This is a genomic window from Kineococcus auxinigenes, from assembly GCF_050871525.1.
Classification (GTDB): Bacteria; Actinomycetota; Actinomycetes; order Actinomycetales; family Kineococcaceae; genus Kineococcus.
Genome location: NZ_JBKBCT010000012.1, coordinates 1 through 56,651, shown reverse-complemented (window position 1 = coordinate 56,651; position 56,651 = coordinate 1). Strand labels below are relative to the sequence as shown.

Sequence of the window (56,651 nt, the reverse complement as noted above, 5' to 3'; positions counted from 1 at the left end):
CCTGTGGCAGTACCGCCGCCTGCTGGCCCGCGCGCAGCTGGCCCCCTCCTTCCGCGGCGGGGAGGTCACCTGCGTGAACTGGCCGCAGACCGACTACTGGGAACTGCCGCTGCTGGGCGTGGACGGCGCCACCCGCGAGCGCGCGCTGGCCGGCGCCCGGGACCTGACGCTGTCCTTCGTGCACTGGCTGCAGACCGAGGCGCCGCGCCACGACGGCGGGACCGGGTACCCGGAGCTGCGGCTGCGCGGCGACGTCACCGGGACCGCCGACGGCCTGGCCAAGGAGGTGTACGTCCGCGAGGCCCGGCGCATCGTCGCGGAGCGGACCGTCACCGAGCTGGACGTCGGCCGGCAGGCCCGCGGCGACGGTGCGGGCTCCGCGGAGTTCCCCGACACCGTGGGCACCGGCTACTACCGCATCGACCTGCACCCGTCCACGTCCGGGCGCACCTACGTCGACATCGACTGCTTCCCCTTCCAGGTGCCGCTCGGCGCGCTGCTGCCCCGCGGCGTCGACAACCTGCTGGCGGCGGCCAAGAACATCGGCACCACGCACGTCACCAACGGGGCCTACCGGCTGCACCCCGTGGAGTTCACCGTCGGCGAAGCCGTCGGGGCGCTGGCCGCCTACTGCGACGAGCACCGCGCGCTGCCGGCGCAGGTCCGCGCCGATCCGCAGCACCTGGCGCGGTACCAGCGGCTGCTGGCCGGGACCCTCGGGGTGCCGCTGGCCTGGCCCGAGGAGATCCGCCGGTTCTCCGCCACCCACGACGTCACCCGCGTCACCACCCCCGCCTGAGGAGATCCCGTGCAGCGCAGCACCACCCGGCACGACCGGCAGCCCGACGTCCTCGTCGTCGGCGGCGGGACCGGGGGTGTCGCCGCCGCGCTGGCCGCCGCCGGCGCGGGCGCCCGCGTCCTGCTCACCGAGGAGACCACCTGGATCGGCGGGCAGTTCACCAGCCAGGCGGTGCCCCCCGACGAGCACCCGTGGATCGAGCAGTTCGGCGCGACCCGCAGCTACCGGCGGTTGCGCGAGGGGATCCGGCAGCACTACCGCACCTGGTACCCGCTGCGGGCCGGCGCAGCCCGCCGGCCCGACCTCAACCCGGGCGCCGGCCGCGTCAGCAAGCTGTGCCACGAGCCGAGGGTCGCGCTGGCCGTCCTGCACGCGATGCTGGGTCCGCTGGTGGCCGCGGGGCGCCTGGAGGTCGCGCACCGGACCCGGGCCAGCGCGGTGCACGTCGACGGCGACCGCGTCACCGCCGTCACCCTCACCGACCTCGACACCGGCGCCGAGCGCACCGTCGAGGCCGCCTACGTCCTGGACGCCACCGAGGGCGGCGACCTGCTGGCCCTGGGCGGCGTGGAGCACGTCAGCGGTGCCGAGGCGCGTTCCGAGCACGGCGAGCCGCACGCGCCGGACGTCGCCGACCCGGCGGACCAGCAGGGCATCACGGTGACCTTCGCGGTCTCCCACCACGCCGGGGAGGACCACACCGTGGAGCGTCCCCGCGACTACGGGTTCTGGCGCAGCTACTCCCCCGGGCACTGGGGCGGGCCGCTCCTGTCGATGACCGCACCGGACCCGCGAACCCTGGAGCGGGTGCAGCGCACCTTCGTGCCCCACCCCGACGAGGACCCGCTGATCGAGCGGGCCGACCAGTCCAAGGACCCCGGCGACAAGGACCTGTGGCGGTTCCGGCGGCTGCTCGCCCGCGGCATGCACGAACCCGGCGCCTTCGACTCCGACGTGGTGCTCGTCAACTGGCCGATGAACGACTACTGGGAACTGCCCTGGGCGGTCGACGACCCGGCGGCGCGCGCGGCGGCCGAGGACGGCGCCCGCCAGCTGTCGCTGTCGCTGCTGCACTGGCTGCAGACGGAGCTGCCCAACCCCGACGGGTCCACGGGGCTGCCGGGCCTGCGGATCCGCCCCGACGTGACGGGCACCCCCGACGGCCTCGCGATGGCGCCCTACGTGCGCGAGTCGCGCCGGATCCGGGCGCTGCGGACCGTCACCGAGAACGACGTCGCCCTGGACGTCGTCGGGCCCGGCGGCGGCACCCGCCACGAGCAGCCGGTGGGGGTCGGCAGCTACCGCATCGACCTGCACCCCTCCACCGGCGGGCGCGGCTACGTCGACGTCGCCAGCGTGCCGTTCGAGATCCCGCTGGGCGCGCTCCTGCCGGTCCGGGTGGAGAACCTGCTGCCCGCGGCGAAGGACCTGGGCACCACGCACGTGACCAACGGGTGCTTCCGGCTGCACCCGGTGGAGTGGAACGTCGGGGAGGTCGCCGGGCACCTCGCGGCGTTCGCCGTGCGCACGGGGCGCACGCCGCGGCAGGTCCAGGCGTCCGGCGAGGCCTTCGAGGAGTTCGCGGCCGTCCTGGACCGGGCCGGCGTCGAGCGGCGCTGGCCCGACCTGAGCGGCTACTGACGGGGCCACCGCCGGCCGGCTCGGGGCTGCTGCCGCGCGGGGGCTCCTCAGCCGCGCGGCTCGACGAGCAGCCGCAGCCCGCCGCGCGGGCGCAGCGAGACCAGCGCCTCCACCCGCGCGCGCCGCCCGGGCACCGGGCGCACCGCGCGGTCGCGCAGCAGCGCCGCCAGGACGAACACCTCCTCCACCAGGGCGAGGTCGCGGCCGATGCACTGGCGCGGCCCGGCGCCGAACGGCGCGTAGGCGTCGCGGCGCGGGGCGTCCAGGAAGCGCTCGGGGCGGAACTGCTCCGGTGAGGGCCAGGCGCCCGGGTGCCGGTGCAGCGCCCAGGTGCTGACGATGACGAGGGTCCCGGCGGGCACCGGCACCCCGGCCAGCACGTCGTCGGCCAGCGCCCGCCGGGTGATCACCCACGCCGGCGGGTACAGCCGCAGCGACTCGTCCACCACGGCGCGCGCGTAGCGCAACCGGGGCAGGTCCTCCCAGCGGGGTTCGCGGGCGGCACCGGGCGGGCCCAGCACGGCGGCCAGCTCGGCCTGCAGGCGGCGCTGCGCGGACGGCTCGCGCGCCAGCAGGTCCAGCGTCCACGTCAGCGAGGAGGCCACCGTCTCGTGGCCGGCGACGACGAACGTGACGAGCTCGTCGCGCACCTCCTGCGCGCTCATCCCGGCGTTGAGCATCAGGGCGACCACGTCGGTGGCGCCCGGGTCGACGCCCCGCGCCCGGCGCTCGGCCAGGACCCGCGCGCACACCTCGTCGATCTCGGCCACGGCCGCGGCCAGCGCCCGCCGCGAGCGGGTGGGCCAGGACGCCGGCACCGGCGAGGCCGCGCGCGCCACCACCAGCTCCAGCGCCTCGCCCACCGCGTCCACCAGCCGCGGCGCCACCCCGGACAGGTCCGCGGCGGCCAGGGTGCGCCCCACGACCTCCAGGGAGGCGCGCGAGACGGCGCCGACCACGTCCAGCGACCGCCCCGGCGGCAGGGCGTCCACCTCGGCGCGCAGCGTGCGCGCGGCGCCCACGGCGTGCTCCGCGACGGCGTCCAGGGAGCCGTGGTGGAAGGCCGGCTGCAGGGTGCGCCGGTGCGCGCGCCAGGTCGGCCCGTCGCCGGCGAGCAGGCCGGGCCCGGTCACGGCCGCCAGCGCCGTGTACTGCACGGTCGCCTTGCCGTAGCCGCGGGTGTTGTCCACCAGGACCCGGCGCACCCCCGCCGGGTCGTTGAGGACCAGCACGGGGGTGCGCGGCAGGGGGATCGCGGCGGTGTCGCCGTGGCGGCGCACCAGGCCGGCGAGGAACTCGTGCGGGGCGCGGCGGATGGCGGGCACCGAGCGGACCATCTCCCACGGCAGCGGGCCGTCGGTGTCCAGCGGGGTGTAGCGGGCGTTGCGGCGCTCCGCCCCGGCGCGCTGCGCAGCTGCGGGGTTCAGAGGTAGAGCCCGGTCTGCCCGTCCTCCACGCGGGGGGCGGCGACGGCGTGCAGGTCGCGCTCGCGCAGCAGCACGTACCCCTTGCCGGTCAGCTCCACCTCGGCCTTGTCCTCGGGGTCGAACAGGACGCGGTCGCCGGTCTGGACCTGCCGCACGTGCGGGCCCACGGCCATCACCGACGCCCACGCCAGGCGGCGCCCCACGGCGGCGGTGGCGGGGATGACGATGCCCGCGGACGACTTGCGCTCGCCGGCGTCGTCGGCGGCCACCAGCACGCGGTCGTGCAGCATGCGGACGGGCAGGCGGGAGGCGTCGGCGGGCGTGCTCACGGGCCGAACGGTAGCGCCCCCGCAGCCGGGTCGGCTCGGGGGCGCTGCACGCCCGCGGGCGTGGTGGGGCGGGTGGTCAGCGGCGCCTGCTGCGCACCGCCCGCACCACCAGCAGGGTCGTCACGCCCAGCACCACCGCACCCACGGCCGCCAGTCGGCCGGTGCGGGGCGAGCCGTCCGGCGCGGTCGCGAACCCCTTCACCTTCTCGCGGGCGGAGGCCAGGGCCCGCGCCTTGATCGCGTCGGGCTGGAGCCGGTCGTTCAGCTCGTCGAGCGTGCCCGCCAGCTGCGCCCTGCGCAGCTCGATCTCGCGCTCCAGGGCGCGCGGGTCGCTCGTGGTGATCTCGGCCTTGCCGTCGCTGGCCGTCACGGCCACCTCCTGCCCGTCGCACGGGTCGTCTCCTGCCGGGGGTGCGTGCCGCCCGGCGCAGCTGCTCGCCGGAGCCCGGGCGGGTCCGGCCGTCCGCCGAACCGTACCGGAGCGGCCCCACCCCGGCCCGCCCGGCGCACCCCGCGCGGTTAGCGTGCGCGCATGACGACCCGCCTCGCCCCCGGCGACCCCGCCCCCGACTTCACCCTGCCCGCGCACGACGGCGGCACCGTGACGCTGTCGCAGCTGCGCGGCCAGAGCGTCGTCGTGTACTTCTACCCGGCCGCGATGACGCCCGGCTGCACCACGCAGGCCTGCGACTTCCGCGACTCCCTCGACGCGCTGAACGCCTCCGGCCACCGGGTGCTGGGCGTCTCCCCCGACCCGGTGGCGAAGCTGGCGACGTTCGCCGAGCGCGACGGGCTGACCTTCCCGCTGCTGTCCGACACCGGCCACGAGGTCCTCGAGGCGTACGGGGCGTGGGGGGAGAAGACGAACTACGGGCGCACCTCCGTGGGCGTGATCCGCTCCACGGTCGTCGTCGGCCCCGACGGGCTGGTCGCCCTGGCCCATTACAACGTCCGGGCGAGCGGGCACGTGGCCAAGCTGCGCCGCGACCTGGGCCTGGACGCGGCCTGAGCGCGCCGGGCGGCGGGCTCGGCCTCGTCGGGGCCCCGCGCGCTGGGCTAGGCTCGCTCGTCGCGAGCGGGAGTGGTGTAACTGGCAGCCACGCAGGATTTAGGTTCCTGTGCCTCCGGGCGTGCGGGTTCGAGTCCCGCCTCCCGCACGGCGGGGCCCGCGCGCCCCGCCCGGCGCACGCGCGCCGGGCGGGGGGCCTGCCTCAGGAGCCCGCGCCGCTGCGCTGCTGCAGCAGCCGCCCGGTGTACCGGGCGATCTCGCGCGGTCCGGAACGGGGCGCCGCGGCGTCCACGGCCGCGTTGTAGTTGGTGTTGGTGTTGACGTCGTAGGTGACGACCCGCCCGTCGGCGGTGGTGATGAACTCCACGCCGGCGATCTCGATGCCGTTGCGCCGCAGGAAGTCCGCGTACCGGGCGAGGACGGGGTGCTCGAACCCCTCGCGCAGCGAGAAGATCGTCTCCCCCGGTTCCTGCGCGATCGTCGCACCCGGCGGCAGCACGGGCCGGCCGGTGTCGGGGTCGATGGCGCAGGCGTCCGCCGGGCACAGCTGGAACCCGCCGCGGGCGGTGTCGGCGCGCAGCGCGTACAGGAACTCCCCGCCCACGAACTCGGCCCGCGTGACGCTGTCGTCGGCGGAGGCGACGAACTCCTGCAGCAGCCACACCCCGTCGAACGGCTCCTCCAGCCCCCCGGAGGCCAGGGTGTCGGCGAACTCCTCGTACCCGGAGAAGCGCGCCACCCCCAGGCCCTTGCCGCCCTGGGAGTGCTTGGTGACGAAGGGCCCGCCGACGCGCTCGGCGAAGCGGCGGGCGGCGGCGGCCAGGTCGGCGCCGACGACGGCGGTGGTGCGGGGCACCTCGATCCCGGCCGCGGCCAGCGCGGTCAGCTGCGCCACCTTGCTCAGCTCCAGCTCCAGCACCGCGCGGCCGTTGACGGTGCGGGCGCCGGCGGCGTCCAGCCAGGACAGCACCGCGCGGGTGTGCGCCACGGAGGCGGTGTGCTCGCGGGTGTGCGCCGACGCCGACATGCGCGACCACCACACGCCCGGCGCGGGCACCTCGGCCAGGTCCAGCTCCCCGCCGGCCAGGACGTGCTCGACGAGGGGCACGCCCTCGGCGGCGAACGCCTCGCGGAAGGGCGGCATCCACTCGGGGTTCTCGTGCAGGACGTGGACGGCGGGCTCGGGGGGAGTGCTCACGCACCGATCCTGCCCCGCGCCGCGGCCGGCGGCGACCCACCCCGCTCACGACCCACCTCCCTCAGGCGGGCAGCGGGGCCACCACCACGGGCGTCGTCGTCGGCTGCCGCGAGCCGCCGGCGGGTTCCACCGACAGCCCCAGCGCCGTCGCCGCCCCCAGGCCCTCGACCAGTGCCACGGCCGGTCCGTCCTGCTCCCCCGCTCCCGGCAGCATCCCGGCCGGCGTGACGCCCTGGTCGTGCACCAGCCACAACTGGTAGGCGTGCCCCTCCCCCGGCGCGGGCAACCCCGCGGTCACCACGGCCGCGCGGTCCCCGGCGCGCACCACGGTCGCGCTGCCCCCGCTGGACGCCTGGACCGTCACGCTCTCCCCCGACGCCACCAGCGCCGCCACCTGCTCCAGGGTCTCCTGCGCGTCCTGCCGCTGCTGGAGCTGCGCGGCGGCGACCTGGCGCGCCCGCTCGGCGTCCGAGCGGGCGTCCAGCGCCACCCCGGTGCCCACGGCCGCCACGACGATCCCCGCGGCCGCCACCAGGGCAGCCCACCGGGACGGCCCGCGGCGCGAACGCCGGGCCGCGGCCAGCCCCGCGACGGGCGAGGGGCCGGCGGGGGGTTCCTGCGGCGTCCGGGCGATGGCCGCGAGCACGTCGGCGCGCAGCCGTGCGGGCGGCGGCACCGCGGCGGCCGCACCCAGCAGGGACGCGGCCTCGCGCAGCTCGTCCGCGGCCCGCCGCTCGGCGGGGTCGCGGCGCAGGCGCTCCTCGTAGGCGGCGCGCTCGTCGTCGTCCAGGGCGTCCAGGGCCCAGGCGCCGGCCAGCGCCTCGTCGTCGCCGGGGACCGGCCCGTCGCCGGGGCGCCGCTCCCGCTCGTCGCGCTCGTTCACGACCGCACCCCCATCGCGTCCCGCAGCTTCAGCAGGGCGTCGCGCAGCCGCGTCTTCACCGTGCCCAGCGGCAGGTGCAGGTCCTCGGCGATCTGCCGGTGCGTTCGCCCGCCGTAGTACGCCAGGTCCACGGCCTCGCGCTGCACGGGGCTGAGGACGCCGAGGGCGCGCTGCACCTCCTCGCGCTCGAGCAGCACCTCGACCTCCTCGCTGACGCTGTCGTAGGGGGCTTCCTCCCGGACGCCGTAGCGCTCCTCGCGCGAGGAACCGGCCTGGCTGGAACGGACGCGGTCCACCGCGCGCCGGTGGGCCATCGTCACCACCCAGCCACGGGCGCTGCCGCGCCCCGGGTCGAAGCGGGCGGCGGTCCGCCACGCCTCCAGGAACACCTCCTGCACGACCTCCTCGGACTGCGCCGGGTCGCGCAGCACCCGCAGGACCGTGCCGTGCACGGCCGCGGCCGTCGCGTCGTAGAACGCGGCGAAGGCGGCCTGGTCCCCGCGGGCGGCCGCGGCCAGCGCGGCGTCCGCGTCGCCGGGTCCCGCGGCGCCGGCGGCGCGGGGACGGGAGGTGGTCATCGCGCCCACTGTCCCACCTCCCCTCCCCGCGGACGAACCGGTGCCGGAACCCGTCGGGCCCGGAGCATCAGGCCGGGGGCATCAGGCCGGGGGCATCAGGCCGGGGGCATCAGGACGGAGTCGACCAGGTAGACGGTCGCGTTCGCGGTCTGCACGCCACCGCAGACGACCACCGCGTCGCCGTTCACCGTCAGCGACTCCGGCTCACCGGAGACGGTGACCTCCGCGCCCTGCAGGGTCGTGTGTGTGCCGACGACCTCCTCGGGGCTCAGCCGCCCCTGCACCACGTGGTAGGTGAGGATCGACTGCAGCGTCGCGCTGTCGGTCTTCAGGGTCTCCAGCGTCTGGGCCGGGACCTGGGCGAACGCGTCGTCGACGGGGGCGAACACGGTGTACTCGCCGTTGTTGAGGTCGTTGACGAGGTTCACGTCGGGGTTCAGCTGCCCCGAGACCGCCGCGGTCAGCGTGGTCAGCAGCGGGTTGTTCGACGCCGCCGTGGCCACCGGGTCCGCGGCCATGCCGCCCACCGACGCGGGACCGGACGCGTTCGCCGCCGCGTAGTCGGCGCAGCCCGGGCCGACAGGCCCGCTCATCGCCGCGGCGTCCATCGACTCCGACGCGCTGGGCATCGACGAGCTCGACGACGAGCTGCTCGACGAGCCGGCCATCGCCTCCTCACCTGCGGTGGAGGCGGTGTCGCTGCCGCCGCAGGCGGCCAGGCCCAGGGTCGCGGTCGCCACGAGGGCCATCAGGGTTCCGGTGCGCTTCACGGGGGTTCCTTCCTCAGGGCTTCCCGGCCGGAGTTCCCGGCCGGTCGTTCACCAGGGGTTCGGAACCGGAGCGGCGATGGATTGGGGGGTTTTCGCCGTCGCCCGATCGCACCGACGAAACCTTCGCGGCCGGTGAGCCCCGGTGGCCGGGTGACGGTGGTGAGGGTTTCCCGGCCGGGCTCTCCGCTCGCGCCGTCACCTGCGCGCACCACGGGAGGTTTCCGCCGGCGCGAGCTCCGGACGCCCGGCCGAGAACTCCTCCCCACCGTCTGCGCGTCCCGTCACCTGCACGACCGGGATCGAACACCTCGGCAGCAACGGAGTCTTGCGCGCTGGACCGGACGAGTACGGGGCAGGAGGTGGGCGAAGGATGGGCGCCGAGGAACGGTGGGGGTGGAGGCCGGCGGGGTGGTGCGGGTGCCGGGCGTCCGGAGCCCGCCCCGCGCGAGGACGGGAGCCATGCGGTCGGGAGCGGGCGGAGAGCCCGGCACCCGCACCACCCCGCCGGCCGGCCGAGGACCCGGCCACGGCAACGCGAGAACCCGGGAAGCCAGGAACCCGGGAACTACTCGACCGTCACCGTGACCGAGTCGTACCCGCTGGAACCGTTCGGGATCGGCGCCACCACCTCGTCCGTCTGCGGCGTCCCCGTCGCGTCGGTGGCCCGCACCTCCAGCACGTGCCCGCCGGGTTCGGCGTCCCAGTCGAACACCCACTGGCACCAGGTGTCCTCCGACACCGACGGCAGCACCCTGGCCGGTTCCCACTCGCCGCGGTCGACCCGCACCTCCACGGCGCTGACGCCGCGGTCCTGCGCCCAGGCGACGCCGGCGACGGGGACCCGGCCGGCGCGGACCGTCGCGAAGGAGCGGGGGACGTCGATGCGGGAGGCGGTCTTGACCGGTGCGCGCTCGGCCCAGCCGCGGTCGGTCCAGTACGCCGTCTTCTCCGCGAACCGGGTGACCTCGAGGTCGGTGACCCACTTGCACGCCGAGACGAACCCGTACAGGCCGGAGATCACCATGCGGACGGGGAACCCGTGCTCGCGGGGCAGCGGCTCGCCGTTCATGCCGACGACGAGCAGCGCGTCGCGGCCGTCGGTCGCCTCGGCCAGCGGCGCGGACAGCGTGAAACCGTCGGCGCTGGTGGCGAACAGCATGTCGGCGCCGTCGCGCACCCCGGCGCGGGCCAGCAGGTCGGCCAGCGGGTACCCCAGCCACTTCGCGTTGCCGACGTAGTCGCCGCCGACCTCGTTGCTGACGCAGGTGAGGGTGATCCACCGCTCGACCAGTGGCAGGGAGAGCAGGTCGTCGAAGGTGAGGGTGAGTTCCCGCTCGACCATGCCGTGCAGCCGCAGCGTCCAGTCCTGCGCGCGCAGGTCGGGCACGACGAGGGCGGTGTCGATGCGGTAGAAGTCGCGGTTGCCGGTGGCGTACGGGGTCAGGCCGGTGGCGACGAGCCGGGCCGGGTCGGCGCCGGCGGGCACGGGCGGGGCTGCTTCGGCCGGGGCGGGCAGGACGACGCCCGCGCGCGACTCCTCGGCGCCGCGGGCGCCGGTCAGGACGCGGCCCGCTCCCCCGGTGGCCAGACCGGCGGCGGCCACCCCGCCGAGCAGGAGCGCGCGGCGGCGGGGCCCCTCGGCCCGGCCACCGGGTGCCAGGCGGCGCGTCAGCAGGGTGAGGGCGTACGCGCCGGCGGCGGCACCGAGGACGGAGGGCAGCGGGGACAGGGCGGTGGCGTCGGGGCGGGTCGCGGCCGCCAGGACCCCGACGACGCCCAGCAGCCCCACCACGCCGACGCCGAGCGCGAGGCGGCGGCGGGCGAGGACGCCCGCGGCGGCGGCCAGCAGGACGACGAGCACGGCGATGGTGCCCAGCAGCACCGCCTTGTCCGCGGTGCCGAACGCGCTGATCGCGAACTCCTTGACGGGTGCGGGCACCCGGTCCACGACGGCGTCGCCCACGACGACGAGGGGGGCCGCCGAGGGGGACAGCCCGCGCAGCGGCAGACCCGCCACCAGCTGCCCCGCCCCGAACGTCACGCCGGCGGCGAGGACCCCGGACAGCGCCGCGAGACCGGCTGCGCGGGGCCGTGGCCCCGTGCTCCCCTCCGGCGCCGGAGTCCTCGATGCGCTGCCCGGTGTCCTCACACCCGGGGTTCGGAGCCGGCCGGCCCTTGGATGGGCCGCCCGTCGAGAACGGCGGCCAGCACGGGCGCGAGCGCACCGAAGGCGCGGCCGCGGTGGCTGATCGCGTTCTTCTGCTCCGCGGTGTGCTCGGCGAGGGTCCGCTCGGACCCGGCCGGCACGAAGATCGGATCGTAGCCGAAGCCCCCGCCACCGGCGGCGGCGGTGGTGATCCGCCCGCGCAGCTCACCGCGCACGACGTGCTCCTCCCCGCCGGGGGTGGCCAGCGCCGCGGCGCACACGAACGCGCCGCCGCGGTGCTGCTCCGGCACGTCGGCGACCTGCGCCAGCAGCAGGTCCAGGTTCGCGGCGTCGTCGCCGTGCCGGCCGGCCCAGCGGGCGGAGAAGATGCCCGGCGCCCCGCCCAGGACGTCCACGGCGATGCCGGAGTCGTCGGCGACGGCGACGACCCCGGTGGCGGCGGCCACGGCACGGGCCTTCAGCAGCGCGTTCTCCTCGAACGTCACGCCGGTCTCGGCGACCTCGGGCACGTCGTCGAAGGCGTCGACGCCCAGGACCTGCACGTCGGGCAGCAGGGGTTCGAGCACCGCGCGCAGCTCGCCGACCTTGTGGGCGTTGCGGGTGGCCAGCACCACCCGGCGCGCACCGGCCGGGGCGCTCACGCGGGGCTCCCGGGCAGCGGTGCGGCCAGCGCCTCGGCCTGCAGGGCGGCCAGGCGCGCGCAGCCGCCCACCGCCAGGTCCAGCAGGGCGTCCAGCTCGGAGCGGTCGAAGGGCACGCCCTCGGCGGTGCCCTGCACCTCCACGAACCTGCCGTCGCCGGTGACGACGACGTTCATGTCGGTCTCGGCCTTGACGTCCTCCACGTACGGCAGGTCCAGGACGGGGCGCCCGCCGACGACACCGACGCTGACGGCGCTGACCGACCCGGTGAGCGGCTGCTTGGACTGGCGCACCAGCCCCTTCGCCTTGCCCCAGGCGATCGCGTCGGCCAGGGCCACGTAGGCGCCGGTGATGGCGGCGGTGCGGGTGCCGCCGTCGGCCTGCAGGACGTCGCAGTCCAGGACGACGGTGTTCTCGCCCAGCGCCCTGGTGTCGACGACGGCGCGCAGGCTGCGGCCGATGAGGCGGCTGATCTCGTGGGTGCGCCCGCCGATCTTGCCCTTGACGGACTCGCGGTCGCCGCGGGTGTTCGTGGCGCGCGGCAGCATGGCGTACTCGGCGGTCACCCAGCCCTGCCCGGACCCCTTGCGCCAGCGCGGCACGCCCTCGGTGAAGGACGCCGCGCACAGCACGCGGGTGCGGCCGAACTCGACCAGGACGCTGCCCTCGGCGTGGTCGAGCCAGCCGCGGGTGATGCGCACCTCGCGCAGCTCGTCGGGGGCGCGGCCGTCGGCGCGGGGTGCGGGGGTTCCGGTGGGGTCGGTGCTCACCGGCCCACCTTCTCACCGGCGCCGCGCAGGGCCCCGCGCAGCGCCCCCAGCTGCAGCGGGCCGGTCTCCTCCACGGAGACGATCTGCGGGCCCAGGAAGCGCTGCGCCAGCTGCCGGAACGGGGTGGGGTCACCGGTGGCGGTGAAGCGGTGCCGCGGGGCGGGGCGGTCGTCGGGACGCAGCAGGTCGCGCGCGGACAGCTCCCGGTAGACGTCCAGGGCGGTCTCCTCCGCGCTGGAGACCAGCGTCACCCCGTCGCCGACGACGGTGCGCAGCACGCCGGTCAGCATCGGGTAGTGGGTGCAGCCCAGCACGAGGGTGTCCACCCCGGCGGCGATGACGGGGGCGAGGTACTCGCGGGCGGCGTCGAGCAGCTCCGGGCCGCCGGTGACGCCGCGCTCGACGAACTCCACGAACCGCGGGCACGCCGCGCTGGTCAGCCGCACGTCCAGGGCGCCGGCGAAGGCGTCGTCGTAGGCGCGCGAGGAGATCGTGGCGCGGGTGCCGATGACGCCGACGCGGTTGTTGCGGGTGGCGCGCACCGCCCGGCGCATCGCCGGGAGGATGACCTCCACGACGGGCACGTCGTAGCGCTCGCGGGCGTCGCGCAGCACGGCGGCGGAGGCGGAGTTGCAGGCGATGACGAGCATCTTCACGCCGGAGTCGACGAGGTCGTCGAGCACGTCCAGGGCGTAGCGGCGCACCTCGGCGATGGGCTTGGGCCCGTACGGGCTGTGGGCGGTGTCGCCGATGTAGTGGATCGCCTCGTGCGGCAGCTGGTCCAGGACGGCGCGGGCGACGGTGAGGCCGCCGACCCCGGAGTCGAAGATGCCGATGGGGTCGTCCCGGTCCACGCTCGCGCTCACCGCAGCAGGTTACGCGGCGCCGCGCGCCGCGCCCGGGACGCGCACCGCACCCGCGCGGGACCGCGCGGGGCCCGTGCGGGCTCAGCCCAGGGAGCGCACCAGGGTCTCCTGCAGGTGCGTGGCGAAGTCGTACACGGCCCACGCGTACCGCTCGGGGTCGTCGTCGCCGAGCAGCTCCGGCTCGGAGTCGTCGCTGACGCCCAGGCGGGTGCCCAGGGCCAGGCGCACGTCGTTGAGCGCGGCCAGCCAGGTGCGGGCGCCGTCGGCGTCCAGCTGCACGCGCCCGCCCTGCCCCTCCACGGGGGCCAGCGAGGCCAGCACGGCGCGCGCGGCGGCGGCCTTGCGCTCGCGCAGGCCGTGCTCGGTGAAGCGGCGGAACTCCGCGGCGGCGTCGGGGTCCTCGGGGTAGGCGTCCGGCAGGAGGCGGCGCAGCACGTCGTCCTCGGGCGGGGCGGCGGGCCCGCCGGCGCTGTCGGCCAGCGCCCCGAAGCCGGGCAGGTCGCCCAGGCCCAGCTCCTCGGCCAGCGGGTCGGGGCGCCGCTCGGGCACGTCCAGCAGCTCCAGCACCTCGCGGGTGACGGAGGCCAGGACGTCGGCCTCGACGGGTTGCAGGGTCAGGGAGAACAGCCCGTTGCGGGAACGGCGGAAGGTGGCCATGGCGCGTCGTCGGATCCTCAGGGGGCTCAGTCGTCCTTCTGCAGGGTCGCCCACAGGCCGTAGCCGTGCATGGCCTCCACGTCGCGCTCCATCTGCTCGCGGCTGCCGGAGCTGACCGCGGCGCGGCCCTTGGTGTGCACGTCGAGCATGAGGGCCTGCGCCTTGGCCTCGGAGTAGCCGAAGTGGGTGCGGAAGACGTAGGAGACGTAGGACATGAGGTTCACGGGGTCGTTCCAGACCAGCGTGACCCAGGGGGTGTCGGGGGCGGCGGTCAGGTCCGCCTCGGGGCGCTCGAGCTCCACGGGAGCGGTGAGGACGGTCGAGGGCACGGCCCCAGTCTAGGAGCCCCGCCCGTCCGTCCCGCCCGTCCGGCCCGCGCTGACGCGCCCGGCGTCCGCGGTGCGCGCTAGGTTCGCCCGCGTGAGCCCACGCACGGCACCCGGCGCCTCCACCGCGCTGCTGACCGACCACTACGAGCTGACGATGCTGCAGGCCGCGCTGGCCGACGGCACCGCCGAGCGGCGCTGCGTCTTCGAGGTCTTCGGGCGCCGCCTGCCCGAGGGGCGCCGCTACGGCGTGGTCGCCGGCGTGCCGCGCGTGCTGGACGCGGTGCGCGACTTCACCTTCGACGAGGCCTCCCTGGCCCGGCTGCGCGGGGTGCTGGACGAGCGCACGCTGGACTGGCTGGCCGCGTACCGCTTCGGCGGCTCGATCGAGGGCTACGCCGAGGGCGAGCTGTGGTTCCCCGGCTCGCCGATGCTCACGGTGACCGGCACCTTCGCCGAGGCCGTGGTGCTGGAGACGGTGGTGCTCTCCATCCTCAACCACGACTGCGCGATCGCCGCCGCCGCGGCCCGCATGAGCACCGCCGCGCACGGGCGGCCGCTGATCGAGATGGGCTCGCGGCGCACCCACGAGGAGGCCGCGGTCACCGCCGCCCGCGCCGCGTACCTGTGCGGGTTCACCGCCACCTCGAACCTCGCCGCCGGCGAGCGGTACGGCATCCCCACCACGGGCACCAGCGCGCACGCCTTCACGCTGCTGCACGACACCGAGGAGGCGGCGTTCCGCGCGCAGGTCGCCGCCCTGGGCACGGGCACCACCCTGCTGGTGGACACCTACGACATCACCCGCGGCATCGAGACGGCGGTGGAGGTCGCCGGTCCCGAGCTGGGCGCGGTGCGCATCGACTCCGGGGACCTGGCGGTCCTGGCCGAGCAGGCGCGCGCGCAGCTGGACTCCCTGGGCGCCACCAGCACCCGCATCGTCGTCTCCGGCGACCTGGACGAGTACGCCCTGGCGGCGCTGGCCGCCGCCCCGGTGGACGGCTACGGGGTGGGCACCTCCCTGGTCACCGGCTCCGGGGCCCCCACCGCCGGGCTGGTCTACAAGCTGGTCGAGGTCGAGGGCCGTCCCGTGGCCAAGCGCTCCACCTCCAAGGTCACCCAGGGCGGGCGCAAGGTCGCCGTGCGCCGGCACCGCCCCACCGGCACCGCCACCGAGGAGGTCCTCGGCGTGGGTGCGGCGCCGCCGCGCGAGCCGAACGACCGCCCGCTGCAGGTGCCGTTCGTCGTCGACGGCGAGCGCGTGCGGGACCTGCCGTCGCTGGAGGAGTCCCGCGAGCACCTGCGCCGGGCGCTGGTGACGCTGCCGTGGGACGGCCTGGCGCTGTCCAAGGGCGACCCCGCGCTGCCCACCACCGTCCTGCCCCCGGCGGCGGACGGTGCGGGGGGTGCCCGGTGACCCGCGCGCTGGTCGTGGTGGACGTCCAGAACGACTTCTGCCCCGGCGGGGCGCTGGGGGTCGCCGGCGGCGACGAGGTCGCGGCGGCCACCAGCCAGCTGCTGGCCCGCGGCGGGATCTCCTACGACCACGTCGTGGCCACCCAGGACTTCCACGTCGACCCCGGCGGGCACTTCTCCGACACCCCGGACTTCGTGGACTCCTGGCCGCCGCACTGCCGCGCGGGCAGCTACGGCGCGCTGCTGCACGACGCGCTGGACACCTCCCGGGTGGAGGCGGTCTTCCGCAAGGGCCAGTACGCGGCGGCCTACTCCGGGTTCGAGGGCACCACCACGAGCGTGACCGCCGAGGGCGGGGAGCTGGTCACCGGCCTGGCGGACTGGCTGCGCCAGCGGGGCGTGGACGAGGTGCACGTGGTGGGCATCGCCACCGACCACTGCGTGCGCGCCACCGCCCTGGACGCCGCGCGCGAGGGGTTCCGCACGACCGTGCTGCTGGGCCTGACCGCCGGCATCTCGGCGGCGACCGTCGAGGCGGCGCTGGAGCAGCTGCGGGCGGCGGGCGTCGCGCTGGTCGGCGAGCCCGTCGTCGCCTGAGCCGCACCCGCGGCCCGGAACGGCGCAGCCCGGAACAGCACGGCGCACGGCGGGGTTGCCGAGCCCCTGCAGGGACCACCACCTCGACGAACGGGAGCACGACGTGCGCATCGGCATCATCGGAGCGGGCAACATCGGCGCGAACCTCACCCGGGTGTTCACCCGGCTGGGGCACGAGGTCCGGGTGGCGAACTCCCGCGGGCCGCAGACCCTCGCGGACCTGGCGGCCGAGACCGGCGCCACCGCCGTGAGCGCCGCCGACGCCCCGCACGGCGCCGACCTCGTGGTGGTCACCGTCCCGGAGAAGAGCGTGCCGGACCTGGCCGGGGTGCTGGACGCCGCCGCCGACGGCACCGTGGTCGTCGACACCGGCAACTACTACCCCCGCGAGCGCGACGGGCGCATCGACGCGATCGAGGCCGGCACCCCGGAGACGGCGTGGGTGGCGCAGCAGCTCGACCCCGCCGGGCGGCTGCGCTGGGTGAAGGCGTTCAACGGCATCCAGGCCGAGCACCTGCTCAGCGCCGGGCGCCCCGCGGGCGACCCGCAGCGGCGCGCCCTGCCGCTGGCCGGGGACGACGCGGCCGCGAAGTCCGTGGTGGCCGAGCTCGTCTTCGCGACGGGTTTCGACGCCGTGGACGCCGGCCCGCTGGCCGACTCGTGGCGCCAGCAGCCCGGCACCCCCGTCTACGGCGCGGAACTGGACGCGGACGGGATCGCGCGGGCGCTGGGCGAGGCCCCGCGCGAGCGCCCCGCGCAGTTCACCGCCTGAGCCGTCCCGGGCACCGCACCCCCGCGGGGTGCGGTGCCCGGGGGCGCGTTCAGCGCCGGCGCACCACCACGGTGCCGCCCAGCTTGTCGTGCAGGGCCTGCTTGCGCCGGTCCCACGTCGGCCACAGGTAGTCCAGCAGCAGGTAGAACGGCACGATCTGCCCGACGAGGTCGCTGCTGACCCAGCGCAGGATCGACTGCCCCCACGTGGGGTGCCCGGGCCGCTCCCAGTGCCGCACCCGCAGGCCGAACAGCGCCTTGCCGGGGGTCGCGCCGTAGAAGCGCAGCGGGAGCACCGTGTAGGCGGCGCTGACGGCCAGCAGCACGAACGTGAAGCTGGACGATGCCGCCGTGAAACCCGGGTCCTCCAACAGGCGCAGCGTGGCCGTGGGGTCGCCGGCGGCCGCCGCGTCGAGCGACTCGTCCATCGTCGCCACCAGGCGCTGCACCAGCGACCAGCCCGCGACGGTGGCGATGACGGAGACCAGCACCCAGTCCAGCAGGCGCGCCAGCAGCCGCAGCCCCAGGTTGCCCAGCGGCTGCCCGTCGGGCGTGGCCAGGGCGCGCGCGGACGGCTGCCCGCGGGACGGGTCGCCGTAGGGGCTCCCCCCGTACGGGGTGAGCCCGCCGGACCCGGGGTGCGGCGCGCGGGGGTCCGGGTGCCCCTGCGCGGGGTCCTTGCGCAGGTCCAGCCCGGCACCGGCCTGCGGTGCGGCGTGGGTGTGCTCGGTCCAGCGCTGGCCGTCCCACCAGCGCAACTGGGCGTGGTGCGAGGGGTCGGGGTACCAGCCGGCGGGTGCGCTCACGGGAGCCGAGCCTGCCAGGCCGGCCGGGCAGCACCCCGCTCGGCCCGTCCGGGCGGGAGCGTGGGGAGCATCAGACGCCGAACTCCGCGGGGTCCAGGGACACGGCGTGGCAGACGTCGCGCACCGCGCGGCGCTCGTCGTCGTCGAAGTCGCCGTCGGCGCCGCCCACCAGGACCCCCACCTGCACGACCGCGCGCGCCTGGTCGGGCTTGCCGCGCAGCTTGCCGACGGCCTGCAGGGCCTCGATCTTCCCGAAGTCGTAGTCGCTGGACAGCTTGCCGCAGTAGCGGTCGAAGGAGTCGCGCAGCTGCGCGGCGTCGAAGGCGGCCAGGACGTCGTGGGAGCCGATGAAGGCGGCGGTCTTCTGCCGCTCGGAGGGGTCGATCTTGCCGTCGGCGGCGGCGATGAGCGCGCACGTCGCCATGCTCGCCTCGGCGAAGTCCTTGCTCTTGAACTGCGCGACCCGCGTCTTCAGCTGGTCGCCGGCGAGCGCGCCCTTGCTCCTGAGGTTGTCGAGAAAACCCACGTCGTCGTCCTCCTCCGCGGCCGGGGCGTTCCCGGCCACGCCGGTCGAACGGGTGCGGGCGGCGCCGGGTTCCACCGGCGCCCCGTCCGGCTCAGCTGAAGCGGCGCACGATCTCGGAGTTGCGGTCGGCCAGCAGCCGGCGCAGGGTGCGGCGCACGAACAGCACGTCGGCCACCCGCCCGAACGGGCCGGCGGGGCTGCGCCACGCCATCCGGTCGGTCATGATCGTCATCTGCGGGCCCTCCGGCTCGAAGACGTGCTCGTGGTGGAACTGCGCGAACACCCCGGAGTCCATGCGGTCCACGAACCGGCGCGGGCGCTCCAGCTCCACGATGTTCGAGGTGTGCGTGACCGGCAGGAACCGGAACAGCTTCAGCCGCCAGCGCACGCTCTCGCCGAGCTGGATGCGGCCCTTCGTGCGACCGAAGCCCTCGACGGCGCGGACCCGGAACCGCCGGCCCGCCACGCGCTCGACGTCGAGGTCGAGGGAGACGTCGAACACCTCGTCGACGGCTCCCCGGACCATGGTCCGCTGGACGATCTCGGGCACCGTCCGAACCTACCGGTTCACACCATCGCCAGCAGGTGGTCGCGCCGGCGCCGCAGCACGTCCACCCCGGCCGAGGCCGACGGCGGGCCCGGCACCGCGGCGCGGACCTTCGCGTAGACGGTGGCGTGCGGAACCTGACGGCCCGCCGCCACCCGCCCCACCAGCCCGTGGATCTCCTTGCGCAGCAGCGCCGCGGTGTGCCAGACCGCCTCGTCGTCCTGCTCCGCCGCGGGTGCCGGCGCCGCGGGCTCCTCGGCGGCGCGCGGGGTGGCCGTGCGCTTGCGGATCTCCGCGTCGCGCTGGGACAGCAGCGCCGCCGTCTGCTCCGGCGAGAGCAGCCCGGGCAGGCCGAGGAAGTCCTCCTCCTCGGCGCTGACCTCCAGCGGCGCGGTCTCGGTGCCCAGCAGGGCCCTGCCGCCGTGCAGGACGTGCGCGAACTCCGCCTGCGCCTCGAGCGCCTCGTACTCCTGCACCCCGCCGGGTTCGCGCTCGGGCGCCGGCAGCAGGTCAAGCCCGCCCTCGTCCACCTCCTCGGAGGTGACGCTCGGCGGCGGCGGGATGACGTGGTTCCGGTCGGTCTCCATCTCCGCGGCCAGCGCCAGCAGCGGGCGCACCGCAGGCAGGAACACCGTGGCCGACTCCCCGCGGGCGCGGGCGCGCACCACGCGCCCGACGGCCTGGGCGAAGAACAGCGGGGTGCGGTACGAGGTCATCCACGCCAGGCACGCCGCGCGCGGCACGTCGACGCCCTCGGAGACCATGCGCACGCACACCGCGAAGCGCTGGTCGCCGTCGGCGAAGTCCTGGATCTTGCTCGACGCCTTGGGGTCGTCGGACAGGATCAGCACCGGCTTCTCCCCCGTGACGCGCTGCACGATCTTGGCGTAGGCGCGGGCGTCGTCCTGGTCGGAGGCCAGCACCAGCCCGCCGGCGTCGTGCATGCCGTGCTCGCGCAGGTGCTCCAGGCGCTCGTCCATCGCGGCGATGACGTGCGGCACCCAGTCCCCGCGCGGGTCCAGCGCCGTCTTCCACGCCAGCGCCTCCACCGACTTCGTGGAGGGCTCGCTCAGGGAGGCGGCCACCACCTCACCGGCGGAGTTCCGCCAGCGCGAGGTGCCGGTGTAGGCGGCGAACACCACCGGGCGCACCACGCCGTCGGCCAGGGCCTGCCGGTAGCCGTACGTGTAGTCCGCCAGGCTGCGCAGGCCACCCTCGGACTCCGCCGAGTCGTCCTCGACGTACTTCACGAACGGGATGCGCTCGTCGGCCTTGGTGCGGAACGGGGTTCCCGTCAGGGACAGGCGGCGGCGCGCGTCGGCGAACGCCTCCTGCACCGCCTCGCCCCAGCTGAGGCCGTCGCCGGCGTGGTGGATCTCGTCGAGCACGACCAGGGAGCGCTTGGCGGTGGCACGGGCCCGGTGCAGCATCGGGTGCCCGGCGACCTGCGCGTAGGTGGTGACGTAGCCGCGCACGTCCGGGCGCACCGGCCCCACCGCGTTGGACATCGTCGGGTCCAGCTCGATGCCGGCGCGGTGGGCGGCCTCGGCCCACTGGGTGCGCAGGTGGTCGGTGGGGGCGACCACGACGACGCGGTCGACCTTGCGGGCGTCCAGCAGCCGGCGGGCCAGCGCCAGGGCGAAGGTCGTCTTGCCCGCGCCCGGGGTCGCGGTGACCAGGAAGTCCTCGGGGTCGGGGCGCTCGGGGTCGAAGTACTGCTCGACCGCCTGCTGCTGCCACGCGCGCAGGGGCCTGCCCGGCGACGCGGCGGCACCGGTCGGGGTCGCGGTGGGCCCGGCGGGTGCGGTGTCGAACAGGTCCGGCGAGGTGTTCTGGGTGCTCGTGCTCACGGTCCTCCCACCGTAGACGACCCCGCGGCGGGCTCCGGGCAGGACACCGGCGGGCGCGGCACCGGCGCGCGGGGGCCGGCGAGCCCGGCGGCCAGCGCCACCAGCGCCAGCCCGGCGTACAGGCCGCCGAACAGGGCCTGGTCGCGGCCGGCGCCGGCGTGCAGGGCCGCGAAGACGCCCCCGGCCACGGCGATGCCCAGCACGCAGCCGAGGTTGTCGGACAGCTGCAGCGCCGAGGAGGCCAGGCCCCGCTCGGCCGGGGCCGCCAGGCGCAGGGTGAGCACGCTGGTGGTGGCCACGCCCAGGCCCATCCCGAACCCCGCGAGCAGCCACGCGGCCAGCACCCACCACCCGCTGGCGCCGGTCAGGGTCAAGGCGGCCAGCAGCGCGCCGGCCACGGCCAGGGCGCTGCCGCCGGCGAGCAGCAGCAGCGCGCGCGGCACCCCGTCCAGGGCCCGCGCCTGCGAGGTGGTGCCGGCGAACCAGCCCAGGGTCCCGCCGGTGAGCACCAGCCCGGCCTGCGACAGCGAGAAGCCCCGCTCGGAGACCAGCATGAGCGGCACGAACGTCTCGGTGCCGAAGAACGCGGCCGTGAACAGCCCGCGCACCACCACGACGCTGGGCAGCCCGCGCGCCAGGCGCAGCGCCCCCGGCGGCAGCAGCCCGGGCAGGGCCGCGGCGACCGCCACCGCCCCGCCCGCCGTCAGCAGCACCGCCGCGGTCCCGCCGCCGGCCAGGTCCTCCGCGCCCGCCTGCAGCGCCCCGGCGCCTGCGGCCACGACCAGCCCGCGCCGCACCCGCCGGCGGGCGTCGCCCGGCGCGCCCGGTGCCGCCGGGGTGCCGTGCGCGGCCGCGGCGGCGGCGACCCGCGGCAGGATCACCGCGGCCACCAGGACGGCGACCGGCACGACGACGCCGAAGACGAGGCGCCAGCCGACCGCGTCGGCCATCCACCCGGCCAGCGCGGGCCCGGCCACGCCGGGCAGCACCCAGCACGCCGACATCCAGCCGAACACCCGCGGGCGCACCTCGTCGGGGTAGGCGGAGCCGACGACGACGTAGATGGACACCACCAGCAGCCCGCCGCCCAGACCGGCCAGCAGGCGCCCGGCCAGCAGGGCGGAGTAGGTGGGCGCGGCGGCGCACACGCTCTGGCCGACGACGAAGAGCGCGGCACCGGTGGCCATCGGCGCGCGCGGGCCCCGGGCGTCGGCCCAGCTGCCGGCCACGACGGTGCCCAGCAGGCTGGCGGTGAGGAAGGAGGAGAACGCCAGGCCGTAGGAGCGCACCGCCCCCAGGTCGGCCGCGGCGCGCGGCATGGCCGTGGCCACGGCGATCGACTCGAAGGCGACCAGGCAGATGAAGGCCAGGACGGGCAGCGTGGTGGCGCGGTGGGCGCGCGAGAGCGGCCCCGCCGCAGCGGCCGGGCTCCCACCACGGCCGGCGGGGCGCGCCATCAGCGGCCGGAGCCGTCCCCGCCGCCGTCCTTGCCGCCGCCCTTGCCGGCGCCGGACAGGCTCTCGTAGATCTCCTTGCAGGTGGGGCAGACCGGGAACCGCTTGGGGTCGCGGCCGGGCACCCACACCTTGCCGCACAGCGCGATCACGGGGTCGCCCGAGAGGGCGGACTCCATGATCTTCTCCTTCTTCACGTAGTGCGCGAAGCGCTCGTGGTCGCCGGGCTCGACCTTCTCCTCCGCCTGCTCCTGGCGGTCCAGGACGGCCGTGCGCGAGGGCGTCGACGACGGCGCCTCCTGCGGGGCGGGGCTGAACGGGTCGTCGGTCGGCGAGCTCATGCCGGGATCGTACGTGCCGGCGCGGGGTCAGTTCAGCGACACGTCGGCCGGGAAGCTCGCCACCAGCGCGAGGTCGCCGCCCTGCCGGCGCAGCACGTCCGCCCACAGCCGGTCGGGGTCGTCGCTGAAGGCGTCGCGGGCCTCGGCGGGCAGCACGAACCACGCCTCCTCGGCGATCTCGCCCTCCAGCTGGCCGGCGCCCCAGCCCGCGTAGCCGGCGAAGATGCGCAGGCCCGACAGCTCGTCCACGACGGCCTCCGGCGGGGTGTCCAGGTCCACCAGGCCCACCGACCCCAGCCCCACGGAGCCGAACACGCGGCGCACCCCGGCGGGGTCGGGCCGGTCGCCGGGCACGGCCACCAGGCCCAGGGCGGAGTCCAGCGCCACGGGACCGCCCTGGAACAGCTTGCCGGGGGCGGTGGCGAACGCCTGCCAGCCCGGCAGCACCGCGTCCACGTCCACCTCCAGCGGGCGGTTGACGACCACGCCCAGCGCACCGTCCTCGTCGTGGTTGAGCACGAGGACGACGGCGCGGTGGAAGTTGGGGTCGGTCAGCGACGGCGTCGCCAGCAGCAGGCGCCCCGTCAGGGCGGTGGGGGGCAGGGGGCTCACGACTGCCGCTCCGTTCTGGTCCGGTGGCGCACCCCCCCATCATGGCCCGTCCGCACGACTCCGGCCCGGCGCGGGCGGGGGCTCACCGCGGGGCGCTGAGGGGGACGTCCTCGCGGGTGGCGCGCACGTACTGCGCCGGCCACGCCACGGCACCGGTGTCGTGCAGGGCCACCGCGGCGCGCTGGGGCCAGCGGGGGTCGGCCAGCAGCGGGCGGGCCAGCAGCACCGCGTCCGCGTCGCCGCTGACCAGCACCTGCTCGGCCTGCAGCGGGTCCAGGATCAGCCCCACGGCCCCGACCGGCACCCCGGCCTCCCGCTTCAGGCGGCCCGCGTTGGGCACCTGGTAGCCGGGGCCGACGGGGATGCGCTGCTCGGGCACGTTGCCGCCGGAGGAGGCGTCGACGAGGTCGGCACCGTGCTCGGCGAGCAGCCGCGCCAGCTCGACGCACTCCTGCACGTCCCAGCCGCCCTCGGCCCAGTCGGAGGTGGACACGCGCACGAACACCGGCTTGTCGTCCGGCCACGCGGCGCGCACGGCGTCCAGGACCTCCAGCAGCAGGCGCGAGCGCCCGGCGAGGTCGCCGCCGTAGCCGTCCGTGCGCCGGTTGGACAGCGGCGAGAGGAACTGGTGCAGCAGGTAGCCGTGCGCGGCGTGCAGCTCCACGACGTCGAAGCCGGCGCGCTCGGCGCGGCGGGCGGCGTCGGCGAAGGCGGTCACGACCCCGGCGACCCCGTCGGCGTCCAGCGCGGCGGGGACCGCCAGGCCGCCGTGGGCGATCGCGCTGGGCGCCACGGTCGGCCAGCCGCCCTCCTCCACCGGCACGCTGCCCTGCACCGGCGCCCACGGGCGGTGGGTGCTCGCCTTGCGGCCGGCGTGGGCCAGCTGGACGCCGGCTGCGGCGCCCTGGGAGTGCACGAACGCCACGACCCGTGCCCAGGCGCGCTCCTGCTCCTCGTCCCACAGGCCCGCGTCGTGCGGGCTGATGCGGCCCTCGGGCACCACGGCGGCGGCCTCGGTCAGGACCAGGGCCGCGCCGCCGACGGCCAGCGAGCCGTAGTGGACCAGGTGCCAGTCGTCCGGGACGCCGGGCGCGGCGACGGGGTCGCAGGAGTACTGGCACATCGGGGAGACCCAGACCCGGTGGGCGAAGGTGGTGCCGCGCAGGGTCAGGGGCTGGAGCAGTCGACTCACACCCGGCACCGTACGTGCGGGCCGGCGCGCGGGTGCAGCGCGGGTGCACCGCGAGGAGCGGGCCCTCAGGAGCGGCGGGACCGCTTCTCGCGGTACATCTGCGCGTCGGCGCGGGCCAGCACCTCGGCGATCGGGGCGTCCACGTCGTCGTCGACCAGGCCGATGCTGCACGTGAGCGTGACGCTGCCCGAACCGCCCGGCAGCGGGACCTCCACGCCGGAGACGGCGCTGCGGAACCGCTCGCGCAGGGCGGCGGGCTCGACGAGGGCCGGCCCCTCGACCAGGACCACGAACTCGTCGCCGCCGTAGCGGGCGACGGTGTCCTCCGCTCGGGCCACCGCGGTCAGCCGCTGCGCGACGGCCACCAGCACCTCGTCGCCGGCCAGGTGCCCGTGCTCGTCGTTGATCCGCTTGAGGTCGTCCACGTCGCAGAAGGCGACCACCGGGGCGCGCCCGGTGCGCCGGGCGCGCGAGCGCGCCTGGGACCAGCGGTCCTCGAACAGGGAGCGGTTGGGCAGGCCGGTCAGCCGGTCGTGGGTGGCGCGGTGCACGAGGTCGCGGTGGCGCTCGACGTGCTGGGAGACGTCCCAGCACGCCAGGGCGATCGCCGGCGCGCCCTCGAAGCGCACCGCCGAGGCCACGACCTCCACGGTCGCCGCGGTGCCGTCGGGACGCAGGAAGCGCCACTCGGGCGGCGGGGCGTCGCGCCCCGGGCCGGCGGCCAGGGCGGCCCGCAGCGCGTCCGCCAGCCCTCCACGGTCGTCGGGGTGCACCAGGGAGTCCAGCGTCGACCCCGCGGGACCGGGCCCGGCCGCCTCGGCCCCCACGATCCGGCGCGCGGCCGGGTTGGCCCACAGGATAGTCCCGTCGCGCACGAGGAGGGTGGCCAGCGGGGAGTCCTCCACCAGCCTGCGGTAGTCCACGTCCTGCACTGCGCCCCCTCCGTCGGCGGCCGCTGCTGGACCGTCTGGAGGGCGACCGTAGGCACCGCCTGCGCGGCGGGCCGAACCGATCAGGGCAAGACCCCCGGCACGGCGCAACGCTTGCGACGCAGCGTGTTCACAGAGGCACGGAGCAGGCCGTGACGTGCGCGCAGGGTCGCGTGCCGGTGACGCGACCCGGTGTCACCGCAGGGGTCGGCCCAGGTCGGCGGCGCGCACCACCAGGGGCCGGCTGGCGCGCGCCGCCAGCAGCACCAGCCCCGCCCCGCCGACCGCGCACGCCACGAACAGCAGCACCCCCACCGGCGCGCCGCGCAGCACCGCCAGCAGCGGGGAGACGACCAGCAGCGCCGTGAGCGCGGCTCCACCGGTGGTCACCAGCAGCGGCAGCCACGTCTCCCGCGAGCGCGCCGCGTGCAGCACCGCGACGTCCGTGCCGGCCAGGTGCAGCGCCCGCAGCTGCGGGGCGCCGTCCAGCACCCGGCACGCCTGCGCCACGCCCGTGGACACCGCCGCCAGCACCGCGGCGATCACCAGGGTGACCAGGGCCCCGGTGCCGACGTCGGTGAGCAGCACGTCGCCCTCGACGTCGCCGCCGGTGGCCGTCGTGCCGGGCACGACGCTCAGGCAGCCCGCCACGAACGTCACCAGGGCGATGCCGCCGACGCCGCGCCAGGCGCCGCGCGGGTCCTCGGCGATGCGCCGGGCGGCCAGCAGGGTCGGCACGCTGCGCGCCCGCGCGGCCAGCAGCCGGCCCAGCAGCGACAGCAGCAGGGGGCCGGCGAGGTTGTACAGGGCGAAGGTGCCGCCGAGCAGCACCGCCAGCACCACGACCGCGGTAGCCGTGCCGTAGCTCGCCGTCAGCTCGCCGAGCACGTGGAAGGCGGCCGTGAACACCAGACCGACGACCAGGACCGGCAGCAGCCGCACCCAGCTGAGCGCCCGGGCGGGCTCCCGCTGCGCCACGCCCAGCGGCGTGAGGCTGACCCGCCGCAGGCTCACCGCGCAGGAGACCAGCGCCACGGCGAGCACCGCGCCGACCGTGGCCGCCACCGGACCCGGGCCCAGCCGCAGCTCCGACGCCTCGAAGGCGCGCCCCTGGAAGCGCAGCCGCGCCACCAGCGGGGTCGCCAGCAGGTTCAGCACGACGCCGGCCAGCGCCCCCGCCACGGCCTGCGCCGCGGAGTCCAGCAGCGCCAGCGCACCGGTCTGCGCGCTCGTGGCCCCCGCGAGCCGCAGCCGGGACAGCCGCTCGTCGCGGCGGGCCACCGTCAGGCGGGCCGCCGCCCCGCCCAGCGCGGCGGTCGGCACCACCAGCAGCGCCACCGACACCGCCGCCAGCAGCGGGTACAGCTCCGCGTCCGACCCCGGTGCCGCCAGGTGCGAGCGCGCCGTGAACGCCTGCACCCCGCCGGCCACGGTCAGCACCGCCCACGTCGCCGCGGCGAAGGCGAGCACGGCCAGCACCGGCGGCAGGTGCCCGCCGGAGTCGCGGTGGCGCAGCAGCCGCAGCCACACGCCCAGCGCCCCCCTCACGAGGACACCCCCGCCCCGGCGGGCACCTCGGCGGGCGCGCGGAACTCGCGCACCACGCGGCCGTCGCGCATCGCCAGGGTCCGCCCGCACCAGCGGGCCACCGCCGGGTCGTGGGTGACGACGACGAGCGCCGCGCCCGCCGCCCGCACCGCGCCCGTCAGCGTGCCCAGGACCTCCTCGCCGGTGCCCTGGTCCAGCGCGCCGGTCGGCTCGTCGGCGAACACCACCTTCGGCGAGCCCACCAGGGCGCGGGCGATCGCCACCCGCTGCGCCTGGCCACCGGACAGCTGCCCCGGCCGCCGGTCCTGCAGCCCCGCCAGCCCCAGGGCGGCCAGCACGTCCCGGGCGCGCGCGGTGGCGGTGCGCCGGTCCACGCCCGCCAGCATCAGCGGCAGCGCCGCGTTCTCCTGCGCGGGCAGCTCCGCCAGCAGCTGCCCGGACTGGAACACGAACCCGAACGCGCTGCGGCGCAGCACCGTGCGGCGCGCGTCACCCATCGCCGCCAGGTCCGCTCCCTCCAGCTGCACCGAGCCGGCCGTGGGCCGCACGATGCCCGCCAGGCAGTGCAGCAGCGTGGTCTTGCCGGACCCCGACGGGCCCGTGACGGCGACGGACTCGCCGGGACGCAGCGAGACGTCGACGCCGTCGAGCGCGCGCGTCGCCCCCGGGCCGTCGCCGTAGGCCATGACGAGACCGCGAGCGGTGAGGATGTCCATGCCCCCGAGGCTGCCGCGCGGGCACGGCCCACCGCGTCGGAGCGCAGGCGGAACCGCGCGGGGCCGCGTACGACCGCGGGGTGAGCGACCGGAGGCGGAGGGGCCGGGGCGGGCCCACGGCGCCCGGGCACGACGAAGGGCCGCTCCCCGAGCGGGGAGCGGCCCTTCGACAGGGTGTGGAGATGGCGGGAATCGAACCCGCGTCCGTCAGCGTGGTACCAGGGCTTCTCCGGGTGCAGCCTGTTCAGCGGTCTGCTCGGCCCCGATGCTCACACAGGCATGTCATCGCCGGGCCCAGCCGCGTTGAATGTCCCTCTCACCTACGCGACCTCGGTGAGAGGTGAGCCCCCTAGTCGATGCCAGGACCCGGGGCGGGAGCTCACCCGGGCTGACAGAGTCGCACTCGCTCAGGCGGCGAGGGCGAACTCGGTGCGCTTGGAATCGGCACCTATTGGTTTGCACGGAGCGTTGACGAGATGACCGTGCATCCTCGACCCGCTTCCCCTGGCTCGACGACCGACGTCGAAACCTGTCATCCCCTTGTTGAGTTGTGGTGCTGCCGGCCCCGTCGTGGCGACCGGTGACCAGCATACGTCCCAACGGCCGCCCCGGCGCGCGCATTCCCGAGGCGGCGGACGAGGGCCTGGACCACTACCGCCGGATCACTCGCGGTTGCGCCGCAGCGACATGGCGCGCTCGGCCTCGCGCCGGTCCTGGCGCTCGCGCAGCGCGTGGCGCTTGTCGTAGTTCTTCTTGCCCTTGGCCAGGCCGATCTCGACCTTCACCCGCCCGTCGGAGAAGTACAGCGACAGCGGCACGATCGTCAGGCCGGACTCGCGGACCTTGCCGGCCCACTTGTCGATCTCGGCGCGGTGCAGCAGCAGCTTGCGGCGCCGGCGGGGCGCGTGGTTGGTCCAGGTGCCCTGCACGTACTCGGGGATGTGGACGTGCTCCAGCCACATCTCCCCCCGGTCGATCTGGGCGAAGCCGTCCACGAGGGAGGCGCGGCCCATGCGCAGGGCCTTCACCTCGGTGCCCATCAGGGACAGGCCCGCCTCGTAGGTGTCCTCGATGTGGTAGTCGTGGCGCGCCTTGCGGTTGCTGGCGATCACCTTGCGCCCGGTCTCGCGCGGCACGTCGGCCCTCCCCCGTGTGGTCTGGAACCGTCGAGTCTAGGCGCGCCGGGCACCGGTGCGCACGGCCGTTCTCGCAGGGCGCACACGGCGGGACACCCGCCGCCGTCGTGCACGGTCAGACCCGCAGCCAGCGGCGCAGGCTCAGCAGGGAGGCGATCACGGAGAAGACCAGCCCGACGCCCAGCAGCACCGGCGCGGTCGGCCACAGCACGTCCGCGCTCTCGACCAGGCGGGTGGTGAAGTCCGGCCGTTCCTGCAGCCGCCCGACACCGAACTCCACCAGCGCGTACAGCGCGCCCGAGGCCAGGACGGCCCCCACGAAGCTGGCCACCACGCCCTCCAGCACGAACGGCAGCTGGATCAGCGCCCGGGAGGCGCCCACCAGCCGCATGATGCTCGTCTCGCGGCGGCGGCTGAACGCCGTCAGGCGGATCGTCGTGGACACCAGCAGCACCGAGCACAGCAGCATCAGCGCCGCCAGGCCGATCGCCACGCGGGTGGCGCCGTCCATCGCGGCGAACAGCGGGTCCAGGACCGCCCGCTGGTCGGGGATGTCCTCCACCCCGGGCTGCCCGGCGAACTGCGCCCGGACCTCCTCGTAGCGGTCCGGCTCGGTCAGGCGCACCCGGAACGACTCCGGCAGCTGGTCGGGGGTGACGTTCTCCGCGAAGGTCTCGTCGTACATCTCCAGGAAGCTCTCGTACGCCTCCTGCTGGGACTCGTAGAACACCTGGGCCACCAGGGGCGAGGCCTGCAGCTGCTCGCGCAGGGCGTCGCGCTGCTCGGTGGTGATCGGGCCGGCGGGGCAGGCCTCGGCGGTGCTGACCTCCCCGCACAGGAAGACGGAGACCTGCACGCGGTCGTACCAGTCGCCCTTGAGGATCGAGACCTGCTGCTGCACCAGCAGCCCCAGGCCCAGGAAGAACAGCGAGACCATCGTCACCAGCACGACCGAGACGGTCATCGACAGGTTGCGCCGCAGCCCGGCGCCCATCTCCCGCAGGACGAACCCGAGGCGCATCAGCGGGCCGACCCGTACACGCCGCGGTCCTCGTCGCGCACGACGCGGCCGTCACGCAGCTCCACGACCCGCTTGCGCATCTGGTCGACGATGTCGTCGTCGTGCGTGGCCATGACGATGGTGGTCCCCGTGCGGTTGATGCGGTCCAGCAGCTTCATGATGCCCACGCTGGTCTCCGGGTCGAGGTTGCCGGTGGGCTCGTCGGCCAGCAGCAGCGCGGGCCGGTTGACGAACGCGCGGGCGATCGCCACCCGCTGCTGCTCACCGCCGGACAGCTCGTGCGGACGCCTCTTCTCCTTGCCCTGCAGCCCCACCAGCGCCAGCGTCTCCGGCACCGACTGCGCGATGACGTGCCGCGGCCTGCCCAGGACCTGCAGCGCGAAGGCGACGTTCTCGAAGACGGACTTGTCGGTCAGCAGCCGGAAGTCCTGGAAGACCACCCCGATCTGGCGGCGCAGCGCCGGCACCTTCCAGCTGCGCAGCCGGCCCACGTCGCGCCCGGCGACCTGGACGGTCCCGGAGGACGCCTTCTCCTCCTTCAGCACCAGCCGCAGGAAGGTCGACTTGCCCGACCCGGACGGGCCGACGAGGAAGACGAAGTCGCCCTTGTCGATCTGCAGGGTCACCTCGGCGAGCGCGGGGCGGTGCCCCTCGCCGTAGACCTTGCTGACGTGCTCGAAGGTGATCACTCGTGGGGCGGCCGGTCTCGGGGACGGGACGTGCGGGGGTGCTCCGGCCGTCGCCCACTCTACGGGCGGTCACCGGCGGTGAGCGTCGGCACCCGTCCGGGTGGGTCGCGCCCCGCGCTCAGCCCTCGGCGGAGCGCTCGCCCTGGCGGCGCCAGCGGATGCCGGACTCCAGGAACGCGTCGATCTCCCCGTCGAAGACGGACGAGGTGTTGCCGACCTCGTGGTTGGTGCGCAGGTCCTTGACCATCTGGTACGGGTGCAGCACGTAGGAGCGCATCTGGTTGCCCCACGAGCCGGAGTCGTCGCCCTTGAGGGCGTCCAGCTCGGCCTGGCGGTCCTTGCGCGCCTTCTCCAGCAGCTTGGCCTGCAGCACGCGCATCGCCGCGGCCTTGTTCTGCAGCTGCGACTTCTCGTTCTGGCAGGTCACCACGATGCCGGTGGGCAGGTGCGTCAGGCGCACCGCGGAGTCGGTGGTGTTGACCGACTGCCCGCCCGGGCCGGAGGAGCGGTAGACGTCCACGCGCACGTCGTTCTCGGGGACCTCGATGTGGTCGGTCTCGGCCACCACCGGCAGCACCTCCACGCCCGCGAAGGACGTCTGGCGCCGGCCCTGGTTGTCGAACGGGGAGATGCGCACCAGGCGGTGGGTGCCCTGCTCCACGCTCAGCGTGCCGTAGGCGTAGGGGGCGGCCACCTTGAACGTGGCGGACTTGATGCCCGCCTCCTCGGCGTAGGAGGTGTCGTAGACCTCGCTCCTGTAGCCCTTGCGCTCCGCCCAGCGCAGGTACATGCGCATGAGCATCTCCGCGAAGTCGGCGGCGTCCACACCACCGGCCTCGGAGCGGATCGTCACCAGCGCCTCGCGCCCGTCGTACTCGCCGGACAGCAGGGTGCGGATCTCCAGCTCCTCCAGCTGCTTCTTGATCGAGGTGAGCTCGCGCTCGGTCTCCTCGCGCGAGTCGGCGTCGTCCTCGGACTCCGCCAGCTCCACGAGCACCTCGAGGTCGTCGATGCGCGAGCCCATCCGCTCGATGCGCTCCAGCTCAGCCTGCACCGCCGACAGCCGGCTGGTCACGCCCTGGGCGTGCTCGACGTCGTCCCACAGGTCGGGGGCGGCGGCCTGCTCGTTCAGCTCGGCCAGCTCCCGCCGCAGCGCGTCGAGGTCCGACACCTCCCGGATCGACGCGTACGTCTGGCGGAGGGCGGAGATCTCGGCGGGGAAGTCGGTGGCCACGGCGCACGAGCTTACGCGCGCAGCGGGGTCCCGGGCGCCCCGCGGCCGCGGGCCCCGCCGCGCACGCTGGTCCTCCCGGGTGATCCCCCGCGCTGCACCTGGAGGAACGCCCCGTCGGCGCCGATCCCTGCAGGAGCGGGTCCCGCGGGGACCCGGCACGGGGACGGGGGCGGTGGCGGTGGCACGTGTCGTCCGCACCCGTCGCCGGGCACCGCTGGCGGAGGGCCGCACGCTGGCCCGCGCGGTCCTGGGCGCCGGGGCGCTGTCGCTGGCCACCGCCGCCGTCCCCTTCAGCCCCACCGCGCCCACGGCGGTGGCCGCGGCCGCGGGCGGGGTGGGCCTGGCGCTCGGCGCGCTCCTGCACGCCCGCGCCGCCCGGCTGCCGCGGGCGCTGCCGCACGCCGTGCTGCTCCTGGCCACCTGCGTCGTCTCCGCCAGCGTGCTGGCCTCCACCACCCCGGCCGGGCGGGTCGTCACCGCGTGCAGCTACGTGTGGATCGCCCTGTTCACCGCCGCCTTCCACTCCCGCCGGGCGGTGCGCGCCCACCTGGCCCTGGTCCTGGCCGGCTTCGCCGCCGCGCTGTGGGGCGGCGGGGCGCCCTCGCCCGCCCAGACGTGGGGCTTCATGGGCGGCACCATCGCCGCGGTCGCCTGGACCGTCAACGGCCTGGTGCTGCGCCTGCGCGCGCGGGCCGACGAGGACCTGCTCACCGGCGCGCTGACCCGGGCCGCCTGGCTCGCCGAGGCCGAGGTGGCCGTGGCACCCCGCACCCGCGAGGCGGGGCCGGTGTGCCTGGCCGTCCTGGACCTCGACGGCTTCAAGGCGGTCAACGACCGCGACGGCCACGCGGCCGGCGACCGGCTCCTGACCGAGCTCACCCGCGCCTGGACCGGTGCGCTGCGCCCCGGGGACCTGCTCGGCCGCCTGGGGGGCGACGAGTTCGCCCTGCTGATGCCGCGCACCCGCGCCGCGGAGGTCCCCGGGGTCCTCGCGGCGCTGCGCAGCGCCTGCCCGCGGGGGCGCTGGAGCGCCGGGGTGGCCGAGCACGCCCCCGGGGAGGCGGTGGCCGACTGGATCGCCCGCGCCGACGCGGACCTCTACTCCCGCAAGCGCGCCCGGCCGGCGACCTGCCGCTGATCAGCGGAAGCGGCGGCCCTGGTCGCGCCGGATCGCCCACACGGCGAGGGCGCCCAGCAGGACGGTCCAGCCGAGCACCACCGGCAGCGCCGTGGACGGCACGTCCGTGCCGGTGACCGCTCCGACGACGAGGTCGCGCCCGGCGCGGGTCGGCGTCCAGGTGGAGATCCCCGCCAGCCAGTCCGGCATGGCCTCCGGCGGCAGGAACAGCCCGCCCGCGAAGGCCAGCGGCAGCAGCAGCACCTGCGCCAGCGCCAGCGCGGCCTTGGCGGGCACCGAGTAGCCGACGGCCAGGCCCATGGCCAGCAGCGGCAGGCCCGCCAGCAGCAGCCCGCCCAGGCCGGCGGCGAACCGCGCCGGGGTGGTGGTGGCGTCGGTGACCAGCGCGGCCAGCACCAGCAGCGGCACCAGGCCCAGCACGGTGAAGAAGGCACCCATGAGCACCCGGGCGGTGAAGCGGGGGCCGGCACCGACCGGCAGGGTGCGCAGGTGCGTGTCCCACGGCAGCGCGCGGTCCTCGGCGATCCCGGCGCCGTGGGTGAACAGCGACACGCTCATCGCGGAGAACACCGCCAGCTGCGCGACGGCCGCGGTGGCGCCCAGCGGGCTCATCGACGCGGCCTGCGGGACGACGAACACGGCGAGGATCAGCGCGGGGAAGACGGCGGTGCTGACGACGACCACGGGCACCCGCAGCGTCTCGGTGACCTGGTAGCGGGTGTGCAGCCACGTCAGCCGGAGAGCACCGGCCGGCCGGGTGGAGGCGGGGGCGCTCACGCGGCCACCCCCGCGGCCCGCTCGCCGGTGAGAGCGAGGAACGCCTCCTCCAGCGAGGCCGCCGCCACCTCCAGGTCCTGGAAGGCGACGCCGGCGGTGACCAGGGCGCGCACGAACGCGTCGGCGTCGGGCACGAGCAGCTCCCAGCACTGCCCGCCGGAGCCGTCGGCGACGACCTGGGCCCCGGCGGTGAGCTGCGGCGGCACGGCCCCCACCGGGGCGTCGAAGCGCACCCGGCGCAGCGCGGTGCGCCCGCGCACCTCGGCCACCGTGCCCTCGGCCAGCACCCGGCCGTGGTCGACGACCACGACGCGCTGGGCCAGCGCCTCCACCTCCTCCAGGTAGTGGCTGGTCAGCAGCAGCGTGCCGCCCTCGGCGACGAAGCCGCGCACCGCGCTCCACAGGGCGTGGCGCGCCGGCACGTCCAGACCGGTCGTCGGCTCGTCCAGGAGCACGACGTCGGGGCGGCCGACGAAGGCGAGCGCCACGGCGAGGCGGCGCTGCTGGCCGCCGGACAGGCCCCCGCACTGGCGGCCGCGCAAGTCGGACAGCTCGAAGCGCTCCAGCACCTCCTCGCGGGGCAGCGGGTCGCGGTGGTGGCCGGCGACGAAGTCGACGACCTCGCCGACCTTGAGGGTCTGCGGCAGGCCGGTGGCCTGCGGGGTGACGCCGAGGCGGGAGCGGGTCGCCGACTGGCGGGGGTCGCCGCCGGCGAGGCGGACGGTGCCGCTGGTGGGGCGGCGCAGCCCGGCCAGCAGGGACAGCAGCGTGGACTTGCCGGCGCCGTTGGGGCCCAGCACCCCCACGGCCTCGCCGGGCTGCACGGTGAGGCTGACGTCGTCGAGGGCGACGACGTCGCCGAAGGTGCGGGTGACGCGGTCGACCTCGACCGCGGGGTGACGGCCGGCGTCGGCCGCGGGGGGTGCGCTCACGGGGTTCCTCCTGGTGGGTGCGGGGCGAGCGGGGGGGCAGCGAGGGGCCGGGCGCTCAGCCGAGCAGGGCGCGCAGCGCCGCCCGGTAGGCGTCGAAGGCGGCGCGGCCGGTGGGGGTCAGGCGCAGGTGGGTGGCGGGGGTGCGCCCCTGGTGGGACTTGGTCACCTCCACGTAGCGGGCGTCCTCGAGCTTGCGCAGGTGGGTGGACAGGTTCCCGGCGGTCATCTCCAGCAGTTCCTGCAGGCGCGGGAAGCTGATGCGGTCCCCCTCGGGCAGGGACGCCAGGGAGGCGACGACCTTCAAGCGGGCGGCGGCGTGGATGACGGGGTCCAGCTCCACGGCGGCACCGGAGGCCTGCGCGCGCGGGTTCACCGCGCCCGCCGGCGCAGCGCGAACCAGGCGGCGACGGCGAGGAAGCCCCCACCCCCGCCCAGCGCCATCACCCACAGCAGGGCGGGCAGGCCGAGGAACGCGCCGACGGAGGTGGTCAGCAGCAGCCACGCGCCGACGCCGAACTGCAGCGGCTCGCGCCACACGGCGGCGCCGAACAGGTGCATCACGCCGACGAGCAGGCCCGAGGTCGCCGGCCACAGCACGTCGGCCAGGGCCGGGTCGCCGGAGGCGCGCAGCACGGCGCTGTTGACCGCGGACAGCGCCACGAAGCTGAGCAGCCACGCCCAGCCGTACAGGACGCCGGCGACGGTGCTGGGCCCGGAGATGCCCCGGCTCGCACGGACGCTGTGCGCGGCGGTGAGGACCCCGGCGGCGGTGAGCAGCACGCCCAGGACGACCGCCGGCAGGGCCGGGGGCACCCGCAGGACGGGGTCGTCGCCGTGGGCCAGGGCGGCCAGGCCCAGGCCGACCAGCCAGGCCACGCCCCAGGCGCCGTACACCAGCCGGGGGTCGACCCCCACGGCCCGGACCACGGCCTCCTGCTGGCGCTCGATGAGCGCCAGCTGCTCCGCGGCGTCGAACCGCTGGTCCTCGTCCACCACGGCCTCCCGGATCGACAGATCACTTTGCTTTGCAAACCACTCTGTCGTGCTCCGCCCCGGAGCGCAAGGGTTCAGCCGGCGCCGGTCCCGAACCCCTCCAGCCGCGCCGTCGCCCGGCTCGACGCCCGCAGCTGCACCCCGCCCGCGAACCGCTCCGGCACCAGGCCGGCGAACGGCGGCACCACCACGGCGGTCAGCACCACCACCGCGGTGCGCCCGTCCGGGCTGCCCGTGCCCGCCGCCACCCGCAGCCCCGCCACCTCCACCGCGCCGGCACCCAGGACGTACTCCTGCGCACCGGCGCGCACCGACGCGTCCGACAGCGGCACCGCACCGGCGTCCAGACCGGTGGTGAAGTACGCCCCCTCGTCCAGCGCACCGGCCGCGGCCGCCGCAGCGGCGTCGGCCAGCGCGTACAACCGCTTGCGCTGCAGGTGCACCGCCGAGGCCGACACCACGACGAGCACCAGCACCGCCGCCACCAGCGCGAACCCCAGCGACAGCAGCGCGATGCGCCCCTCGTCGGCACAGCCGCAGCCGTCGCCGCCCCGGCCCGTCGCGCGCTCGCGCACCGGGCCGGTCACGACGGCGCGAACCGGTCGGCGAGCGCCACCCGGCGCACCTGCACCGGGACGACTGCCGGCACGGCGCCGCGCACGAACCCCGGCACCAGCGGCAGCGCCACCTCCACGCGCACCGTGGCCGCCACCCGCGCCCGCGGGCTGCGGCACGGGCGCTGCGCGCACTCCAGCACCACCGAACCGGGCCCCGCGGCGAAACCCTGGTCCGCCAGCGCCAGCGCGACGGCCGCCTCCGCGCGCGCCGCGGCCCGCGCGTCCCCGCTCGTCGTCGCCAGCACCCGCGACGCCTCCCGGGCACCCGCCTCCGCGGCGAACGTCGCCGCCTGCACCCGGCCCAGCGTCAGCACCAGGTAGGCCAGCGGCACCAGCAGCAGCACCCCCACCGCCAGGAACTCCACCGCGGCGCTGCCCTCGTCCCGGGCGCTCACGCCCCCTCCACCGCGGCGTGGCCGCGCACGTCCAGCACCCGCGCCGGCCCGAGCAGGCCCAGCACCGGCAGCGGCGCGCGCACCCGCACCTCCACCACCGGCGCAGCACCCGCCCCGGCCCGCGTGGGCACGACTGCCGCGCTGACGTCCGCGGCGTAGCGCGCCGACAGCGACGCGGTGAGCAGTTCCCGGGCGCGCTGCGCACCCAGTTCCGGAGAACTGCCCGCCAGGGCCCCGTACCGGGCGCCCTCCCCCGCGCAGTCCACCGCCGTGGCCCGCACGTGCTGCACCACGGCGAGCTGCAGCACCGCGGCGAACAGCAGCGCCAGGACCCCCGCGGTCGCGGCGAACTCCGCGAGGGCGGATCCCTCGTCGCGGGCCGGCACCCCGTTCCCGGGCGCTCCCCGCTCACGAACCCCCGAGCTCACAACTGCCCGAGGACGGCGTCCATCGACTGCGTGAACAGCTGCTGCAACCGCGGCCCGGCCACGGCCCACAACCCCACCACCATCCCCGCCGTCATCACGGTGACCAGCACCCAGCCGGGCACGTCGCCCCGGTCCCCACCGGGGCGCAGGGACCTGCCCAGCAGCACGCCCAGCAACCGGCGCAGCGCAGCGGGGGCGGTTCCGCCGCATCGGGCGGTGTCGTTCTTCGGCACGTCTCTCCTCGACTCCTCGAACAGGGTTTCCAACGGTTCCACCGGGGCCTCACGACCCCAGGCTCAACTGCGCCAGGCCGGGGAACAGCGCGAACACCACGGTCACCGGCAGGACGCCGAACACGACGGGCACGAGCATCCGCACCTCGCGGCGCCCGCCCTCCTCCAGCAGCCGGCGCCGCTGCGCCTGGCGGACGTCGGCGGCCTGCGCGCGCAGCACCGCCGCCAGCGGGCTGCCCGTCTCCACCGCCACCGCCAGACCGTCCACGAACCGGCCCAGCGCGGGAACGCCCAGCCGGTCCGCGGTGGCCGTCAGCGCCTCGACCAGCGGCGCACCGGTGCCGGCCTCCGCCAGCGCGCGGCGCAGGTCCGCGGCCAGCGCGCCCCCGTCGCCCGCCACCCGCTGCAGCGCCGCCGCGACGCCCTCACCGGCCCCGACGGACAGCGCCAGCAGTTCCGCGACCGCCGGCAGTTCCTCCTCCACCTCCGCGCGGCGCCGCCGCACCAGGTGCGCCAGCTCGGCGTCACGCAGCAGCGCACCGGCCAGCGCCCCGGACACCAGCAGTCCGAGCGCCGCCACCGGCGTCAGCGACCCGCGCAGCGCCGCCGCGCCGCACAGCAGCGCCCCGGCTCCCGCACCGGCCAGCGCCCACAGCACCTGCTCGGCGCGGTGGTGGGCGACCTCCCGCTCGGGGTCCAGGACGTCCAGCCGGGCGCGCACCGCCGGGGCCGAGCCCAGCAGCCGGCCGCAGGCACCCGCCGCGGCCTGCAGCGCCCGGTGCGCCACCGCCCGCCAGCCGTGACCGGCCGGGCGGGAGACGTACGGGGCGATGCGCGCCTCCAGCGAGGCGGTGCGCCGCACCGGCACGCCCCGCCACACCAGGACGGCGCCCACCCCGCCCAGCAGCCCCAGCAGCGCACCCGTCCCCGCGGGCGTCACGAGCACACCCGCCGCGGCTCGGGCAGGCGGCCCAGGCGCACCATCACCCGGTACGACAGCACCGTGGCCAGCGCCCCGCCGCCCAGGACCAGGGCACCGGCGGGGGTGTCGTACGCCTCCAGCGCGCCCGGCCGGGTGGCCAGCAACCCCAGCACCAGCCACGGGGCGGCCGCCGCCAGGCGCGCCGCCGAGACCGTCCAGCTCTGCCGCGCCAGCAGTTCCCCGCGGGCGCGCTGGTCCTCGCGCAGGTACGCCGACAGCGTGCGCAGCGTCCCGCCGAGGTCGCTGCCGCCGACCTGGCGCGTCATGCGCAGCGTCGCGGCCAGCCGGTCGAACACCGGGTCGGCCAGCTCCTCCTGCAGGTGGGCCAGCTCGGGCTCGAACGCACCGCTGGCGCGGTACCCCACGGCGAACCCCGTGAACGCCGGGCGCAGCCGCTGCGGGCCGCGCACGGCCAGCGCGCACACCGCGTCCGGCAGCGCCGAACCCGCGCGCACCGCCGAGGCCAGCGCGTCCACCACGTCCGGCCACTCCTGCGCGCGCCCGGCACGCCGGGCCCGCGCCCTCGAGCGCAGCAGCACCACCGGCGCCACCGCCCCGGCCGCGGCGGCCGGCACGGCCGCCACCAGGACCCCCGTCAGCGCCGGCACCAGCAGCAGCCCCGCCGCCGCGCACCCCGTGCACGCCAGCACCAGCACCGCCGGCGGCAGCGAGGCGAACCCCGCGGCGTCCAGCGCCCGGCGCAGCCGGCGGCGCGGGACCCGCGCGAGGCGCACCGGTCGCACCCAGCACGACCACCACGCGCAGAACGCCCCGGCCCCCAGCAGCGCCCCCGCGAGGACCCCGCTCGAACCGCCCACGTCAGCCCCGCCCCGGCAGCAGGGTGGACAAGTCGAAACCCGCGCGCTCGAACCGCTCGCGGTGCGGGGGCCAGCCCTGCTCTCGCAGCAACGGCGCACCGGCGCCCGGCCCGCGGCGGAACAGCGGCGCCGTCTCCACCACGCCGCCCTCCACGCGCCCGGTCACGGCCAGGACCTCCTCCACGCGGCGGTGCCCGTCGGCGCCCAGCGCCGCGTGCACCACCAGGTCCAGGCTGGCGGCGACCGCGGGCACCACGAAACCGCTCGTGACGTTCTGCCCCGCCAGCAGGGGCAGCGTGCACATCTTCGCGACCGCACCCGCGGCGGAGTTCGCGTGGATCGTCGCCGCCCCGGGCAGGCCTGAGTTCAGAGCCACCAGCAGGTCCAGGCTCTCCTCCTGCCGGACCTCCCCGACGACGAGGCGGTCCGGGCGCATCCGCAGCGCCTCCTTCACCAGCCGGCGCAGCGGAACCTCCCCGCGCCCCTCCAGGTTCGGCTGCCGGCACTGCATCGCCACCGCATCGCGAGCGCCGACGTGCAGCTCGAAGACCTCCTCGCAGGTGACGATGCGCTGCTGCGGCGGAACCGCGCTGAGCAGGCAGTTCAAGAGCGTGGTCTTGCCGGCCTGGGTCGCCCCGCTGACCAGCACGTTCAAACCCGCCGCGACAGCAGCGGCGAGGAAACCCGCCGCCTGGTTCGACAGCGATCCCAGGGCCACCAGGTCCTCCAGCCGCCGGGCACGGGCCACGAACCGCCGCACGTTCACCGCCCAGTGCCGGCGGGTGATGTCGGGGATGACGACGTGCAGGCGGGAACCGTCCGGCAGCGAGGCGTCGACGAACGGGCTGGACAGGTCCACGCGCCTGCCGGTGCTGGCGAGCATCCGCTCGACGAGTTCCGCGACGGCGTCCTCCTCCAGGATCGTGGTGGTCAGTTCCGCCACGCCTCCGCGGGCGACGAACACCATGCCCGGTTCGTTGATCCAGATCTCCTCGACCTCGGGGTCGTCGAAGTAGCGCTGCAGCGGCCCGTACCCCGACACGGCCGCGACGACCTCGCGCACCGCCGCACCACGGTCCGCCAGGAAGGGCAGGGAACCGTCCAGCGAGCGCAGGTCGTACCCGGTGACGGCCTCGTCCACGAGCGCACGGACCTCGGCCGGGGTGGCGCGGAAACCCCCCGCGCGGATGCGCCGGCGCAGTTCCGCCCGCACCTCGTCCTCGACCAGCCGCACGGCGTCCACGCGCACCCCCCGCTGCAGAACTCCTGGAACGCGCGGAACCCCTCCGCGCCCGGTCACCGTAGGTGCGCCGCCCCGCGGGCGTCCGGGGGATGTGGACAACCGCGCGGGCACCCGCGGGGTGTGGACGGCGGGGCGGGGAACCTCGGCGGCGGGCACCCTCCCGGGGTGCGTCTGCTGCTCACCCTCGTCGGCGCCGGAGACCCCGCGGGCACCGACGTCCTCGTCGAGGCGCCGGCGGGAACACCCCTGTCCGCCGTGCGCGGGCGGCTGGAGGAACTGACCGGCCCGTGGCCCGGGCCCGCGCGCGCCGGCGGCCGGGAGGTGACCGGCGCACCCCTGGGCGTCGAGCCGCTCCTGCACGGCGCCGTGGTGGACGTCTCCACCCCCGGCCCCGCGGTGCCCCCGGGCACCGGTGCGCCCGCCGGTCCTCCCCCGCCGGCGGGCGCACCCGTCGCGCTGGTCGTGGTGTCCGCGGGTCCGGACGCCGGGGGCCGCTTCGCCCTGCTCCCGGGGCGGCACGTCGTCGGCCGGGCGCACGGCGCCGCCCGGTGCGCGGTGCCGCTGGCCGACCCGGGCGTCTCGCGCGCCCACGCCGTGCTGGAGGTGGCCGCCGACGGGTCCGCCGCCGTGCACGACGCCGGTTCCCTCAACGGCACCGCGCTGCTCCTGCCGGGCACCCGGCGCGAGGTCCGCGACCGGGCCGAGCAGCTGCAGCCGGGAGCGAGGCTCCTCGTGGGCGCCAGCGTCCTGCACGTGGCGCCGCCGGCCGTGCGGGCCGCCGAGGTGCGCCCGGACGGGCACGGCCACCTGCTGCTGAACCGCTGCCCCCGCCTCGAGGGTGGTGCGGGGCCGAGCGGCACGGGGTCGAGCGGCACGGGGTCGAGCGGCACGGGACCCGACGGCGCGGTGCCGCGCTGGCCGCACCCGCCGCCCGCCCGGGACCTGCCCGGGGTGCCGTGGCCGGCGCTGCTCGTGCCGCTGGGGGTCGCGGTGGTGCTCGCGCTGGTGTGGTCGCCGCTGTCGCTGCTGCTGGGCCTGGCCTCCCCGCTCCTGGCCGGGGGGCACTGGTGGTCGCAGCGGCGGCGGGCGCGCACGGAGCGCGAGCGCGACCTGGCCGGCTGCGCCGCCGCCCGTGAACGCGTGCGCACCGCGCACGCCGGGGTCCTGGCCGCCGAGCACCGCCGGCGCCACGAGGCCTCCCCCGGGCCCGACGGGGTGCTGGCCCACGCCCGGGCGCGCGGCGTGCGGCTGTACGAGCGCACCCGCACCTCCCCCGACGCGCTGGTGCTGCGCGTGGGGCTGGGCCGCACGCACGTCGACGGCGCCGTCGTGCGCGACGACGCGCCCGGCCCTGCGCACGGCCGCGGACCGGGTGACGCCGGCGCGGCGGAACCTCCCGGCCCGGACCTGGACGACGTCCCGATCACGGTGGACCTGTCCGCCGGTCCGCTGGGCGTGGCGGGCCCCCGGCCCCTCGTGCTGGCGGTGGTGCGCCAGCTGGTCGGACAGGTGGCCGCCTGGCACGGTCCCGGTGAGGTGGGCGTGCTCCTGACCGGAGCGCGCGAGCGCTCGCCGTGGCGCTGGCTGGAGCTGCTGCCGCACGCGGACCCGGGCCCCGGCGGCGGGGGCGTGCCCGCGACCCTGCGCGCGGAGCTGCAGCGGCGGGCGCTGGCCCGCGGCGCGCGGGGCACCGCGGCGAGCGCTGACCCGCCGCGCGCGCTGGTGCTGCTCGTCGACGGCGCCGCGGACCTGCGCACGGACGCGGACCTGACCCGCCTGCTGCGCGACGGCGGCGCCGAGGGCATCCACGTGCTCTGCCTGGAGAGCGACCGCACCCGCCTGCCGGCGGAGTGCGCCACGGTGCTGGACGTGGCGGCCGACGCCTCCGGTGACGCCGTCCTGCACACCTCCGGCGCGGCCGCGTCCGCGGTGCGCGTCGACGCCGTGGGGCCCGCGTGGGCCGAGGAGCTCGCCCGGGCGCTGGCGCCGGTGCGCGACGCCGCCCCCTCGGGCACCGGCGGTGCGGTGCCGCGCAGCGCTTCGCTGCTGCGGCTGCTGGCGCTGCCGGCGCCGCGCGCCGGAACGCTCGGGACGGCCGCGGGCGCAGCGGGGGGCGCGGTGCCGGCCGTGGACCCGGCGGCCCTGGCCCGCGTCTGGGAGCAGCGCGAGCCCGGGGCGGTGGCGGTGCTGGGTGCCACGGCCACGGGGCCGTGCCGGCTGGACCTGGTCGCCGACGGCCCGCACGTCCTGGTCGCCGGGACCACCGGGTCGGGCAAGTCGGTGCTGCTGCAGGCCCTGGTGACCAGCCTGGCGCTGCAGGCGCCGCCGGACGCGGTGCGCTTCGTCCTCGTGGACTACAAGGGCGGTGCGGCCTTCGCCGGGTGCACGGGGCTGCCGCACGTGGCGGGGTTGGTCACCGACCTCGACGAGCACCTCGCGCAGCGGGTGCTGCGCAGCCTGCGGGCGGAGGTGCGCCGCCGCGAGGGTGTGCTGCGCGCGGCCGGGGCGGCGGACCTGGCGGACCTGCCGGCGTCCAGCCCCGCGGCGGCCGAGGTGCCCCGCCTGGTGATCGTCGTCGACGAGTTCCGGGTGCTGTCGCAGGAGCTGCCGGAGTTCGTCGACGGCCTGGTGCGGCTGGCGGCCGTGGGGCGCTCGCTGGGGCTGCACCTGGTGCTGGCCACGCAGCGCCCCGCGGGCGTGGTCAGCCCGGAGATCCGGGCGAACACCAACGCGCGCATCGCGCTGCGCGTGCAGGACCGCGCCGACGCCGAGGACGTGGTGGGGGACGCGGCCCCGGCGGCGATCAGCGACACCGCGCCGGGGCGGGCGGTGCTGCGCCGGGGCTCGCGCGGGCTGGAGGCCTTCCAGACGGCCCTGCTGGGCGACGGGGGCGGGGCGGACGAGGTGCGGGTGCGTCGCGCCGGGGACGTCGGCGAGGAGCGCGGCGGCGCCGCCGAGCGGGCCGGCGCGCGCCGGGCCCTGGCGGGCGTGGTGGCCGCCGTGCGCGAGGCCACCGCCCTGCGCGGGCGCCCGGTGCCGCCGGCACCGTGGTCGCCGCCGCTGCCGCAGCGCGTGCCGGCGGCGGACCTGCCCGCGGTACCGGGGTCGGGGGCGCTGCTGCGATGGGGCCTGCTGGACGTCCCCGACGAGCAGCGGCGCGCCGTCGCGGGCTGGGACCTGGCCACCGGTGGGCACCTGCTGGTGGCCGGCACCGTGCGCAGCGGGCGCAGCACGCTGCTGCGCGCGCTGGCCGTGGCCGCCGCCACCGAGGACGTGGAGGTGAGCGTCCTGGACGGCGGCGGGGCGCTGGCCGACCTGGTGGACCTGGCGCACGTGGGCTCGGTGGTGGGTCGGGCCGAGCTCTGGCGCGCGCACCGGCTGCTGCAGCGCCTCACGGAGGAGGTGCAGCGCCGGCGGGAGCTGTTCGCGCGGCTGGGGGTGCACGACCTGGCCGCAGCCCGGCGCGCGCCCGGGTCCGGGTCGCTGCCGCACCTGGTGCTGCTGGCCGACGGCTGGGACGGCTGGGCCGGCGACCTGGCGGCCGTGGAGCTGGGGGCACCGGTGGACGCCTTCCACCGCCTGCTGCGCGAGGGCAGCGCGGTGGGGGTCCGGGTGGCCACCAGCGGCGACCGGGCGCTGCTGACCTCCCCGGTGGCCGCCGCCGCCGCGGAGGTGGTGCTGCTGCGGCTGGCGGACCGCGCGGACGCGGCGCTGGTGGGGGTGCCCGCGCGCGAGGTGCCCGCGTCGCAGCCGCCGGGTCGCGGGCTCCTCGTGCGCGACCGGACCGCGCTGGAGGTGCAGGTGGCCCTGCCGGCGGTGCCGCCCGCGGCCCCGGTGCCGGCCGTCGCCGCGGCACGGGTGCGGGTGCGGCCGCTGCCGGCGAGCGTGACGACGAGCGCGCTGCCCACCGCCGTCGGCACGGTCGTGCCGCTGGGGGTGGGCGGTGACGACGCCGCGCCGGTGACCGTGGACCTGGCCGGTGGGCTGCTGGTGTGCGGGCCCGCGCGCAGCGGCCGGACCACGGCGTTGCGGGCCCTGGCCGCTGCGCTGGCGCGCCGGCCCGGGGCGCCGCCGGTGGCGGTGGTCACGGCCGACGCCGGTGCCCGCGGTTCCTTCGCCACGGCGGCGTGGGTGGGGCTGCAGGACGTGGACGGCCTGCGGCGGGTGCTCGCGGCACCGGGGGCGGTCGTGCTGGTCGACGACGCCGCCCGGCCGCTGCCGGCGCCGGTGGAGGACCTGCTGGTCGAGGCGCTGCGCGGGACGCCGGGCGGGTGCCTGCTGGCCGCCGCGGCCGACGGGGGCGAGGTCGCCGCAGCCTTCCGCGGGCTGCCGGCGGCGCTGCGCACGGCCCGCACGACGGTGCTGCTGGGCCGGGGTGGGCAGGTGCCCGCCGACGTGCTGGGCCGGCGGGCGGTCCTCGCCCCGGCGCCGGGGCCCGGGGCCGGCTTCGTCGTCACCGACGGCGGGTGGACGGCGTTGCGGGGAGCCGTTCCGGACGGCGCGGCCGCGGCGCCTACGGTGGAGCGGTGAGCACCACAGAGGACAGGACGAGCACCGGGGCACCGGCCGGCGTGCGGTTGCGGGAGGCGACGCCCGCGGACGGCGAGAGCATCGCCCTGCTCGTGCGCGAGCTGGCCGAGCACGAGCGCGCGCCCCAGGCCGCCACCGCCACCGGCGACGACTTCGCCCGCACCCTGCGGGAGGGCGGTGGCATCGGCTGCCTGCTCGCGGAGGTCGACGGCCCCGCCGGGGTCGAGGTGGCCGGCATGGCCCTGTGGTACACGACGTTCTCCACCTGGCAGGGCCGTCGCGGCATGTGGCTGGAGGACCTGTACGTGCGCCCGCAGCACCGGCGCCGCGGGATCGCGCGGGCCTTCTTCGGCCGGCTCGGGGAGCTCTGCGCGCAGCGCGGCCACGGCCGGCTGGAGTGGTGGGTCCTGGACTGGAACACCCCGGCGCAGGAGTTCTACCGCACCCTGGGCGCCAGGCCCGAGGAGGAGTGGACGCTCTGGCGGCTCGACGGTGAGGGTCTCGCCGCCCTCGCCCCGCGGGGGCCCGCCACCGGTTCATGACGGACCGTCACGGTGCGAGGGCTCCGAGCGTGCGAAGCTGCACCCTGAGCGGCCACCACCGCGCCGCACCCGCCGAGCGCCGCCGCACCACCCCGCACACCACCCCGCACACCACCCCGCCGGAAGCGCACCGGCCGGCCCCCGGAGAGGACGCCCACGTGTCGACCACCACGGCCATCGAGCAGGCCGGCGAGCAGATCAGCGACCTCGTCGAGCTGCGGGTGCCCGCGGACCCCGCCTACCTGACGGTGGTGCGCACCGCGAGCGCCGGCCTGGCCGCTCGCCTCGACCTCACCCTGGACGAGATCGAGGACCTGCGGATCGCGGTGGACGAGGCGTGCACCCTGCTGCTGGACCCGGCGACGGGCGCCCAGCAGCTGGTCGCCACGTTCCGCCTGGGCGACGGGAGCCTGGAGGTGGAGGTGCGTGGGCCGGCCCGCGAGCTGCCCGAGCGCTCCAGCTTCGCCTGGGCCGTGCTGGAGGCCCTGGTCGGGGAGGTGTTCACCGGCACCTCCTCCTCGGGCGCCTGGATCGTGCTGCGGCACAGCAAGGGCGCCGGGACGGCACCGGGCGGGCCAGCGGGGCTGGTGTGAGCGGCGACCCCGCGGCGGACGCGCCCCCGGCAGCGGTGCCCGCTGCCCGGAGGGACCGCTCCGGCGCGCCCGGGCCCACCGGCGGCGGGGCCGACGCCGTCGAGGAGCTGGAGGGCTTCGCTGAGGACCTGCCCGAGGAGCACGACGGGGCCCTGCGCCCCGAGGACCTGTCGCTGCACGAGCTGCTGGCCCGGCTGCCCCCGCAGGACCCCGAGCGGGCGCGGGTGCGCGAGGAGCTGACCCGCCGCCACCTGCCGCTGGCCGAGCACCTCGCGGCGCGCTTCCACGGCCGCGGTGAACCGCACGACGACCTGGTGCAGGTCGCCACCATCGGTCTGCTGAAGGCGCTGGACCGCTTCGACCCCGCCCGCGGCGTGCCCTTCGGCGCGTACGCCGTGCCGACCATGCTGGGCGAGATCAAGCGGCACTTCCGCGACCGCGGCTGGGCCATGCGGGTGCCGCGGCGCGTGCAGGAGGCGGGCCGGGCGCTGTCGGACGCGCGGGAGGCCCTGACCCACGAGCTGGGCCGGGCACCGACGGTCGCGGAGCTCGCCGTGCGCACCGGGCAGGACGCCGACGAGGTCGTGGAGGTGCTGGAGTCGGCCAACGCCTACGCGACGCTGCCGCTGGACACCGGCTCGCCGACCTCCCCGGTCGCCTCGCTGGGCAGCCTCGACGACCGCCTGGAGAACGTGGAGAACCGCGAGGCGCTGCGGCCGCTGCTGGCGGCGCTGGCCCCGCGCGAGCGCCGCATCCTGGCGCTGCGCTTCGTGCGCGGCATGTCCCAGGCGCAGATCGCCGCCGAGGTCGGCATCTCCCAGATGCACGTGTCGCGGCTGCTGACCCGGACCCTGGCCCAGCTGCGCGAGGGGCTCGGCCCGCAGCAGGGGTGAGCCCGCCGGTGACGGGACCGCCAGGCGGGGCCGGTATCAGCGGGAGAGCTGCGCCGACACCGGCGGCAGGAACAACCCCACGAGCACCAGCACCGCTGGAACCACCAGCAGCACCCCCAGCCAGGGCGAACCGCCGCCGAGGGCGGGCCAGCCGGCCGCCAGCTGCAGGACCTGCCAGACCAGCACCGGTGAGCGCACCCACGTGGCCCGCTGCAGCAGGCCGCGCGCGCACAGGGCCACGGCCGCGGCGAAGACCGCGGTCGTCGCCGCGAGGGCCACGGCCGCGACCGGCGCGGCGGCGCCCTGCACGAGCAGGCCGTGCACGAGGTAGGCGACGCCTCCCACGAGCAGCACGGCCTCCAGCGCCACCAGGGCGGCCAGCACGCTCAGCAGTGGCGAACGGGCGGGTCTGCCCCCAGGCTGGGGTGAGGAACGGGGCTGGGCGCGGTCGGGCACGAGGAGCACCGTACGACCGGCCGCACCCCGGCGGCTGCGAGGTCGGCCGCACCGCCCGCCCCCAGGAGGGGTGAGCGGGTCCGGGGCCGGGACGTCCGGCTCCCGTCGTAGGTCCCTGGGATTGCCGGGAGGGGTCGTCCGTGTTAAGTCCGTGTGACGAACCTGACACGGGTTCTCCACGACCCGTCGGTGCCCCCCTCTTGTGGGACGCGCCGCGGGATGTGAACCTGGATGCCGACGCGATCCCCGACGCACGTCACCCCCCGGCCTGGTTCAGGCCGAGGCCTGTGCGTCCCGGCACCGCCGGCGCTGCCGGTGCTCAGGGATCCCGCGCGACACCCCGTGTGACAGCGGAACGTCGCGCGCACTGAGACCGCAACGCGAAGAAGGAGTGGACCCCTCATGGACTGGCGCCACCGTGCTGCCTGCCTCGACGAAGACCCCGAGCTGTTCTTCCCCATCGGCAACACCGGCCCGGCCATCCTCCAGATCGAGGAGGCCAAGGCCGTGTGCCGCCGCTGCGAGGTCGTGGACAGCTGCCTGAAGTGGGCGCTGGAGACCGGTCAGGACTCCGGCGTGTGGGGCGGCATGAGCGAGGACGAGCGCCGCGCCCTCAAGCGCCGCGCCGCCCGCGCCCGCCGCGCCGGCTGACACCGGCGCGCCGCTGACCAGCAGCGCGACCGACGAGGAGGGCCCCCACCCACCGGGTGGGGGCCCTCCTCGCGCTCCGGCGGACGTCACCGGGTGCGCACGCTGCCGAGCGGGGCGGTGCCCCGGCGCACCCGCACCTCCAGGCGCACCTGGGTGCCGCCGGAGTCCCCCGGCCCGAACTCCATCCGCCCGCGCAGCTCCCCCGCCACCAGCGAGCGCACGATCTGGGTGCCCAGGCCGGAGCGGCCCACCTGGAAGTCCTCCGGCAACCCCACCCCGTCGTCGCTGACCACGACCTCGAGGCGGTCCTCACCGAGGTGCTCCACCTTCACGGACACGGTGCCGGCGCGGCCGGAGCCGAACCCGTGCTCGACGGCGTTGGTGACCAGTTCGGTCAGCACCAGCGCCAGTGCGGTGGCGTCCTCCTGGCGCAGCTCCCCGAAGCGACCCTCGCGCACCGTGCGCACCCGCTCGGAGTTCGACACGGCCACCTCGGCCGCCATCATGAGGCAGCGGTCCAGGACCTGGTCGAAGTCGACGTTCTCGTCGATGCCCTGCGAGAGCGTCTCGTGCACGGTGGCGATCGTCTCCACCCGGCGCATGGCCTCCTGCAGCGCCGAGCGCCCCTCCTCGGACGTGATGCGCCGCGACTGCAGCCGCAGCAGCGCCGCCACGGTCTGCAGGTTGTTCTTGACGCGGTGGTGGACCTCGCGGATCGTCGCGTCCTTGGTCATGAGCTCGCGCTCTCGCCGGCGCAGCTCGGACACGTCGCGCACCAGCAGCAGGGCCGCGACCCGCACCGGCGGCCCGTCCTCGCGACGGGTCAGCGGGATGGCCCGCATGGCCAGGGTCGCCGCCTCGGTCTCCAGGTCGGTGCGCCAGGGGGCGCGGCCGGTGACCACCAGCGGAAGCGACTCGTCGACGGGCAGGTGGCTGGCCGCCAGGGAGGACGCGATCTCGGCGAGGTTGGCCCCGACCAGTTCCCCGATGAGCCCGGCGCGGTGGAAGGCCGACAGGGCGTTGGGGCTGGCGTAGGTGACCACGCCCTCGGCGTCCAGGCGCAGCATGCCGTCCCCGACGCGCGGGGCGCCGCGCCGCGGGCCGGTGGGCGCCGACGTCTGCGGGAAGTCCCCCGCGGCGATCATGCGCGTGAGGTCGTCGGCGCACTTGACGTAGTTCAGCTCCAGGCGGCTGGGCGTGCGCGACGTCGCCAGGTTGGTGTGGCGGGCCAGCACGCCCAGGACGACGCCCTCGCGCACGACCGGGATGGTCTCCTCGCGCACGGGGACGTCGTCGTCCCACTCGGGATCGCGACCGCGCAAGCTGCGCGCCTCGTCGAACGTCGTGTCGACCTGGGGGCGCCGGCCGCGCTCGAGCACGGCGCCGACCACGTCGTCGTAGTGGACCGTGGGCCCGGTCGTGGGGCGGCAGTGCGCGACCGCCACGAAGTGCTGGCGGTCCGCCGACGGCACCCACAGCACCAGGTCGGCGAACGAGAGGTCCGAGATCAGCTGCCAGTCGCCCACGAGCAGCCGCAGCCACTCGGCCTCGGCGGGGCCCAGGCCGGTCTCGGACTGCAACAGGTCAGCCATGGTGGGCACCCCCGAAGCCTACGGCGCGTCGTCGCACCCCGATCACCCCGCCCGAGCACCCCGCGCGGCCACCCCGCCCGACCACCCGGGACCCGCTCACCCGGCCCGCAAGACCGAGCGCATCACCCGCAGCGCCACCGACAGCGCTGCCAGGTCCGCGCGCCCCGAGGCGGCGATCTCCTGCAGGGTGCCGCGGGCGCGTCGCACCGCGGGGCCGTGCGCCTCCTCCCACGCCTGCACCGCGACCTCGGCCCCCTCGGCTGCGCCCAGGCCTCCCGCGTGCGAGAGCACGGAGGCCGTCAGGTCGCGCAGCACCCCGTACAGGTCGTCGCGCAGCGCCGCCCGCGCCAGCGACTGCCAGCGGTCCTCCCGGCTCAGCGCGGCGATGCTGCTCAGCAGCGTCTCCACGTCGTAGCGCCCGGACAGCTCGAACCACACGTCGGCCACCTCGGCGGGCTCGCGGCCGCCGGCGGCGGCCACCTCGACCACGTCCAGCAGCGCGAACGTCGGCAGCAGCGACGCGACCCGCAGCGCCTCGTCCGCCGGCACCCCGGCCCGCGCGAACTCCTCCGCGTCCGCCCGCAGCGCCTCCGCGTCCTGCGCGCGCGCCAGTTCGGGCACGCGCGCGGCCAGGTCCGCCACGGGCCCCGCGAACCGCTCCACCTCGGCGGCGACGTCCACCCCCTCCGGTCGCGAGTGCAGCAGCCAGCGCACGCTGCGGTCCAGCAGGCGCTGCACCCGCTGGCGCACCCGGGCCTGCACCACCGCGTCCACGCGCCCGTCCAGCGCCTCCACGGCCGCCACCCGCTCTTCGAGACCGAAGACGCGCACCGCCACGGCGAACGCGCGCACCACGTCCGCCGGTTCGCTGCTGGTCTCCTCCGCGGCCCGGAAGGCGAACGTCAGCCCCCCGGTGCCCACGACCCGGTTCACCAGGACCGTGGTGGCGATCTCGCGGCGCAGCGGGTGCTCGAGCAGGTGCTCGCCGAACCGCTCGACCAGCTCGGCGGGGAAGTACCCGCGCAGCGTCTGCTCCACCCACGCCTCGTCGGGCAGGCCGGAGGACAGCACCGACGCACCCAGGGAGATCTTCGCGTGGGCGATGAGCACCGACAGCTCCGGCATCGTCAGCCCTCGCCCCTCCCTCGCGCGCCGGTCCAGCTCACCCGAGGACGGCAGCGCCTCCAGCCGGCGGTCGAGCGCACCGGAACGCTGCAGCGCCTCCAGCATCCGGCGGTGCGCGGGCAGCAGACCGGCAGCGAACGTCCCCTCCACGCTGAGCGCGACGTTCTGCTCGTAGTTGTCGCGCAGCACCAGGCGCCCGACCTCGTCGGTCATCCGCAGCAGCGTGGCGTTCCGGTCGGCCGCGTCCAGGCGCCCGCGCGCCACCAGCTGGTCCAGCAGGATCTTGATGTTGACCTCGTGGTCGCTGCAGTCCACGCCGGCGGAGTTGTCGATCGCGTCGGTGTTCAGCTTCACGCCCTGCCCGTCGCGCCCGGCGGTGGCCGCCTCGATGCGCCCGCGCTGGGTCAGGCCGAGGTTGCCGCCCTCGCCGACGACCCGCACCCGCAGCTGCGCGCCGTCCACGCGCACCGCGTCGTTGGCCTTGTCGCCCACCTCCGCGTGCGACTCGCTCGAGGCCTTGACGTAGGTGCCGATGCCGCCGTTCCAGAACAGGTCCACCGGCGCGGTCAGGATCGCGCGCACCAGCTCGATCGGCGACAGGGAACCCACGTCCTCCTGGAGCCCGAGGCTGCGCGCGACCTGCTCGCTGATCGGCACCGACTTCGCGCTGCGGCTGAACACCCCGCCACCGGCGCTGATCAGCGAGGCGTCGTAGTCGGCCCAGGACGAGCGCGGCAACTCGAAGAGCCGGCGCCGTTCGGCGAAGGACACCTCCGGGTCCGGGTCGGGGTCCAGGAACACGTGCCGGTGGTCGAACGCCGCCACCAGCCGCAACCGCCGGCTGAGCAGCATCCCGTTGCCGAACACGTCACCGCTCATGTCGCCCACGCCGACCACGGTGGTCGGCTCGGTCTGCACGTCGTGACCCAGCTCGCGGAAGTGCCGGCGCACGCTCTCCCACGCCCCGCGCGCGGTGATGCCCATCGCCTTGTGGTCGTAACCCACCGACCCGCCCGAGGCGAACGCGTCACCCAACCAGAAACCCCGCGCCAGAGCGATCTCGTTGGCGGTGTCGGAGAACGTGGCGGTGCCCTTGTCCGCGGCCACCACCAGGTACGGGTCGTCGCCGTCGTAACGCACCACGTCCACCGGCGGCACGACCGTGCGCGCACCGCCCTCGGTGCGCAGGTCGTCGGTGATGTCGAGCAGGCCGGAGATGAAGGTGCGGTAGCAGGCCGTGCCCTCGGCCCACCAGGCGTCGCGGTCCACCGAGGGGTCCGGCAGCCGCTTGGCGACGAAACCGCCCTTGGCGCCAGTGGGCACGATCACGGCGTTCTTGACGACCTGCGCCTTGACCAGCCCCAGCACCTCGGTGCGGAAGTCCTCGCGCCGGTCCGACCAGCGCAGCCCACCGCGGGCGACCTCGCCGAAGCGCAGGTGCACGCCCTCCACCCGCGGGGAGTACACCCACACCTCCGCGTGCGGCACCGGCGCGGGCACCCCCTCCACCTGCGAGGGGTCCAGCTTGAACGACAGGTACGGGTGCGGCTCGCCGTCCGCGCCGCGCTGGTAGGCGTTGGTGCGCAGCACCGCCCGCACCACCGAGAACAGCGCCCGCAGGATCCGGTCGGCGTCCAGCCCCTCCACGGCGTCCAGGGCCCCGCGGGTCTCCTCCAGCAGGGCCTCCACGACCTCGGCCCGCTGCCCGTCCTGACCGGGGCGCGAGGGCGCGAACCGCGCCTCGAACAACCGCACCAGGGCCCGCGTCAGGCCCACGTTCGCCAGCAGGCACCCGGCGACGTACTCCACCGAGTACGCCAGCCCGACCTGGCGCAGGTAGCGCGTCAGCGCGCGCAGCACCGCCACCTGCCGCCACGACAGCTGCGCGGCCAGCACCAGGCGCGCCAGCGGGTCGCTGTCGGCCGCGCCGCTCCACGCCGCGGCGAACGCCTCGCAGAAGCGCGCCCGCGCCGCTGCCGGGTCGGCGTCCAGGTGCCGCACGTCCACCGGCAGCCGCAGGCCCACGTCGTCGACCCACACGCGCCGGCCGTCCTCGCGCACCAGCACGTGCGGGCGCTCGTCGGTGACCTCCACCCCCAGGTCCGCCAGGAACGGCAGCACCGCGCTGAGCGTGACCGGCGCGCCGCGGTAGGAGGTCAGCCGCCACGTGCGCGCCTCCCCCTCGGCGTCGCGCAGGTCCAGGACCGGATCGGGCACCGAACCGTCCGCCCCGGTGCGTGCCAGCAGCTCCTCGGCCCGCTGCAGGTCGTGCACGGCCCGCGCCGGGTCCACCGCGGCGCGGTAGCTGCCCGGCACCCCCTGGCCCCAGCGGCGCCACAGCGCGCCACCGGCGTCCTCGCCCAGCTCTGCGCGCGCAGCGTCCAGCAGGTCGTCGTCCCAGCTGCGCGAGGCGCGGGCGACCTGCGCCTCCAGCTCGGCCACGTCCACGTCGGGCAGCTCCTCGCCCGGGCGCGCGCGCACCACCACGTGCAGGCGGGCGAGCACGGACTCCGACACCCGCAGCGTGTGCTCCACCGAGCCGCCGTCGAAGGCCTCGCGCAGCAGCTCCTCCACGCGGGCCCCCACGCGCGTGGTGTAGCGGTCCCGCGGCAGGAACACCAGGCACGACATGAACCGCCGGTAGGCGTCGCGGCGCACGAACAGCCGCGTGCGGCGGCGCTCCTGCAACCGCAGCACCGCCAGCGACGTGGCCAGCACGTGCTCCACGTCCGCCTGCAGCAGCTCGTCGCGCGGGAAGGTCTCCAGGATGCTCAGCAGGTCCTTGGCGGAGTGACCGCTGGAACCGAAGCCGGCGCGCGCCAGCACCTGCGACACCTTCTCCGCCACCACCGGCACCTGGCGCACCGGGTCGGTGTAGGCGCTGGAGGTGAACAGGCCGAGGAAGCGCCGCTCGCCCGTGACGCGGCCGGAGGCGTCGAACTCCTTGACGCCCACGTAGTCCAGGTACGCCGGCCGGTGCACCGTCGCGCGGGCGTTGGCCTTGGTCACCACGAGCACCTGCGGTTCGGCGGCCTTCTCGCGCACCGGCCCGGACAGCCTCCGCACGCGCCCGGCGGGACGATCGGGCCGGTCGGAGAGCACCCCCAGACCGGTCTCCGGCCGGGCCGCCAGGACCACCTCGCCGTCGTCCTCGCGCAGGTCGTACTCCCGGTACCCCAGGAACGTGAAGCGGTCGTCGGCCATCCAGCGCAGGAACCGCTCGGCGACCCGCAGCTCCTCGGCGCCCACACCCGCCGGCGGGTCCAGCTGCAGCTCGTCGGCGATCTGGGTGGCCCGGGCGCGCATGGCGTGCCAGCCCCGCACGGCGGCGCGCACGTCGTCGAGGACGTCCTCCAGCTCCCGCTGCAGGCGCTCGCGGTCGGCGGCGTCGCTGTCGCGGTCGACCTCGATGCGGATCCAGCTCTCGGCCGGGTCCGAGGGGGGTGCGGTCGCCACGTCGTGCAGGTCCACCAGGACGCCGTCGCCGTCGCGGCGGGCCGCCAGCCGCGGGTGCACCAGCAGGTGGATGCCGCGGCCGGTGCGCGTCAGCGCGGAGGTCAGGCTGTCCACCAGGAACGGGGTGTCGTCGGTGACGACCTCCACCACCGAGCGGGCCGCGCCCGCACCGGCGTCCTCCCCGGCGACGACCCGCACCAGGGTCGTGCCCGGGCGGCGGTCGCGCCCGAGGCTCAGGTGGGACTCCACGGCGGCGGCCAGCGCGGCCGGGGCGCGGTCGCGCAGGTCCTCCGCCGCGGTGTGCGCGTAGTAGTCCAGCAGCACCCGCTCGGCGGCGGTGGCCGAGCGCAGCGCCTCGGGCGCATCGCTCCAGGCGGAGCCGCGCGCGGCGGCGGCCGACCGGACGAGCGGTCGCAGCTCGGACGTGGTGGGCGGGGTCGAGACGGGCATCACTGCTCCGGGTGGCCGAGGGTTTCGCCCCACCGACCCTAGCCGCCCGCGCGGCCGCGCACCGGTCGGGGCGCGGCCGTACAGTCGCGGCGTGCCCACCCCGTTCTCCGAGGTCTCCCCGCTGCCCGGTCCACCGGCCGCCGTCTTCGCCCTGCTCACCGATCCCGGCTTCCTGGCCGAGCGGGCGCTGCGCTCGGGCGCGGTGGAGCACGAGGAGGAGGTGCGCGACGAGGGGGGCAGCACGCTGGTGCGCAGCTCCCGCACGGTGAGCACGGACGGGTTGCCCAGGGTGGCCGCCGGCTACCTGGGCGCCACGGCCGTCGTGGAGCAGCTGGAGCGCTGGGCCCCGGCCGCCGCCGACGGGTCCCGGGACGGCACGCTGGAGCTGACCGTGCGCGGCGCACCGGTGCAGCTGGAGGCCCGCACGCAGCTGCGGGCCACCGCCACCGGCTGCGACCACGACCTCACCGGCACCCTGTCCGTGCAAGTGCCGCTGTTCGGCGCCGGCGTGGAGCAGGCCGCGCTGCCGGGCCTGCTGGACCTGGTGCGCTCGGAGGTGCAGCTGGCGCGCGAGCGCCTCGCCGACGGGGGCCCCTCAGGTCCCGGCGGCCAGCAGCAGCGGTAGCTCGGTCGCGTCGTACCAGAGGAGCTCGTGCCCCTGGACCGACTCGACGGTGAAGCGGGCGTCGTCGTCACCGGCGTCGGCCGCGGCCAGCGCACCCAGCGCCGCCCGCACGTCCTCCTCCGCCTCGGCGTCGTCGACGTGGACGCTGACGAGGTGCTGCAGCAGCAGGTCGTGCTCGAGCACCACCCGGGACCGCTCGGGGGTGGACCAGCTCGCGTCCGGCTGCGGCAGCGCGGTCCCGGGCACGTCGAGGGCCAGGACCACGCGCCGCACCGGTGGACCGGCGGGCTCGGTGGCCAGCAACCGGAGGGACTCCTCCGCAGCGTCCCCCATGGCCACGTACTCCAGCTCGTCCTCCAGCTCACGCGGGTCGGCGTCCGCGTAGAACTCCCGCAGCGCGGGCGTGACGGCGTGCACCGTGACGGGCGCACCGCGCAGCACCCCGGAGGGCGCCGCCACGGCGAGGGTCGCCAGGGTGCTCGGCCAGTAGATGCGCACTCAGGCCTCCTCGTCGTGCCCGTCGAGGGCGATCGCGCGCTCGTCCCCGTCCTCGGAGTCCCCTGTACCGTCCGCGTCCTCGGGACCGCGCGCACCCTCTGCTCGGGAGAGCAGCGCTGCGACCTCGTCGTCGTCGAGGTACTCCTCCTCGAACACGACGCCCTCCAGCTCGGAGAGCCGCTCCGCGGCGTCGGTCTCCCCCTCGGTGTCTGCCTCGGCGGCCTTCTCCAGCCACTCGCGGGCCTCGGCGTCGCGACCGACGGCGATCAACGCGTCGGCGTAGGCGTACCAGAGCCTGGCACGCCAGGGCGCACGGCTGTTCGTGCGCAGCTGCGGCACCTGCAGGGAGACCACGGCGGCATCGTGCTGGCCGAGGTCGTGCCGCGCACCGGCGGAGACGATGAGCATCTCCACCTTCGCCGCGGGGTCGAGCCGGGCGGCCTCCGGCGAACCGGCGAGGTCGAGAGCACGCTCAGGACGACCCAGGCCACGCTCGCAGTCCGCCATCAGCGGCAGGTAGCTGTCGTCACCGGTCATGCGGCGGGCCGTGCGGAACTCCGCGAGAGCCTCGCGGAAGTGCCCGGCCTTGTACGCCGCGATCGCTGCCGCCTCGCGGACGGCCGCGATGCGCCCTCCGCGCCGCTGAGCGGCGAGCGCGTGCTGCCACGCGCGCTCGGGGTCGGTGTCGACCAGGCGGCCGCTCGCCACGAGGTGGCGGGCGACGACGTCGAGGTTCTCGGCCGGCAGTCCCTGCAGCGCTCTGCGGACATCGGGGTCCAGTTCCCGCCCGGTGATGTCGTCCGGCAGGCGCGGCCCCGCCGGACGTGGAGGCCGAGCCGAGCGCGAGAGCTCCTCACGACGGTCACCGTCCCGCTGCCGCACGGGGCGCCCGGCACCGCGGACAGGTCCTCGCGCCTCACGGCGCTGCTCGCCGGCCCGCTCCTCGCGGCGTGGCCCGCGCTGGTCGAAGCGCTCGCGGTCACCGCTCGTGCGCGCGTCCCGACGCGGCGCGCGCTCGTCACGGCCTGCGCCACCCTCACGGCGAGGACCCCGCTCATCAGCCCTGGGCGCACGCTCGTCGCGGCGGAACCCACCCTCGCGGCGCGGCCCACGCTGGTCGAAGCGCTCGCGGTCACCGCTCGTGCGCGCGTCCCGACGCGGCGCGCGCTCGTCACGGCCTGCGCCACCCTCACGGCGAGGACCCCGCTCATCAGCCCTGGGCGCACGCTCGTCGCGGC

Annotated in this window: 57 protein-coding genes, 1 tRNA gene and 1 other RNA gene (1 of these 59 running past the window's edge); 14 read left to right on the top strand and 45 right to left on the bottom strand. The window is 76.6% G+C overall.

The genetic code is table 11. The features are described from left to right. Both ACRYR9_RS06145 and ACRYR9_RS06140 read left to right on the top strand, forming a co-directional pair. Positions 1–799, top strand: partial view of an FAD-dependent oxidoreductase gene (locus ACRYR9_RS06145; RefSeq protein ID WP_432493658.1) — the end only. Its footprint begins 839 nt before the window's first position; 799 of the gene's 1,638 nt are visible here — the last part of the coding sequence; the start codon falls outside the window, past its left edge; the stop codon is at positions 797–799. A gap of 9 nt (positions 800–808) precedes the next feature. Continuing rightward, positions 809–2,440 carry an FAD-dependent oxidoreductase gene (locus ACRYR9_RS06140; RefSeq protein WP_432493656.1) on the top strand — a complete coding sequence of 544 codons (1,632 nt, stop codon included), beginning with the start codon at positions 809–811 and terminating at the stop codon, positions 2,438–2,440. 47 nt (positions 2,441–2,487) lie between these two features. On the opposite strand, the gene ACRYR9_RS06135 is transcribed toward ACRYR9_RS06140, so the two are convergent. The 3 genes from ACRYR9_RS06135 to ACRYR9_RS06125 all read right to left on the bottom strand — a co-directional run bounded on the left by ACRYR9_RS06135 (position 2,488) and on the right by ACRYR9_RS06125 (position 4,566). After that, positions 2,488–3,789 carry a cytochrome P450 gene (locus ACRYR9_RS06135; protein ID WP_432493684.1) on the bottom strand — a complete coding sequence of 434 codons (1,302 nt, stop codon included), beginning with the start codon at positions 3,787–3,789 and terminating at the stop codon, positions 2,488–2,490. A gap of 74 nt (positions 3,790–3,863) precedes the next feature. Then, complete coding sequence (locus tag ACRYR9_RS06130; protein WP_432493682.1) at positions 3,864–4,157, bottom strand: GroES family chaperonin; 294 nt, start codon at positions 4,155–4,157, stop codon at positions 3,864–3,866. A 115-nt stretch (positions 4,158–4,272) separates the two neighbouring features. Continuing rightward, a complete protein-coding gene (locus ACRYR9_RS06125; protein WP_432493654.1) occupies positions 4,273–4,566 on the bottom strand; it encodes a DUF3618 domain-containing protein in 294 nt (97 codons plus the stop codon). A 162-nt stretch (positions 4,567–4,728) separates the two neighbouring features. On the opposite strand from ACRYR9_RS06125, the gene bcp reads away from it, so the two are divergent. After that, on the top strand, positions 4,729–5,205 hold the full coding sequence (bcp, locus tag ACRYR9_RS06120; protein ID WP_432493652.1) for a thioredoxin-dependent thiol peroxidase: 477 nt from the start codon (positions 4,729–4,731) through the stop codon (positions 5,203–5,205). Positions 5,206–5,271: 66 nt separating this feature from the next. Beyond that, positions 5,272–5,353: transfer RNA gene (locus tag ACRYR9_RS06115), tRNA-Leu, on the top strand. A 54-nt stretch (positions 5,354–5,407) separates the two neighbouring features. Here ACRYR9_RS06115 and ACRYR9_RS06110 read toward each other — a convergent pair. From ACRYR9_RS06110 to clpS, 10 genes are all read right to left on the bottom strand, one after another. Further along, positions 5,408–6,403 carry an ATP-grasp domain-containing protein gene (locus tag ACRYR9_RS06110; protein ID WP_432493650.1) on the bottom strand — a complete coding sequence of 332 codons (996 nt, stop codon included), beginning with the start codon at positions 6,401–6,403 and terminating at the stop codon, positions 5,408–5,410. Positions 6,404–6,464: 61 nt separating this feature from the next. Next, on the bottom strand, positions 6,465–7,286 hold the full coding sequence (locus tag ACRYR9_RS06105; protein ID WP_432493648.1) for an anti-sigma factor: 822 nt from the start codon (positions 7,284–7,286) through the stop codon (positions 6,465–6,467). Then, entirely contained in the window at positions 7,283–7,864 is a 582-nt protein-coding gene (gene sigK / locus ACRYR9_RS06100) for an ECF RNA polymerase sigma factor SigK (RefSeq protein WP_432493646.1), read from the bottom strand. Before sigK ends, ACRYR9_RS06105 begins: the two co-directional genes overlap by 4 nt. A 95-nt stretch (positions 7,865–7,959) precedes the next feature. Then, complete coding sequence (locus ACRYR9_RS06095; protein WP_432493680.1) at positions 7,960–8,613, bottom strand: fasciclin domain-containing protein; 654 nt, start codon at positions 8,611–8,613, stop codon at positions 7,960–7,962. 586 nt (positions 8,614–9,199) lie between these two features. Continuing rightward, complete coding sequence (locus ACRYR9_RS06090) at positions 9,200–10,675, bottom strand: molybdopterin-dependent oxidoreductase (protein WP_432493644.1); 1,476 nt, start codon at positions 10,673–10,675, stop codon at positions 9,200–9,202. 104 nt (positions 10,676–10,779) lie between these two features. Further along, the gene (rdgB, locus tag ACRYR9_RS06085) at positions 10,780–11,442 is read right to left on the bottom strand and encodes an RdgB/HAM1 family non-canonical purine NTP pyrophosphatase (protein WP_432493642.1); all 663 of its coding nucleotides are present in this window, start codon (positions 11,440–11,442) and stop codon (positions 10,780–10,782) included. Further along, a complete protein-coding gene (gene rph / locus ACRYR9_RS06080; RefSeq protein ID WP_432493640.1) occupies positions 11,439–12,212 on the bottom strand; it encodes a ribonuclease PH in 774 nt (257 codons plus the stop codon). The genes rdgB and rph overlap by 4 nt, the downstream gene beginning before the upstream one ends. Then, a complete protein-coding gene (gene murI, locus ACRYR9_RS06075) occupies positions 12,209–13,078 on the bottom strand; it encodes a glutamate racemase (RefSeq protein WP_432493638.1) in 870 nt (289 codons plus the stop codon). Before murI ends, rph begins: the two co-directional genes overlap by 4 nt. 81 nt (positions 13,079–13,159) lie before the next feature. Further along, positions 13,160–13,735 carry a DUF2017 domain-containing protein gene (locus ACRYR9_RS06070; RefSeq protein ID WP_432493636.1) on the bottom strand — a complete coding sequence of 192 codons (576 nt, stop codon included), beginning with the start codon at positions 13,733–13,735 and terminating at the stop codon, positions 13,160–13,162. Between the two features lie 26 nt (positions 13,736–13,761). Next, on the bottom strand, positions 13,762–14,064 hold the full coding sequence (gene clpS, locus ACRYR9_RS06065; RefSeq protein WP_242128710.1) for an ATP-dependent Clp protease adapter ClpS: 303 nt from the start codon (positions 14,062–14,064) through the stop codon (positions 13,762–13,764). Between the two features lie 154 nt (positions 14,065–14,218). Between clpS and ACRYR9_RS06060 the strand changes: the two genes are divergently transcribed. The 3 genes from ACRYR9_RS06060 to ACRYR9_RS06050 are packed head-to-tail and all read left to right on the top strand — an operon-like array spanning position 14,219 to position 16,846. Further along, positions 14,219–15,478, top strand: coding sequence for a nicotinate phosphoribosyltransferase (locus ACRYR9_RS06060; protein WP_432493677.1), 1,260 nt, complete (start codon positions 14,219–14,221; stop codon positions 15,476–15,478). Further along, the gene (locus tag ACRYR9_RS06055) at positions 15,475–16,074 is read left to right on the top strand and encodes a nicotinamidase (protein ID WP_432493634.1); all 600 of its coding nucleotides are present in this window, start codon (positions 15,475–15,477) and stop codon (positions 16,072–16,074) included. Before ACRYR9_RS06060 ends, ACRYR9_RS06055 begins: the two co-directional genes overlap by 4 nt. A 55-nt stretch (positions 16,075–16,129) precedes the next feature. Further along, positions 16,130–16,846: an NADPH-dependent F420 reductase gene (locus tag ACRYR9_RS06050; RefSeq protein WP_432493632.1), complete on the top strand. Its 717-nt coding sequence runs from the start codon at positions 16,130–16,132 to the stop codon at positions 16,844–16,846. Positions 16,847–16,895: 49 nt separating this feature from the next. Here the strand turns inward: ACRYR9_RS06050 and ACRYR9_RS06045 are convergent, their stop codons facing one another. The 16 genes from ACRYR9_RS06045 to prfB all read right to left on the bottom strand — a co-directional run bounded on the left by ACRYR9_RS06045 (position 16,896) and on the right by prfB (position 31,446). Further along, complete coding sequence (locus tag ACRYR9_RS06045) at positions 16,896–17,651, bottom strand: RDD family protein (RefSeq protein ID WP_432493630.1); 756 nt, start codon at positions 17,649–17,651, stop codon at positions 16,896–16,898. Between the two features lie 70 nt (positions 17,652–17,721). Beyond that, the gene (locus tag ACRYR9_RS06040) at positions 17,722–18,177 is read right to left on the bottom strand and encodes a tellurite resistance TerB family protein (protein ID WP_432493674.1); all 456 of its coding nucleotides are present in this window, start codon (positions 18,175–18,177) and stop codon (positions 17,722–17,724) included. Between the two features lie 91 nt (positions 18,178–18,268). Continuing rightward, positions 18,269–18,727, bottom strand: coding sequence for an SRPBCC family protein (locus ACRYR9_RS06035; protein WP_432493628.1), 459 nt, complete (start codon positions 18,725–18,727; stop codon positions 18,269–18,271). Between the two features lie 17 nt (positions 18,728–18,744). Further along, positions 18,745–20,574 carry a DEAD/DEAH box helicase gene (locus tag ACRYR9_RS06030; protein WP_432493626.1) on the bottom strand — a complete coding sequence of 610 codons (1,830 nt, stop codon included), beginning with the start codon at positions 20,572–20,574 and terminating at the stop codon, positions 18,745–18,747. Then, the gene (locus ACRYR9_RS06025; RefSeq protein WP_432540181.1) at positions 20,571–22,031 is read right to left on the bottom strand and encodes an MFS transporter; all 1,461 of its coding nucleotides are present in this window, start codon (positions 22,029–22,031) and stop codon (positions 20,571–20,573) included. The genes ACRYR9_RS06030 and ACRYR9_RS06025 overlap by 4 nt, the downstream gene beginning before the upstream one ends. Beyond that, on the bottom strand, positions 22,031–22,369 hold the full coding sequence (locus ACRYR9_RS06020; protein ID WP_432493622.1) for a DUF3039 domain-containing protein: 339 nt from the start codon (positions 22,367–22,369) through the stop codon (positions 22,031–22,033). The genes ACRYR9_RS06025 and ACRYR9_RS06020 overlap by 1 nt, the downstream gene beginning before the upstream one ends. A 27-nt stretch (positions 22,370–22,396) precedes the next feature. Next, positions 22,397–22,981: a YqgE/AlgH family protein gene (locus tag ACRYR9_RS06015; RefSeq protein ID WP_432493620.1), complete on the bottom strand. Its 585-nt coding sequence runs from the start codon at positions 22,979–22,981 to the stop codon at positions 22,397–22,399. Between the two features lie 82 nt (positions 22,982–23,063). Beyond that, positions 23,064–24,173 carry an NADH:flavin oxidoreductase/NADH oxidase gene (locus tag ACRYR9_RS06010; RefSeq protein WP_432493618.1) on the bottom strand — a complete coding sequence of 370 codons (1,110 nt, stop codon included), beginning with the start codon at positions 24,171–24,173 and terminating at the stop codon, positions 23,064–23,066. A gap of 65 nt (positions 24,174–24,238) precedes the next feature. After that, complete coding sequence (locus ACRYR9_RS06005) at positions 24,239–25,105, bottom strand: GGDEF domain-containing protein (RefSeq protein ID WP_432493616.1); 867 nt, start codon at positions 25,103–25,105, stop codon at positions 24,239–24,241. 192 nt (positions 25,106–25,297) lie between these two features. Further along, entirely contained in the window at positions 25,298–26,650 is a 1,353-nt protein-coding gene (locus ACRYR9_RS06000; protein WP_432493614.1) for an FtsX-like permease family protein, read from the bottom strand. Further along, the gene (locus ACRYR9_RS05995) at positions 26,647–27,366 is read right to left on the bottom strand and encodes an ABC transporter ATP-binding protein (RefSeq protein WP_432493612.1); all 720 of its coding nucleotides are present in this window, start codon (positions 27,364–27,366) and stop codon (positions 26,647–26,649) included. Before ACRYR9_RS05995 ends, ACRYR9_RS06000 begins: the two co-directional genes overlap by 4 nt. 174 nt (positions 27,367–27,540) lie before the next feature. Continuing rightward, positions 27,541–27,906: a transfer-messenger RNA gene (gene ssrA / locus ACRYR9_RS05990) on the bottom strand. 122 nt (positions 27,907–28,028) lie between these two features. Then, a complete protein-coding gene (gene smpB / locus ACRYR9_RS05985; RefSeq protein WP_432493610.1) occupies positions 28,029–28,502 on the bottom strand; it encodes an SsrA-binding protein SmpB in 474 nt (157 codons plus the stop codon). Between the two features lie 115 nt (positions 28,503–28,617). Next, complete coding sequence (gene ftsX, locus ACRYR9_RS05980; protein WP_432493608.1) at positions 28,618–29,523, bottom strand: permease-like cell division protein FtsX; 906 nt, start codon at positions 29,521–29,523, stop codon at positions 28,618–28,620. Next, positions 29,523–30,212, bottom strand: coding sequence for a cell division ATP-binding protein FtsE (ftsE, locus tag ACRYR9_RS05975; protein ID WP_432493604.1), 690 nt, complete (start codon positions 30,210–30,212; stop codon positions 29,523–29,525). The genes ftsX and ftsE overlap by 1 nt, the downstream gene beginning before the upstream one ends. A gap of 118 nt (positions 30,213–30,330) precedes the next feature. Next, positions 30,331–31,446 (bottom strand): peptide chain release factor 2, encoded by a 1,116-nt coding sequence (gene prfB / locus ACRYR9_RS05970; RefSeq protein ID WP_432493602.1) that lies wholly within the window; start codon positions 31,444–31,446, stop codon positions 30,331–30,333. Between the two features lie 178 nt (positions 31,447–31,624). Here prfB and ACRYR9_RS05965 point away from each other — a divergent pair, with 178 nt between their 5' ends. After that, positions 31,625–32,584 carry a GGDEF domain-containing protein gene (locus ACRYR9_RS05965; protein ID WP_432493600.1) on the top strand — a complete coding sequence of 320 codons (960 nt, stop codon included), beginning with the start codon at positions 31,625–31,627 and terminating at the stop codon, positions 32,582–32,584. Here the strand turns inward: ACRYR9_RS05965 and ACRYR9_RS05960 are convergent, their stop codons facing one another. The 11 genes from ACRYR9_RS05960 to ACRYR9_RS05910 form a co-directional block, all read right to left on the bottom strand. Next, on the bottom strand, positions 32,585–33,361 hold the full coding sequence (locus ACRYR9_RS05960) for an ABC transporter permease (protein WP_432493598.1): 777 nt from the start codon (positions 33,359–33,361) through the stop codon (positions 32,585–32,587). It abuts the gene before it with no gap. Further along, on the bottom strand, positions 33,358–34,293 hold the full coding sequence (locus ACRYR9_RS05955) for an ABC transporter ATP-binding protein (protein ID WP_432493596.1): 936 nt from the start codon (positions 34,291–34,293) through the stop codon (positions 33,358–33,360). Before ACRYR9_RS05955 ends, ACRYR9_RS05960 begins: the two co-directional genes overlap by 4 nt. A 55-nt stretch (positions 34,294–34,348) precedes the next feature. Then, entirely contained in the window at positions 34,349–34,666 is a 318-nt protein-coding gene (locus ACRYR9_RS05950; protein ID WP_432493594.1) for a winged helix-turn-helix domain-containing protein, read from the bottom strand. After that, the gene (locus ACRYR9_RS05945) at positions 34,663–35,286 is read right to left on the bottom strand and encodes an ABC transporter permease (protein WP_432493592.1); all 624 of its coding nucleotides are present in this window, start codon (positions 35,284–35,286) and stop codon (positions 34,663–34,665) included. The genes ACRYR9_RS05950 and ACRYR9_RS05945 overlap by 4 nt, the downstream gene beginning before the upstream one ends. A 74-nt stretch (positions 35,287–35,360) precedes the next feature. Next, entirely contained in the window at positions 35,361–35,873 is a 513-nt protein-coding gene (locus ACRYR9_RS05940) for a hypothetical protein (protein ID WP_432493590.1), read from the bottom strand. Continuing rightward, on the bottom strand, positions 35,870–36,298 hold the full coding sequence (locus tag ACRYR9_RS05935; protein WP_432493588.1) for a pilus assembly protein: 429 nt from the start codon (positions 36,296–36,298) through the stop codon (positions 35,870–35,872). Before ACRYR9_RS05935 ends, ACRYR9_RS05940 begins: the two co-directional genes overlap by 4 nt. Then, a complete protein-coding gene (locus ACRYR9_RS05930) occupies positions 36,295–36,684 on the bottom strand; it encodes a TadE/TadG family type IV pilus assembly protein (protein WP_432493586.1) in 390 nt (129 codons plus the stop codon). The genes ACRYR9_RS05935 and ACRYR9_RS05930 overlap by 4 nt, the downstream gene beginning before the upstream one ends. A 38-nt stretch (positions 36,685–36,722) precedes the next feature. Next, entirely contained in the window at positions 36,723–36,959 is a 237-nt protein-coding gene (locus tag ACRYR9_RS05925) for a hypothetical protein (protein ID WP_432493584.1), read from the bottom strand. Between the two features lie 49 nt (positions 36,960–37,008). Further along, on the bottom strand, positions 37,009–37,899 hold the full coding sequence (locus tag ACRYR9_RS05920; RefSeq protein ID WP_432493582.1) for a type II secretion system F family protein: 891 nt from the start codon (positions 37,897–37,899) through the stop codon (positions 37,009–37,011). Then, positions 37,896–38,759 carry a type II secretion system F family protein gene (locus ACRYR9_RS05915; protein WP_432493580.1) on the bottom strand — a complete coding sequence of 288 codons (864 nt, stop codon included), beginning with the start codon at positions 38,757–38,759 and terminating at the stop codon, positions 37,896–37,898. Before ACRYR9_RS05915 ends, ACRYR9_RS05920 begins: the two co-directional genes overlap by 4 nt. Position 38,760: 1 nt before the next feature. Then, positions 38,761–40,008, bottom strand: a complete 1,248-nt coding sequence (locus ACRYR9_RS05910) for a CpaF family protein (RefSeq protein ID WP_432493578.1) — start codon at positions 40,006–40,008, stop codon at positions 38,761–38,763. A 159-nt stretch (positions 40,009–40,167) separates the two neighbouring features. On the opposite strand from ACRYR9_RS05910, the gene ACRYR9_RS05905 reads away from it, so the two are divergent. The 4 genes from ACRYR9_RS05905 (at position 40,168) to ACRYR9_RS05890 (ending at position 46,560) form a co-directional block, all read left to right on the top strand. Continuing rightward, complete coding sequence (locus ACRYR9_RS05905) at positions 40,168–44,532, top strand: FtsK/SpoIIIE domain-containing protein (protein WP_432493576.1); 4,365 nt, start codon at positions 40,168–40,170, stop codon at positions 44,530–44,532. Further along, a complete protein-coding gene (locus tag ACRYR9_RS05900; protein ID WP_432493574.1) occupies positions 44,529–45,074 on the top strand; it encodes a GNAT family N-acetyltransferase in 546 nt (181 codons plus the stop codon). Before ACRYR9_RS05905 ends, ACRYR9_RS05900 begins: the two co-directional genes overlap by 4 nt. Positions 45,075–45,232: 158 nt before the next feature. Continuing rightward, positions 45,233–45,667: an ATP-binding protein gene (locus tag ACRYR9_RS05895; protein ID WP_432493572.1), complete on the top strand. Its 435-nt coding sequence runs from the start codon at positions 45,233–45,235 to the stop codon at positions 45,665–45,667. Beyond that, complete coding sequence (locus ACRYR9_RS05890) at positions 45,664–46,560, top strand: SigB/SigF/SigG family RNA polymerase sigma factor (protein ID WP_432493570.1); 897 nt, start codon at positions 45,664–45,666, stop codon at positions 46,558–46,560. The genes ACRYR9_RS05895 and ACRYR9_RS05890 overlap by 4 nt, the downstream gene beginning before the upstream one ends. A 36-nt stretch (positions 46,561–46,596) precedes the next feature. On the opposite strand, the gene ACRYR9_RS05885 is transcribed toward ACRYR9_RS05890, so the two are convergent. Further along, positions 46,597–46,944, bottom strand: coding sequence for a hypothetical protein (locus ACRYR9_RS05885; protein ID WP_432493568.1), 348 nt, complete (start codon positions 46,942–46,944; stop codon positions 46,597–46,599). Between the two features lie 474 nt (positions 46,945–47,418). Here ACRYR9_RS05885 and ACRYR9_RS05880 point away from each other — a divergent pair, with 474 nt between their 5' ends. Continuing rightward, positions 47,419–47,667 (top strand): WhiB family transcriptional regulator, encoded by a 249-nt coding sequence (locus tag ACRYR9_RS05880; protein WP_166610479.1) that lies wholly within the window; start codon positions 47,419–47,421, stop codon positions 47,665–47,667. Positions 47,668–47,753: 86 nt separating this feature from the next. Here the strand turns inward: ACRYR9_RS05880 and ACRYR9_RS05875 are convergent, their stop codons facing one another. Together ACRYR9_RS05875 and ACRYR9_RS05870 are read right to left on the bottom strand one after the other, a co-directional pair. Continuing rightward, entirely contained in the window at positions 47,754–49,259 is a 1,506-nt protein-coding gene (locus ACRYR9_RS05875; RefSeq protein ID WP_432493672.1) for a sensor histidine kinase, read from the bottom strand. Between the two features lie 96 nt (positions 49,260–49,355). Then, complete coding sequence (locus ACRYR9_RS05870) at positions 49,356–54,290, bottom strand: NAD-glutamate dehydrogenase (RefSeq protein WP_432493566.1); 4,935 nt, start codon at positions 54,288–54,290, stop codon at positions 49,356–49,358. A gap of 91 nt (positions 54,291–54,381) precedes the next feature. Between ACRYR9_RS05870 and ACRYR9_RS05865 the strand changes: the two genes are divergently transcribed. Beyond that, positions 54,382–54,915, top strand: a complete 534-nt coding sequence (locus ACRYR9_RS05865; protein WP_432493564.1) for a DUF2505 domain-containing protein — start codon at positions 54,382–54,384, stop codon at positions 54,913–54,915. Here ACRYR9_RS05865 and ACRYR9_RS05860 read toward each other — a convergent pair. Then, positions 54,886–55,413 carry a DUF6912 family protein gene (locus ACRYR9_RS05860; RefSeq protein ID WP_432493562.1) on the bottom strand — a complete coding sequence of 176 codons (528 nt, stop codon included), beginning with the start codon at positions 55,411–55,413 and terminating at the stop codon, positions 54,886–54,888. The genes ACRYR9_RS05865 and ACRYR9_RS05860 overlap by 30 nt on opposite strands. After that, positions 55,414–56,295, bottom strand: coding sequence for a hypothetical protein (locus ACRYR9_RS05855; RefSeq protein ID WP_432493560.1), 882 nt, complete (start codon positions 56,293–56,295; stop codon positions 55,414–55,416). Positions 56,296–56,651 lie beyond the last annotated feature (356 nt).

Bases quoted from the DNA above. Each gene is read 5' to 3' on its own strand.
- ACRYR9_RS06130 (WP_432493682.1), bottom strand. From the start codon at position 4,157: ATGCTGCACGACCGCGTGCTGGTGGCCGCCGACGACGCCGGCGAGCGC.
- bcp (WP_432493652.1), top strand. From the start codon at position 4,729: ATGACGACCCGCCTCGCCCCCGGCGACCCCGCCCCCGACTTCACCCTG.
- sigK (WP_432493646.1), bottom strand. From the start codon at position 7,864: ATGACCACCTCCCGTCCCCGCGCCGCCGGCGCCGCGGGACCCGGCGAC.
- ACRYR9_RS06095 (WP_432493680.1), bottom strand. From the start codon at position 8,613: ATGGCCCTCGTGGCGACCGCGACCCTGGGCCTGGCCGCCTGCGGCGGC.
- ACRYR9_RS06070 (WP_432493636.1), bottom strand. From the start codon at position 13,735: ATGGCCACCTTCCGCCGTTCCCGCAACGGGCTGTTCTCCCTGACCCTG.
- ACRYR9_RS06060 (WP_432493677.1), top strand. From the start codon at position 14,219: ATGCTGCAGGCCGCGCTGGCCGACGGCACCGCCGAGCGGCGCTGCGTC.
- ACRYR9_RS06025 (WP_432540181.1), bottom strand. From the start codon at position 22,031: ATGGCGCGCCCCGCCGGCCGTGGTGGGAGCCCGGCCGCTGCGGCGGGG.
- ACRYR9_RS06020 (WP_432493622.1), bottom strand. From the start codon at position 22,369: ATGAGCTCGCCGACCGACGACCCGTTCAGCCCCGCCCCGCAGGAGGCG.
- ACRYR9_RS05995 (WP_432493612.1), bottom strand. From the start codon at position 27,366: ATGGACATCCTCACCGCTCGCGGTCTCGTCATGGCCTACGGCGACGGC.
- ftsX (WP_432493608.1), bottom strand. From the start codon at position 29,523: ATGCGCCTCGGGTTCGTCCTGCGGGAGATGGGCGCCGGGCTGCGGCGC.
- ACRYR9_RS05880 (WP_166610479.1), top strand. From the start codon at position 47,419: ATGGACTGGCGCCACCGTGCTGCCTGCCTCGACGAAGACCCCGAGCTG.
- ACRYR9_RS05875 (WP_432493672.1), bottom strand. From the start codon at position 49,259: ATGGCTGACCTGTTGCAGTCCGAGACCGGCCTGGGCCCCGCCGAGGCC.
- ACRYR9_RS05870 (WP_432493566.1), bottom strand. From the start codon at position 54,290: ATGCCCGTCTCGACCCCGCCCACCACGTCCGAGCTGCGACCGCTCGTC.